Raw genomic sequence first — 57,671 nt, forward strand, 5'->3', positions numbered from 1 at the left:
AAGCAAAAAGAAACTATCGACAGTGCAAGCAATCCAATAAAAATCACTTTTTTTCGTCCATATTTATCAGAGATTGCCCCAAATAACAAACACCCTATAGCAAAGCCAACAGAAAATATACTTCCTGTAGCTGCCGAGTGTGTTAATGACGTATTAAAAATGTTTGAAAATAGAGAGATTAAAGGTATTGTTACATATAGGCTAGACATAACTACCATACCCGACCAACATAATACAGCTGTCATTATTGTATAATTCTTTTCACTATTTACTTCCTTTCCTATTTCCATCATAAACTCTCTCCCTTATTACCATTTATTTTTATTAGTTTAAAACCTCTAGATCACTAAAATAGCATTCCTTTAACTCTTATTTATTTTAATTACATAGCAAAAATTATCACCGTGCAAAAAGTTAGTTAAACATATAATAAGGCAAGCTAATTATATGTCCAAATAAATAAGTTGATCTTCATAATCAACTTATTTACCTACCTTCTCCTAATTTCACCTGCATAGTTGCTTGCATTTTATTTAATAGCTTTTCTAAAACTTGACGCTCTTCTTGATTAAAGCCATCAACTAACGAAGCGCAAGATAACCAAAAAGTTGGTAAAGAATGTGTAACTAGTTCTTTTCCTTTCGGAGTAATTTTCACCTTTAATCTTCTTCGATCTTTAGAATGGTGGAATCTTACGATTAACTCTCGTTTCTCCATCCAATCTAATAAGCCAGTGACAGAAGCACGTGTAATCCCTAATCGACTCGCAATATCCGAAGGACTCATGTTCACTTCTTCCCCATTCGCTTCCATTTCACGCAAAATAAACAATAGTAAAAAATCTAATTTACTCTCTGAAATACCAAGTGGAGCTAAATCTACGTCAACAGCATCAAGAACATTATCAGACGTCCATAACATTAACAAACCAAGTTTTGCTGCGATTGGATCCGTTTCCGCTGATGCTGTCTTTCTGATTAACTCTGCGTACGGCTCAATCCCTAAAGGAAGAGAATCTTTTCTTGAATCCATTCATCTTCACTCTCCTTTCTCGTTAATAATTAGCTTACCTAATTACTTTCTCATTATACTCATATTTTTCCTTTTATTGCAAGCACATTGTTGAACAAAAAAATCCTATTATTAAAACAGGATTTTTCACACTGACTAGCTATCAGTTTTAAATAATGCGTAACTTCTTTAAGGCATAAGAAATTCCGCCTTCACTCGCCTTCGTTGTAACGAAATCAGCCCTTCTCTTCAACTCCTCTCCACCATTTCCCATCGCAACTCCTAATCCTACATACTGCAACATCTCAATATCATTTCCACCATCACCAAAAGCAATGGCTTCTGATTTACTAATATTTAAATGTTCCAATACTTTTTGAATTGCAGTTAGCTTCGATACTTTACTATCTTCCAATACATTTATAACGTAACCATGAAAACGGTCAAACGTAAGTGCTGGATATCTTTCAATGAATTTTTGAGCTTCTGCTTCATCGGCATACAGACATATGCAATACATCTCATCTGACAAGTTTTTAACTTTGTCAGGATACCGCTCTAAATTTAAAGTTTCATTTAACGCTCGTATGACACGTTCATCTTTGGAGGCAATATCATTCATTGCAAATTCTTCTGTAAAGTAAGAAACACTGTGACCATGTAATTCAGCAAAATTTGAAATATCATGAACGATTTCGCTTGAAAGTACTGATTTATGTATAACTTCTTCCCCACATTTTATATGTGCACCATTTGCAGAAATATACGTATTTATGCCTAACCCCTTAAATTGTGAGCATAAACTATATGGTCTCCCTGTTGTAACAACTACGTGAATCCCCTTATCTATTAATCTTTGTACCGCTTCTTTTGTACTTTCGTGCATACTTCTATCAATCTCGCTTAAAAGCGTACCGTCAACATCAAAAAATGCAACTTTGTACATAAGTCTTTACATCCCGTCCAAATGATTCGTATCATTAATGAAATGCACCGTTTTTTGTTCACCCTCAATTTCAATTAAACTTATTCCCGTATCTCCCATTTTGAAATAGTAGTCCATTGAAATTGGCATATTGAAAAATGCACGTAATAGACTATTAATTACGCCTCCATGGGCAACAATCGCAATTCGATCATATATATTCTCTGTCACAATTTTAGAAAAAATCCCTTCTATTCTCATTCGAAACTCAATAAATGACTCTCCGTTTTCAAAACGGTCATGAAGAAACTTTGGTTCTGGATATTTCTTTGCTTCTTCAAATGATAAGCCAGCTTGTATTCCATTATTAAACTCCATTAATTCCTCTTCTAATTGAATTGGACAACCAATTACTTCTGCTAATGTTTCACCCGTTTCACGAGCACGTTTTAATGTGCTTGCCCAAATGAAATCTGGTGCAAAATCTTTTTTCACTTTCTGTACAAGTTTTTGTACTTGTTGTCTCCCTTTTTCAGTTAACTCAAAATCAGCTCGTCCTTCATGCACATGTAAAATATCAGCTTCTGATTCTCCGTGGCGTATTAGTAGTATTTGCATGTTTCTCTCTCCCTTTATTTAACATTCATAAAATTCCATTATATCACATTTTAAGATTTCAAAATAAAAAAGGAACGGTCTCCCGTCCCTCATCCATTCACTTTTTCCGCATCATTCCAATAATATTTACTAAACGCTTCTGTTAACACATCAATTGTGTTATATAATTCATCTAACGTATTATCAACACCACCAACTTCAATTAACATCGCATTTTTCGATAAATCTTGGTTATAAACGCCATTTCCATCTTTTTTATACTTTGGAAAAATCCCTCTACTTAATCCGTAGTAGTTTTCATCTAAATAACTATTGATTGCTCTTGCAATTTTTTCATTTTCAGCACGCCTTTCATTTTCCATCCCAATTATAAAATATAATCTTGCATACGATTTCCCGTTAATTACTTTTGTTGTTACTTTCTTACGCTGGTCATCACGATGTATATCAATCGGAAACGCAATTTTATTATTTTGTGCTAATGCTTCTTTTACATATTCATGAGACGCTTTATATGACTGATACCATACCCACTTTTTACTCGCTAATAAATCACCCATATTCGTTTTATCGTGAATTACTGGAATTCCTTGCCCCTCAAGTTGTTCCTTCATACGTTTTCCTAGTAAGGACACATTTACATCTGGGCTAGATGGATCAGTTGCCCCTGGTAATAATGGAAAGAAGGATTCCCAGCTATGTGTATGATAAATATATACTGCACTCTCACCTTTTTTCGCTCCGTTCTTTTTCTGAACCGGATTATTCTTTTCCGCTTCTGTAACTTTATCTTTTGCTACTTTCCGCTCTTTCGTTACTTCTTCAATCGGTACACTAGATTCATTTGGGATATTCGTCAAGTTTGTCCCTTCCCCAGCTACGATAATGTTAGAATAATACTTTGACATACCAGGTACTTCTTTACCGACAAATGTTCTTAAATCTTTAATCTTCAAATCTGTCGCAATAGAGAACATTAAATTCCCAACTGACTCTCGTTTATTCTGCTTAAAATAATCAAATCCATAATAGCGATTCTCACTTTCTATCATTTGAACAAAACCTTGCATCGATACTTTTCCAAACCATTGATTTGCATAATTCGATTTCATTGTATGTAAAAGTGACGTCAGAATCGACGCTATCATAATTACTATTAGCGCATATAAAAGGAGTAACGAAATTAGTTTCTTCCCATGTATTCGAGTTGCATACTTTTTCACTGCATCACCTTCTTTATACATGGATATGTACAAGCTTTTCGGAATATACGCACAAAAAAAGAGAAATGGTATCCCATTTCTCTTCCTCACTTTTATTGTTCTTTTCCTGTATCATTTGAAGGTAGTTTCTTCGCTTGTTTTTCTTTAAATATTTCTCCAATTGCCCCAAGAGTACCAAGTGTTTCAATTGCATTAGACGGAATAAAGACTTTATTTGCTGGTCCTTTTGCAACTTCTTCTAATGATTCAAATGATTTATAAGCAAGTATACGTTCATCTATATTCGCTTCACGAAGCAATTCAATACGGTTTTGTTCTGCTTTTGCGATTTCTTCAATTGCTCTTGCTTCCCCTTGCGCTTCTAATTCTTTCGCTTCTTTTAAACCTTCAGCTTCGCGAATACGCGCTTCTTTATCCCCTTCAGCCATCAAGATTTTACTTTGCTTTTCCCCTTCAGCGCGAAGAACTTTATCTTGTTTTGCTGCTTCAGCTTCTAAAATAATCGCACGTTTATTACGCTCAGCCTTCATTTGTTTTTCCATTGATGCTTGCACATCTTTTGGCGGGTTAATATCAACAACTTCGACACGTTCAATACGTACGCCCCATTTTTCTGTTGCTTCATCAAGCGCTAAGCGGATTTCTGTTGAAATTTTTTCACGACCAGATAACGTTTCATCTAGTTCCATTTTACCGATGATTTGACGCATCGTTGCTGAAGTAATATTACGAACACCATATTCATAGTTTGAAATACCATATGTCGCAAGTTCTGGTTCAACAATTTGATAGAAAATAATTGTATCAATTTCTACTTGAACATTATCTTTCGTAATTACCTTTTGCGGTGGTACATTCGTTTGTTGAATACGTAAGTCATGATATACACGGACACGATCTACAATTGGTATTAAAATATTTAACCCAGGGTGCATGATACGTTGAAACTTACCAAATCTTTCAACAACCCCAACTTTTTGCTGAGGAATAATTTTAATTGTTAATGCGATAAATGTAACTACAATTAGTGCGAATATAATCGTTAACGTTAATGCTACCATATTTATTCACTCTCCTTTTTCACTTGTAATATAGTACTATGCCTCTTTATAACAACGACTTTTTCTCCAGCATCAATTGAAGAATCTGCAATAGCTGTCCAAGTATCTCCATCCACCTTTACAATACCATTCGCTTCATTTGTAATCGCTTGCATAATAATCCCTTTTTTACCAACAAGCATATCTACTGTATCAGTAAAACCTTTTGCTTCTCGAAAGTTTTTTGAAATTCTTTTCGTAAAGAATGTCAAAGTTAAACTTACAATTGCACCAACAGTAACTTGTAACAGTAGTGCATCAGGAGCAAACAAAGCAATAAGACCTCCGACAACAGCCCCAATTCCAAGCCAAAGCATGTAAAATGTAATCGACAACATTTCTGCGATAAATAAAATACCAGCTATTATAAACCAAATTACCCAAGCAGCCATATGCAACCCTCACTTTCTTTCTCATTTTCTATATGTATATGAAGAAAAGAATGGTTTATCCGCCCTTTCTTACACTTGGGCGTTTGCTACAAGCTATTGTACATACTCACTGTTACAATGATTATTAATATAATACTATATCAATATATTCTTCATTATACATGAAAATTCCTTTCAAAAAGTGACAAAAAATGAAATTCTTTAAAAATTTTAATTTTTAAACTACAATTATTCTAATTACTAAATACTATTTTTTAGAGGTGGTATTCTTATTGAAAAACCAGTCACTAACTTACTACTTAGGTTCCAAAATATGCATTACTCTTGCTGACATCGTATATGTAATGATTATTACAACTCATATTTATATAGCAACTAAATCAGCTACTATTACTGCTCTTTTTCCACTATTACAAGTTATCACAAATCTAATTGCTAACATCTCTGCACCTCTTATAGTAAATCGTTTTCCACCTTATACGTTGTTATATACGCTACAATGGCTAAAAACAGTCTTTTTACTATTATTAATGATTTTATTTCCGGTCTTATCCACAAATATTATAGCTCTATTAACTTTTATTTTTTTCATTTCATTATGTAGTGGATGGAGTTCTCCATTACTATACAGCATTCTTCCGCGCCTTACACCAAAAGAAAAATTAGTAAAAGTAAATAGTATCTTTTCCTTTTCAACACAAATTGCGCAAGCCGCCGCTTATTCATTTACGAGTGTTATCGTTCTTCTCATTGGCGCTACATCTACACTCATGATTAATAACATGTTGATGATTTTTGGATGCATTGCATTACACTTTTCATTACATACCATACATACTGAACGAATAGCAGACCCTCCCTCTTCAAAAAGTACTGCTTTATCGGAAGGTTGGAAACTCTTATTTCAAAATCCTTCTCTCCGTACCGTTACATATATGGACTTAATTGAAACTTTCGCAGGGACAATATGGATTGGTGCTATTACAATGGCATATGTTACGTCTATTCTTCATAAAAGCGAAGAATGGTGGGGATATATTAATACAAGTTATTATGTTGGTACGTTAATCGGTGGTCTATTAGCATGGAAAATGAGTTCCTATATTCAAAACAATTTAATACGATCCATGTCGATTGGCTCTCTTATGTTTAGCATTCTTACATTTTTATATGGTATGACGAGCAGCGGATTTATTGCGCTTTTTCTATGTGTTCTAATGGGACCATGTTATCAAATTAGAGATATTTCTCAAACGACAGTTTTACAATCAAGTGTCGCCCCTTCTTTATTATCAAAAATGTATACAGCACATGGCGCCCTTCTTTCAACAACTTCTGGTCTTTCTATGCTTAGCGTTGGCATTATTACTGATATGTTCGGTGTCCGTACAATTTATATAATCGCTTCTATTCTTATTTTATGTTCCGCTTGTTTATCTTTCAGTTTATTAAAATATTATAAACCAGAGTAGAATAATCTATCACTGTAGTCAACACAGCAAAAAGGACAGGAATTCCCTGTCCTTTTTGTTTATTCTGTTCATGACAAGTTCGGGATTTTTCTATGTTTTGTCGCCTGTTCAAAAGCGTAAGCTAGCTTAATTAATATCCCTTCACTAAAGGCAGTACTTGCAATCGTAATTCCAAAAGGTCTCCCGCTTTCCATATACCCTGCTGGTATTGCTATAGACGGATAACCCGCTTTCGCACATATAGTAGAACCTATATAGGAAGGAAACAGTATCGCATCAAGATTATATTTTTCCAATGCAAAATCAATGCCTTGTTCTTGAGAAAAATATATATCTTCTAATCTCGCATTTAAATATTCTGGATTTCGTAACGTATTAGGAAAATCTTTTCTTCTCTCTAACTTAGTTTGTCCATATTTTAAAGCTCTTTCTGCTATGTTTGCATTAAACTCCATTAACTCCGAAATAGAATGTACCGGAATAGTAGAAGGTAATTTAGAAAGATAGTTATCTAAACTATGCTTCAGTTCATAAAGCGGAACTCCCCAACTCCATTCTCTATGAAAAGAATGAATATCAATATTCTCTACTACTGCCGCTCCTTCATTACGTAATACTTGGATCGTTTCTTTAAACAATTTTTCATCATACTCACCATTTTCGTAATAATCTTTTGGTGCGTCGTTAAACACACCAATTTTCGCTCCATTTAAACCATTAGCATCAAGGTAAGATGTATAATCCGGATATGCCCTACCTTCACTTTTACGAGTTGCTACATCTTTCTCATCCACTCCAGTTAAGCTCCCTAGTAAAATAGCGGCATCTGTTACTGTTCTAGCAAATGGTCCAGCTGTATCTTGCGAATAAGTGAATGGAATAATTCCTCTACGACTAATTAGACCGACAGTCGGTTTAATGCCAACTACAGAGTTTTGAACAGCGGGGCTCAAAATAGAAGCATCGGTTTCTGTCCCAATAGATACTACTGTAAAGTTAGCGGCAACTGCTATCGCAGAGCCTGTACTTGAGCCCCCAACAAACATACCATCCTTACCCGTTCCGTATGGATTAATTGTTTGACCACCTCTTGCACTATATCCAGCCCACATTTTAAAAGACATTGCATTTGCTAATTCTGTCATATTCGTTTTTCCTATTATCACGGCCCCTGCTTCTCGCAGTTTAGTAACGAGAAATGCATCTTCACTACTTATATTTTGTTCTAGAGCAATCGTACCTGCACTTGTATGCATGGAGTCATTCGTTTCAATATTATCCTTAACCAAGTAGCGGACCCCTTACACCCTTTGTCTTTCTTTCATGATCTAACGCTTCTGCAATAAAAATAGCATCTGGATTGATTTCTAAAATTGAATTGATTTTCGGTCCGTCTTGATCATACTTTGCGATTCTATAGAGATAATACATCACTAGCTCTTTTGAAGTTAACTTTCCAGATTCCATTTCATTTTGAATATCTTGAATTGTTAGTTCCGTTTTTAAGATTGGATTAAACTGAATTTCCATTTATATTCTCCCTTATATGAACTTTTTTAGCGTATACCCCTTACTTTTTCATTTTTTCACCTCAACACATCCTAAATTAATATCCCTTTAAAGAAATTCAATTTCCTTATTTAAACACCTTTAATTTCCCGAAAAATAAAAAAAGTCTGAAACGGATTAACCTTCGCTTCAGACTCTTACATTACTGTGCGTATACTTCATCTAACAAATGTAAAAACTCACCTTGTTTCCCAGCTAATTCAGGGCATTTTGCAATATTAATCCATTCGTAGCAAAATACTAATCCTTTATCTTCCTCACCAGCACTTACAATATGTTCCCAAGTATCCTTTACATCTGTTAGTAAAGTTACATGGAAAAAGTGGCGTTTTTCATATTCCTGTTTTTCTTTCATATGTATAATGTAATCTGCTAAAAAACGCTCTATGCATAAATGACGCAATCCGGATTCTTCCTGTACTTCACGCAATATAGCCGCTTCTAACGTTTCACCTTCATCAACCGTTCCCCCTGGCACTTGAATACCAGCTTCATGTATATCACGATGTTTAAAAACAAGTAATTGCATAACCCCCTCTTTTTCTCTTGTAATATATGCATGTACTTTTTTCTTATATAACATCGTCATTGTACGCCTCTCCCCTCAATTGTTCACTCTGTTACTTCTTCAAGCGTCAGTTGATTATCATACAAATATGTAGCTTGTGGATTTCCCACATACCTTACGTGCCATGGTTCATACCGATAGCCCGTAATCGTCTCTTTCGCTTTTGTGTATCGAATCACAAAACCAAATTTATGGGCATTTTCAGAAAGCCACTGACCTTCTTTCGTTTCCCCAAAAACCGTCTCTAACTGAAATTTAGCAGATTGAGACGTAATATCCATAGCTAGTCCAGTTTGATGCTCACTTGTACCAGGAACCGCGCTAGACATTGCTGTTTTTGCTTCTCCATCTTGTTTTTTATACATCGTATTTAATGCTTTTTGTCGATCAAAAGATCTAAATCCAGAAACTGCAAACAGGAAAATACGCTCGTTGTCAGCCTGCTGAAACATATCCTCAAGCGCCCTCGCTGCCTCTTTTCTCATCTTTTTCTTTTCTTGATCACCTTCACTAGAGTAGCGCACTTTCGGAATAACTAAATCTGGCGGTCTATACCCATCTGGTAAACGCCTACTTTTATTCACAAGTACAAGCATTGAATTCGGATTATTAATTACCGCAATATCCCCATCCATATTAGCAATCGTTTCTTTTGCTTTCGGAAATATGCTATTTACACTTACTTCCCGCGCCTGCTTATCCTTATACATTTTATAATTGATTCCTGCTACTCCAACAATAATTATTGCAGCTATGATACCAAGTAGTGCCCATCTTTTTTTCATATAACGACCTCTTATTTTAATAATTTGGCCATTTCATACTCATCGATGCCCTTTCCATCGATAATAAGAGCAGCTTTTTTGACACCTTCTTTCTCAAATCCAGCTTTTTTATATAGTGCCTGAGCTCTTGTATTGTGGGCCATTACTGTTAATTCTAAACGCCATACATCATGTAATTTTGCCCACTTCTCAACCTCTTTAAACAATCTCGTCCCAATACCTCGCCCGTTATACTCTTGCAAAATACCAATTACAATGGTTGCTACATGCCTCTTTCTTTGAATGTTATTTCCATTCACTAATATAAAACCTACTATCCTCTCATCTTCAACTGCTACAAATATTGTTGCATATTCATTTTCTATAAAGCGATGGATCATTTTTTCTTGTTGCTCAGCTGTAGTTTTTCTTTCTCCTGGTTCATATAACATAAACTTCGTTTCTTCATCTAATTGCTTACTTAATTGCAAAAATGATGCTGCATCTTCTATTTCGATTTCCCTAATCACTTCAATCACCCTACCAGTTTCATAATAAAAAGTTTTCCTTATAAAAAGATTTTCTCTACTTTCCCGAAAATCCCTTTGTAAATCTCCTACTATAAATTGACAAATTTCGATATTACTATAACAACGACAAATTATGTCTATTCTGTGACGTCTCATCATTACAAAGAAAAAACGCAAGCATTACACTTACGTTTTTTCAAAAATACTGTGAACTCATCTTCATCAGGTGAGGTCTCTCACCAATTTAAATTTCACTTTATCCATTCACTTTTTCTGCCTGCCAAAAATATTCACCAAATGCTTTAGCAAGTGCATCAATTGATCGATTCAATTCTTCCTCTGTATTATCTACACCGCCAACTTCTATTAATATCGCTTGTCCTGATAGGTCTTGATTATAGATTCCATTTCCTGTCTGGAACCCTTTTTGAATGACCCCACGACTCACTCCTGGATATTTCTTATTAATCGCCTCATGTAAAGCTGTCGCTAATTGTAAGTTTTTTTCATAGTTTTTATTTCCTTTCCCTACTACAAATGCAAGCTTTGCATATGATTTATCTCCAATTGTTTTTGTCGTTACATTCTTTCGGGCACTATCACGATGCAAATCAAAAAAGTATTGAAGATCTTTATTTCCAGCCATAGCTTGCTGCACAATTTCTCGTGACATCTTATACGAACTATTACTGTTTAAACCTTTACTTATTAACTTTTGACCAACATCACTCTTATCGTTAGTGGCGCCAATTCCTTCACCTTCTAGTTGTTCACGGAAACGGTCTCCTAATATAGAAATATTCGATACAGAACTCGTTGCTTTATTCGGATTCGGGTCATTCGTTAAGTTAAGTAAAGGTAAATAGGATTCCCAGCTATGTGTATGATAAATAAACGCAACTTGTCTTTTCCCGGTCGTTTGGGACGGCTGTTTTTTCTCTTTACTCGTATCTTGTTTAGGTGCTTGTCCAGTTCCACTAGTCCGTTCCTTCACTACTTCTTCAAGAGGGACACTCGACTCTATCGGTAAGTTAGAATAATTTGTACCCTCACCCGCAATAACAATTTCTGTATCGTACTTACCAAACCCAGGGAGCTCTTTCCCGACAAAACTGCGTACATCATTAAAGCGAATATTTGTAGCCATAGAAAAGAGAAAAGAAGAAATTGAAAAATCTTGATTCAAATTTCGATACTCCTGTGTAAAATAATGATTCTCTTTTCCAAGTACATACATGTAACCATTCATCGATAACTCATTTAACCAATTATATAAATACGTTGACTTCGTCTCTTTCATAGAGGTTACCATCATACTAATAAGAAAAAAAGTCGCTAGCACTGTAGTAATAACAAATAAAACTAACTTACGCATGCTTGTAAACTTCATAAAAAAAAAGCCCCGATTCATACTATCACCTCTCTATTTCAAGTTATGTACAAGCCCTAGAGAATAGACCGTTAAAATTTCGGCTATATTGTTAATGAGGTGAAATGAATTGAAGCTATTAATAGGAATATTACCAATCGCTCTATCATTCATTTTTTATTTGTCCGCTAAGCATCCAAAAGTCTCTATTGTGCTACATATTTCTGCGTACTTGGCACTGTATGTACTCGGTACAATTATTTCCATTAATATATACGATGTTTTAATACAAGATTTAGTTTTCATGACAAGCATTCATGGAATTTTACTGAATCCATTTTTCCTTATTGCAGGAGCGTATATAGGAACTTACACTTTGTACCTACTTTTGTCTCACATTATTATGAAAATAAAAAATGGAGCGTAATGAAATGCAACCACCATTTATCTGTCATACATGCAAAAAAAGAATTGTAAGAAAGAAAGATCTTATTACAGCCACATGGTGCTTCCGCTTTTATTTATTTCACAGTGATTGTTTTAAACGACAGCAAGTGTTCATCTCACGGTTTCTCCCTGTGAATACACTTTTCAATTTCTTTCTTATTGTATATGGACTTATTTTTGGCAGTATTCTTATGATTACAGAACCATCTATTATTTGGCTGACTTTCTTTTTCCCCATTTTTTATCGGTTTCTTTCTTATTATTATGTTGAACGTTTTTTCTCTACATAACGAGTTGACTGTCCTTTAGGAATGCTTAAACATAGCCACTCATTTTCTTTTAACATTTTACCGATGTAAATAATCTGTCCAATATGCAATGCATAATGAGAAATTTGCCTTTCAATTGCTTGCAGGACCGTATGAGCTTCACCACGAATGTATACCGTCTTCAATAGATGTTCCGGCAATATCGTATTCATCGTATTAAAAACGTATTCCCATCCTTCTTGCCACGCTGCAAGGGCTTCCTTCTTTGAAGAATAGCCTCCTTCAAATTCACCATCTCGGTCACGATCAACTTTTTCACCATCAGATGTTAAAAAATCCGTCCATCTAGAACGCATATTACCATGCAGATGCTTTATAATAATCGCTATACTATTTGTTTCTTCATGAGAAGACCATTGTATTTGTTCGTATGATAATTGAGAAAGTGCCCGTTCCCCTTGCTTCTTTGTTGCTTTAAAGTTCGAAATCGCACATTGTAAATATTCTCGTCCGATACCCATATTAGCCCCTGCCTTCACCCTAGCTAATTTTTGTTCCATTTGGCAATTCCATATTAGGCTGAAGCAACACAACATCATCAGCTTCAGGAACGCCGCCAAGCACAAGCACTTCCGATTTAAATCCAGCTACACGCTTTGGCGGGAAATTTACAACAGCAACAATTTGTTGACCGACTAAACCTTCTGGGCTATACCTTTTCGTAATTTGAGCACTTGACTGCTTTATCCCAATTTCTCCAAAATCAATTTCTAGTTTAATCGCTGGAACTCTCGCTTCTTTAAATTCCTCTGCATGTATTACAGTTCCAATTCGCAAATCCAAATTTAAAAAATCTTCAAAATTAGCCATTTTATCATTCCTCCCAATTATTACTTAGACAAAATATAAAAATCCCCTTCAAAAAAAGAAAGGTGCCTAAGCACCTTTCTTTTGTAATTTACTTGATTCATTTGATTTATAGAGGAAGAAACCGAGAATCCCGCCAATACATGATGGAATTAACCATCCGATTCCTTCGTTATATAACGGTAACATTTGTAGTACATTAGAAATCACGTCAATTTTAATGTTCGCACTTTCTAAACCGTTAAAGAAACTAATTAACAATGCACCTAAAATAGCTCCAATATAAATTGTATTACGCTTCCCAATCCACTTATGGAAATACGAAAGTACGATTAATACAATTGCAACTGGATAAATGATCATTAACACAGGTAATGTTACGGCGATTAATTGTGTTAAACCTAGGTTAGATACAATTAAACTAAATACACATACCATTGTTACAATCGTTTTATGTGAAAGTTTTGGGAATAAGTTTGTAAAGAAACCCGCACACGCAGATGTTAACCCAACAGAAGTTGTTAAACAAGCGAGTATAATAACAAGCCCCAATAAAATTTTACCACTCGTCCCATATAGCTCATTTACAACATTCGTTAAAATAAGACCACCGTTTTCTGAGACACCAAGTGATGTACTTGTTGAACCAAGATAAGCAAGTGATAAATAAATTAACGTTAAACCAAGTACAGCAATAATACCTGATACGACTGTTATTTTTGCAATTTGACTACTCTCTTTTATCCCTTTAGAGCGAATAACTTGTACAACGACAATTCCAAATACGAGAGCACTAATTGCATCCATCGTTAAATATCCTTGAATAAATCCACCAAAGAAAGCATTTTCTTTGTAAGCAGCTAACGGCGCAGCCGGCTCTCCAATTGGATCAATAATTGCCTTTCCGACAATAACAGCGACAATTAATACCAATAGTGGCGTAAGAAACTTTCCGAACCAATCCACTAATTTAGATGGATTTAATGATAAATACCACGTTATTCCGAAGAAAACTATCGTGAAAAGAAATAGCATATACCACTCTGAAACCATTGCCTCTGATAAAAACGGCTTCATACCCATTTCAAACGAAACAGCTCCAGTACGCGGGATTGCGAAAAATGGTCCAATTGCTAAATAACTAATCAATGGGAAAATAAACGCAAATATAGGGTGGACTCTAGAAGACAGCGCTTTCAAGTCCCCCTCTACAAACGCGACAGCTGTTACAGCTAGTAGGGGTAATCCGACTCCCGTTACAAGGAATCCTATTGTAGCAATCCAAACATTCTCTCCTGCTTGTTGACCTAAAACTGGCGGAAAAATTAAATTTCCTGCTCCTAAAAATAATGCAAATAGCATTAAACCAATTGCTACCGTATCACCTGGCCTTAAACGTCCCTTCATGCTCTTCATTTGCATAGCACTTTTCCATTGTTTATCTCTATATTTTACAATATGCTATGCATCCTCCTCTCTGCTCAAGATGATAAAATATGCCCCTTACAAAGCAGTGTCTTTCTCCATAATTTCTCCATTCCCCTTATTTTTACTCTAATCATTAATACAATTGTTATTTTCGAATTTTGATTTTTTTGAATTTTTAAATCATTAGAGTGTTATTACGTGGAGTATAGTTGTCAGACCTCTTTGTTTTTATCACACATATAGTAACATATTTAGTTGCAAAATAAAAACATATTTTCAAATTGATTTTTTTGAAAATCGAAATTATCTACAATTTTTATTCTCTTACACAAATATTGTTACAATCTCTCCTATTATCCTATCGTTATTTTCAAATAACTTTACACACGTAACATAACAAAAGCCATCCAAGATAATTAGATGGCTTTTGTATGTTACTCTATCGTTTCAACTTCACGTGGATTTTTCATCTCTTCCACATACACAACTCTAAATCCGTGATCTTCTAAATCTTTCAATAATGTCTCTAATTCACCGTCGTTAAACTCTTCTCCTAATGTAAACATAATTCTACGAACTAATAAGGCATCATTATCAAAAGTCATCAAACTTTGAATACCATTGTATTTCTTTAAAACTGTCGATAACTTTTGAATTGCTCCATTATAGTCTTGCGTTCCAATCATGACAGAGTATTTACTAGAGTGAACGCCCCATGCATCCTCTAATAACTCAAAAACTTTTTTATGCGTTAAAATTCCAAGGAAAATCCCTTTTTCGTCAACTACTGATAAATATGGCAATTTTTTTATTGTAAAAAATACTTTAAAGAAAGATGAATCTTCTCTCACAAATCCTTCTTTATCGTTTAATAATTGTATTACACTCTCATCAAGCGATCCTTTATATTCTAAAATATCTACTTTATATATATTCCCTAAAAATTTCTCTTTTTTTTCATCTAAAACTGGTACACAACGATACCCCGTTTTATTTAAATGCTCTAACGCTTCCCCTATCGTAATCGAACTTGAGCACAGTAAAACTTCCCTTTTCGGCACGTAATTCCCTTTAATCCTCATAAAAAGCCTCCTTATGTTAAAATACTTTCTGTGCCATAACTATATTATATTTTCAGAAAAAAATAAATAATTTATTTTATTTTTCTGAAAATTTTCCATTTTCTTGTCATAATTTATTCATGAATCCTTCACTTGCACTTTCTTCAGCATCTAAAACCCTTCCTCTGAATTCTGAATCACTTCAATGTATCATTTGTACGGACCTAGTTGCTTTTTAGAAAAGTAATGATTTGTCTCCTTACTTTTCATTAATATATTTCCTTTTATAATTAAAAAATAGGTAGCTATTAGAAAGTAGATCACCCCAAATAACCAATCCAAATTTGTAGCCAGATTGTGTAAAAGAATATATCTCATATATACATAACCAATTGGAACATGTAGTAATACAACCGCACCTAATCCCGGATTATATATTGTTTTAGCTTTTATATTCGCAAAAATACCATGCCATATGAATTGAAAAAATCCCATTAAAATAGGTGCCAACCCAAGCCATATTATATTTTGAAAGAAAACCGGGAGTAAATAAAAAACATACGTAATCAAAATATTTATTACCATAGCAGATTGCGTATTTAATGGATAGCGATCTGGTATATCACTTTTAAATATAACTACATTAAATAGACCAGCAAAATAACCTGGCCAACGATACTCTTCAAATTGATGCACTAAAATGGCCACAAAACTTAACCATAACAGTACTTTCATTTCACTCATTTCTCCCAAATTCGCGACTAAACAAACTACGACAACAATAGCGACCACTAATCCTATATCACACCAATGCTTTCTAAAGAAACTAGCCATCTCTATCACCCACTATCTCAATTTTTATAAAAATAGCGTTCAAATAGGAAATCAATCTGTTTTTCTACAGATGGTACTTTTATATCTGCCCCTGATTCGAGAATTGGCATCATTAATGTGGGAAGAAAAATAGATCCAAATATTTGTACTGTCATCATCATTAAAATTTCCTGATCCGTTTCATTCGTTATTTCGCTCAAAATATTCTTCACTTTACTAAAACCTAGCCTCTTCAAAAAATCCCCATATTCGTATTGAGATGTAAATGCCGTAGTTCCCATTGCAATAATCTTCCTAACTAACTTCGGATATTGCCGAATTACTAGTACATAATCCAATAAAAATATTTTTAATCTTTCTTTTGCTGGCACTGTAATATTATCTAAAATAGAAAAAGTGCCTTGAAAGCTAATTAATAAGACTCTAATCGTCTCACTAATCAACTTTTCTTTTGAACCAAAATGGTAATTTACAAGCGCGATATTTACATCTGACAATGCTGCAATTTTTCTTATCGTTACCCTTTCAAAACCTTCTGTTTTAATTAATTCCAATGTTGTATTTAAAATCTTTTCTTTCGTTGATACGTTTTCATTTCCCTCCAATTTATATCCCCCCTCTAGAATTTATTAGTTAAACAAAGATTTAAACACCGTTTAATTACATGGTATCACTTTCAAATTAAAAAAATCTATTTAATCCTTTCGACACTTCCCTACATTTCTCTTCATTCCATACAAAAAGTGTGAAAATGCAAAACTGTTCACGCTTTTTGTATTCGTACTGTTACATACCCGTTTCTGCTTTATATTTCATACATAAAATAGATTTCTAAAAAGAATTTAAAACTATCCATCTACCGATACTTAAAGAAAAATATATTGTAACTTGCTCCAAAAACGGCTAAAATAAGAATAAGAATTTTCTGAATATTCCAAGAGTAGGTGGTTATATGTCCTTATTACGCTCACATATATACAAATTAATAATTGGTGTTATTGTTATTTTTGCCATAAGTCCAATTCCAGCTCTTTTTATTACACACAATTACTCTTATCAAAATGGATTTATTAGCATTTTTCAAAACTTCGCACAGCTTTCTTCTATATCAATTCCAAAGGTTGATTGGATGCATGAATCTATCTTTTTCTCAGCAAATCAAATGATACATACTTCTAATCATTCAACACCATTATTCCCTTACATATGGGAAATATATTTTATATCGATTGTTCGTTTTACTTTTACCCTTGCGATCGGATTTTTCATAAGTTTGGGTATCGGCCATTTATTTTTCAAAGTACCTAACTCGTTTAAAAAGTTTACTACTGTATTGAATTGGATACCTTACTCTTTTTGCACTGTAGTATTACAATGTTCAGTCTTATTACTACTTCTATACGTCGCACAATTTATAAACCTTCCTTACTACTCATCTTTTATCATCGTATGTAGTACTTCCATGATTATCGTTATGCAAGCAATAAAAAAATGGATTCCTTTCTTGAAAAACACAAATGAATATGAAATAAAACATGATTCTTTTCTTGTGGATACATTGTTTTTGGCGCTTACTTCGAATCATAAATCAATTTTAGGTTCCATTATTCTTTCATTCGTTTTTATGGAATGCGTTTTTCATACAAGTGGACTGTTACAATTTATCGTTCAATTTGGCGGAAATTCACCCATAATTGTTACAATAGGCTTATTACTACTCTATATCCCATATAGCATACTTTCTTTTCTTCAAACACTATGGACCACAAACTACTCCAAGCAACAGTCATATACTTTAACAAGAAGTGTTCCAAAACCTTAATTTGAAATTACCCTCTATAATCTAAAAGTAAGGGGTTATTCCTTTTGTATAGCGGACAAAATAACAGCAAATTCAAAAACTATTACAGAAACATACCAATATTTACCCTTTTCCTTTGACTATTCTTTTCATTTGGATTTATTATAAAAGTATAACATAATTGCAGGAGGTGACATCTTTATTCCAAACCTTGGAATAGAGAACACACTTGGACATATTAAATATTTTTCTCATATTTGTACTTATTCTTATTTCTGGCTTTTTCGTCGCATCAGAATTCGCTGTTGTAAAAGTACGTAAAAGTCGAATTGACCAACTTGCAAATGAAGGTAATAAACAAGCTTTAGCTGCAAGAAGTGTCCTATCTAATTTAGATGTTTATTTATCAGCTTGTCAACTCGGCATTACGATCACTTCTTTAGGGCTTGGTTGGCTTGGTGAACCGACTGTGGAGCATATGCTACGACCGCTCTTTGAAAAAATTAATATTACTGGAACAATGGCTAACACTTTATCTTTTGTTATTGCTTTTAGTGTTATTACATTTTTCCACGTTGTATTAGGTGAGTTAGTTCCAAAGTCTTTCGCAATTCAAAAAGCAGAAGCAATCACACTCAAATTTGCAAGACCACTTATTTTATTTGATAAAATTATGTATCCATTCATTTGGCTACTAAATAGTGCAGCTATATTTTTCACAAAACTACTCGGATTAGAACCTGCGAAAGAAAATGAACTTGCTCATTCTGAAGAGGAATTGCGACTCATTTTAGGTGAAAGTTTTAAAAGCGGTGAAATAAACCAAACCGAATATAAATATGTAAATAACATTTTTGAATTTGATGATCGAGTTGCGAAAGAAATTATGGTTCCTCGTACCGAAATGATTTGCTTATCTACTGAAAATACGTTAGAAGAAAATATGGATATCGTCGCTACTGAGAAATATACACGCTATCCAATCATTGAAAAAGATAAAGATGATATCATTGGGATGATCAATACGAAAGAAGTATTCCATGATCAAACGAAAGGTATTTATAAACCACTTGAATCTTATATACATCCTGTTCTAACTGTATTTGAAACAGTTCCAATTCGTAAAACGTTAGTCCACCTTCAAAAAAATCGCGTTCAGATGGCAATCGTTATGGATGAATATGGTGGCACTGCCGGACTTTTAACGATGGAAGATATTCTTGAAGAAATCATTGGAGAAATTCAAGATGAATTCGATGCGGATGAACCACCTATGATTGAAAAACGTACACCTAAGCTTACTGTTGTAGATGGAAAGGTACTTATTTCTGAAGTAAATGATATGTTTGGCCTACATATTGATGATAGTGATTTAGATACAATCGGAGGGTGGATTCTCTCTCAAGCAGTTGACTTAAATATTGAAGCTGGCTATTCCATTGAATATGCTGGTTTTCAATTTAAAGTATTAGAACTTGATGGACATCAAGTCAAAAAAGTTGCTGTACATAAACTAGATATTAAAAAGGAGCTATAAAGTGACTGTTTTATTAACAATTTGTATCATTGCCTGTTTCATTGTTTCATTTCTCGCCTTTATTTATCCCATTATCCCTGGCATACTAGCTGTCTGGGCTGGATATTTGATTTACCATTTCGGTATAAATGGAGGAGAATTAACAACTTCTTTTTGGATTATTCAAGTCATTTTCACTCTTTTCATTTTCGTTGCTGATTTTATTGCAAATGGATATTTCTTAAAAAAATACGGTAGTTCTAAATGGGGCGAACGTGTCGGAATGATTTCTATCATTGTTGGATCGTTTTTCTTCCCACCATTCGGACTTATTATCATACCGTTCTTATCAGTATTTATAACAGAACTAGTGCATAAAAAAGCGCCAAAAGATGCCTTTCTAGTTGGAGTCGCTACTGTAGTTGGTTTTTTAAGCAGTACAGTAGCGAAAGCAATTCTCCAAATCATTATGATTATCATCTTCGTATGTTATATCATCTTTTAACCATCCCGACTTCGGGATGGTTTTTTAATATGCAATACCTACTCGGCTATTTTCATATATGTTTTTCTTACATAGATCCCATGCAAAGTGTGCCGTATCACCCACTGTAATTTTTGATCCACCTTCTGGCAATATATCTTTTTCAGTTCGATATACCTCTGTCGCCTCACCATCTATTAAATGTGTCGGACAAACAACTGTCCAACATAAATTATTACTATTACTTAGTACCTTATATGCAGCCAAATGATCTTCTGCTGCTGTTGTCGTTTTCCTTTTGGATTCCGTTGATTGGAAACGATATAAATTTGGATTTGTTCTTGCTTGTAAAATACCGGCTGTTCCTACTGTAATAATTTTATGAACCCCTGCTTCTTCCATTTGCTTTATAATTTGTGGCATACTCTTCGCTAATGTTCTATTTTGATCCGTTCCAAGTGCACTAATTACTATATCACTTCCTTCTATCGCTTTCTTTATATCCTCTTCGTTCAATACATTACCTTCTATAACTCGTAACCTTTCATGTTGTATTTCTATTCTATTTAAATCACGCGCTAATGCAGTCACTTCAGCTGAATCCTTTAATGCTAAATTAATTATATTTGAACCTACTCGTCCTGTTGCTCCCAATATACATACTTTCATTTGTTTTCCCCCTCTTTCATTCTCTTTCTATTTTTCAATAATCTCAATCAATTTACAACAAAAAAGCTTCCTCATATAAAAGAGGAAGCTCTATTATTACATTATTTCTTTTCTTTAGAATCCGTAGACTTCTCAGTTCCGCTTGTTTCTTTATCCTTTTTGTCCTCTTGTTGTGTTGTTGTTTCGTCTTCTTTCTTCTTGTCCTCACCTTTACTACAACCTACCATTAATAAAGAACTTGCAAGTGCCATAGCAGTTAATGATTTAACCCATTTATTCATTTGCGTTTCCCCCTTGTGATAGAATATGTACAACCTCATATTACTCTCTATTTTTAAAGAAGAGATTGAAAAACAGTAAATATACGGTAAATTTTTGTAAATTTTCTGATAACAAAACCTAATTTAAATTTATATATTTCATTTCCAATTGATACACAATAAAACTAGTTTTCCCCTCTCAATGGACGTAAAAAAACTAAGGCGCATACCATTCCGCCTTAGTTTCTCATGCAAACTTTTCATTTTCATATAGATGTGTAATCTTATATTCCTTCTTCATAACATATTGCCACACACTATAAGCGTAACGGTTCATTTTCAAGAAACAATTTTCCAAAAATGAGCGAAACTCCGGATTAGCAACTTCCACTGCAACTTGAGCAAACTTTAAAGCTAATCGTTTCAAGTGCGCAATATAACAGGTTGCAATATGAATATCCCCTGTATATTTACTAACTGTCTCCTTTTCCATTTCATGCAAATCAAACTCCGTTGTTTCACAGGTTATATGCTGCACATTCTCTCCTTCTTGAAAATTTACTTGTTCATTATATGCTTGTAACATATATGGTAAATGGTGCTGTAATAGATTTTTTAATTCTTCGTCTCTGACCTTTCCAGCATACTCTCCAACCTTGTATATTAGCATATAACTATATCTCATTAATTCTTTCATACAGTCCATTAAAGCGCCTCCCTTCTCTTTTGTCCATATGCTATAAATATGATGCTAAAACATTCGCTATTCTTGCTAAAAACCAATCCCATCCACTAATTTTCTCAAAATCTTCTTCAGAAAATCGTTTTGATTTATGAAAGTCTACCTGTAATCGACTCCATACTTCATCAACAACTGTTTTATCATATATGATACAGTTAGACTCGCAATTTAAATAAAAACTTCTATTATCAAAATTCGCTGTCCCAATATCAACAATTTCTCCATCAATGATTGTTACTTTCCCATGAAAGAATCCATTTCGATATTGATAAATCTCCGCTCCAGCATGTAACATATCTTTCAAATATGGATAGGCAGCTTGTTTTAACAATATGGCATCACTTTTAAATGGCACGAGAATTTTTACATTAACACCACGATTTAATGCAGCTTTTAACTCTTTCACCATTTCTTTACTTGGTACAAAATATGGTGTAGCGATAATTAAAGACTTTTTAGCCTTTTTTAAAAGTGTCCCATACTTTTCCCATAAGCCTTTTCCATTTGAAAATAAATATTGATATTTCACATTCCCTAATGTAGGTATACTTTCATGTATAGGCATTTTTTCTCCTGTATCTTCTTTCCAATCTTCGGCGAACTTTCTTTCCATATCCGCTGCACCATCACCATGGATGCGCACGTGATAATCACGCCATGGCCCAAACTTCGGATCTTGTCCAAGGTACTCCTTTCCGATATTAAAGCCACCGACGTATGATATCTTTCCATCTATGGTAACAATGCGTCTATGATTCCGTTGATGCAAAGAATAGAACACATTTTTCAGTTTCAGTTTTTTACTAAATGTAAACTTCACACCGTTTTCCTTTAATCGGCTAATTACCTTTTTCTTCAACTTATATCCGCCTATCCGATCGACTGACAATTTCACTTCTACTCCGCTAGATGCTTTTTTCTCTAATAACTGTAAAAACTCTTGGCTTATTTCATCTTTTCCTACAATATAAAAATGGATATATATATACTTTTCTGCATCGTTTATATCGTCAAATAATTTTCTATATAACTCTTCACCGTTCGTATATAGTTGAAATTCACCTAATCGAACTTGTCCTAATTCATATTCACTAGCCATTTCCTTCCCCATTTCCACATCGATGTTCATCCAAATGAATACACCTATTAAACAAAGAATTATAGCGAAAAAGTGCTTCATGGATAAATTCCTTTCTCCACTTACTGTTATTTCTATATCTTCCCTTTTTTATTACATTATCATTCAAGAAAATATGTCATTGCATGATATATGTCCATATCAAACAATAGCTCATTTGCATATTGTATGTTGTATCTTAAAATAAAAGGAGGAAATAACAATGGGCTTCGCACATGGTAATGGATTTGCGCTACTAGTCGTATTATTTATCCTCTTAATCATCGTCGGTGCTGCTTGCTTCTGCTAAGTAGCTACTGTCATATGATATGTGGATGAAAAAACTATAAAAGCGGACACCTATTTTTAGGTGTCCGCTTTTCATTTTAAAACCATTTCCGCCTACTATAGTAAATTAAATGGCTAAATATTCATCTCAAAAGGTTAACAATGTGGCTACTTTCTTACTCTCTGCCTTACGTATATGACGCTGTTCTGCACGTAACACAGCAATACGATGTAATTCTTTCTCTTCTTCTGTTTCAGGGATAACACGCGGTACAGGAACTGGATTATTTTCCTTACTAAGTGCCACAAAAGTAACGAATGACGTTGCCGCTATACGCTTCTCACCTGAGATTAAATCTTCAGCCACTACCTTCACAAACACTTCCATTGAAGTTCTTCCCGTCCAAATTACGAAAGATTCATAACTAACACAATCTGAAGAACGAACAGGATGTAAGAAATCGACCCAGTCCATAGATGCTGTGACACATTCCTTTCTCGAATGTCTGGATGCTGAAATAGAAGCAACCATATCCATCTCCGCTAATATCTTCCCACCAAATAGCGTGTTATGATCATTTAAATCTGTTGGGAATACTCGGCTCGTTTTGAACACCCTTGACTCATTGGCTGTTTTCCCCTTTACTTCTGTCATTGTTATCACCCCTTTAATGATTTATCCCTAATATTTCAATAATCACTATACGAAATGAACTACACGTTTAATATTAACAACATTCAGAACTTTTAGTCCACAAAAAAGAACCGATCTTATCAATCGGCCCCTCTAAATACATATTGTTCTTTCGGCTGTTCAACTTTATTCCATTTCGTTACTTCTAATACAGGAATATTCGCATGAAACGGCTGATAAAATTCAGTAGAAATTTCTCCCTCTATTTGAATCCAATCATCATTTTTCCATTCTACACCTTCTGGTTTTTTCACTAACATACCATACACACCAGAATCTGCTACACAATGTATAATACCGAAACGGAATAAGAAGTATTGTTCTTTTTTAGAAGAATCATCTCTAAAAACAAACCCTTTAAAAGATAATTTTTTCCCAGTAAACTCGCCAGGATAATTGTAAATTGTTTCCATACCCTTTAGGAAGTCTTCATCTTTCAAATTAATATTGTCTTTCGTAACAAACTCTTTCTTCCCTTTTTCCATTACACCGCGGTATCCTTCTTTCCCGTAATAAATGCTCGTATCAGGTCTTAGAAATTGTCTTGTCATAAATGGATCCTTACTTTCTGCTTGTGCAACAGGAAAATGAAATCCTTTCGCCTTAACAATATCTGAATCTAACGTTGCAATCGGGAAAAATAAGCCTGAGATAATCGGAAAACAAAACAATGAGTACGAAAATGCTTTTTTCCACCATGTATTCTCATCTTTTGAATGATCATGCCCGCAATGGCTATGGTCACAACTGCAATCATTTTTCTCTTTTTCCTTTTGGTGCTCTTTTTGGAAAACGACGATAATTTGTACAATCGTTAAGAAACCTAAAATAATTGCTGCTGTTGTTGATAAATAAGCATACTTCATATTGATATACTTCGTAATGTTACCCGAAATATGAAGCTGCGCAATTAATATTGTAAAACCTAATAATATATACGCTCGAAACATAACCTACCACCCCATCGCATAAATGAGTAGTGAGCTTGCATAAACAACAAGTGTAACTGTAACTGTAACGACAATTACAAATTTCGTTTTAAATGTCGCAAGCATCATAAACATATTTTTAATATCCACCATCGGTCCGTAAACAAGGAACGCGACAAGTGATGCTGTTGAAAATGTACTTTGGAATGATGAAGCAATAAACGCATCCGCTTCTGAACAAAGTGATAATATGTAAGCAAGTCCCATCATAACAGCTGGTGAAGAGAACGGCCCTTGTCCTATAGCAAGAAGTGTTGAAGTTTGTACGAACGTTTGAACTGCAGCTGCAATTAACGCACCTAATACTAAATATTTTCCCATCGAGAAAAATTCCTCAACAGCATGCGTACATACATCCCACATTTTTTTACGTAATGGACGCTTATGATTCACTTCTGGGAAGTGATCATCTCTTAATTGATGTTCTCTAAACATAAATGATAATATAATTCCAACGATAATTGCTACGATAATCGCTACAATAGAACGATACCATACCATGTGCATACTACTTCCAAAGGCAACGTATGTTGCAAATAAAACAACTGGATTAATAATTGGCCCAGTTAACATAAATGCAATCCCCGCATATGGCGGAACCCCTTTTCCGATTAATCGTCTTACAATCGGAACAATTCCACATTCACAACCTGGAAACAACATCCCTAAAAAAGTAGCTACTAAAACAGACAGAAATCGGTTTTTCGGCATCCATTTTGCTACCATATCTTCTGTCACGAACATTTGAATGAATCCTGAAATAAATACACCAATGAGCACGAAAGGAAGTGCTTCGATCAATATGGAGATAAAAATTGTATTCATTTGCAGGAATGCTTTCGGTAATTGAAACAATTCCATGATGTATTTCCTCCAAATTTTCATTAACAATATGTAATTTTAACCCCATTTCATTAATTGGACAAGGTTTATATGGAATACATACCCTTTATATACATTACATTGTACAAGTTATATTCTATTCAAAATTTGAGATTTCATAGCAAAAAAGCTGCTCTAGCGTAGTTATATAACTATGCTAGAGCAGCTTTTTTATCGTTAAAAGTAACGTTTCTTCCAAAAAACAAAAGCTAACGTGAAAGATAGTGTTACACATATGATGAGTACAATTACAAAACCGTGGGCTTCCCCTTCAAACGGAACCTTTACGTTCATTCCAAAGAAACTAGAAACCATCGTCGGTAAAGATAAAATGATCGTAATTGACGTTAACAGTTTCATAACACTATTTAAATTATTTGATATAACGGAGCTAAAAGTATTCATCATTCCACTTAAAATGTGACTATATATTTCCGCCATTTCAATAGCCTGTTTATTTTCAATTAATACATCTTCTAATAAATCTTGATCGTCTTCATACATTTTTAAAAATGTACTATTACGCATTAACTTTTGAATCACAATTTTATTAGCCTTTAATGACGTTGTAAAGTATACTAAACTTTTCTCAAGGCCTAATAATGTGAAAATCTCTTTATTTTTCATTGACTGATTTAATTGATGCTCTAAATCAATTGTTTTTCGATTTATTTGCTTTAAGTATCTTAAATAATAAGTAGAAATCGTATATAAGAGCTGAAGTGCAAAGCGCGTCTTCTTAAACGTATAAAATTCTTTAATACGTTGATTAATAAAACGTTCAAAAATTGGGTTTTCTTCTAAACAAATTGTCACAAAGCAATCTGGCATCACAATCATACCTATTGGAATCGTGTCATAAATCGAATTTCCTTCTTCGTCATGTCTAACTGTCGGAATATCCACGATAATTAAAGTATTATTGTCTTCCTTTTCAATACGAGAGCGTTCTTCATCATCCAAAGGGTCTTTAATGAAATCTAAGTCTACATTTAAAGTTTGTACTAGATATTGAATTTCTTCTTCTGTTGGATGAAGTACATTAATCCAGCACCCCTTTTGCATTTCCTCAATCTCTTGTAGTTTTCCGTTTCGGTCTGTTAAATATATATTTAACATACTATCACCCCGATTCTTTTTACATGTAGGAATCTACCTCTCTTAAATCACAGTTTTTAAACCGCCATTCTCAGCATATGAAACATACGTTTAAATTTCAATAGAAAAATTATTTTGAAAACGTTTTTATAAGAAAAATATTATAAACATAGAAAAAGACAGAGTGCTCTCTGCCTTAAAAGCTTATGTTGCCTTTATAACATATTTAGAAAGCATCCACAAGTTAAACCCAACTGAAATCGTATAGCCCGCGTATGTTGAAATAATAAAACTTACATAATCGAAATACGGAAGCAATACAATATTTAAAACTATTTTCACAATAATTCCAATCACTAGTCCTAGCACCGTCTTCTGCTGTTGATTGATTCCTTGTAGCATAGCAGCCGTTACTGTAAAAAGAGAAAATAGTATGCAAGCAGGAGCATAATACTGTAAAATGATTCTCCCCATCTCTGGATCATTTCCAGCACCGAATAAAAGAGTATATACAGGCTTGGCTAACACAATCATTCCAATTGCAGCCGGCACCGTAATCGCTACTACTAATACATTTGTTCTCGTAAAATGTTTGTACAATAGCTTCGTATTTCCTGCTGTGTAAGCTTTCGTCATCTCTGGTACGAGAGACATACTAAAAGCTGTCGCAACGGATACCGGGATGAGCACAACCATTTGAACAAGACCAATTATCGCATTAATTTTTTCCGCTTCTCCTTGCATATACCCTATTTGTATAAGTAGTTTATTAATTGTAAATGTATCAATAGTCTGATACAACGGAATTGCTAAGCCCACCACAACAAAAGGAATAGAATATGTAAAGAGCTCCTTATACAATGAGAAAAAGGATTTTGTTGTTTGTGGTATACTTGCCATCTCTTTTTTCTTTAAGTGCCTTCTCCTTCTTATATAATATGCACTTAAAACAGTTAATCCACCTACAGCTCCCATAAATGCACCGAACGTTGAAATACCAACCGCTAATGAAACAGACGCTTTTAAAACATATAAAACGACAAAGCTTCCTATTAAAATGGTTAAAACCCGAAAAAATTGCTCTACAACTACACTTAATGCAGAAGGCCCCATCGATTGGAATCCTTGAAAGAAGCCCCTTAATAAACTCATTACTGGCACAAGTATTAACGCAAAACTTACAATTCGAATATTAGTAGTAACCGCTCCTACACTATTCCCCGTTTGATCATTTCCATCGATGACAAGCTTAGCTAAATGCGGAGCTAGCATATATAACGTAAAACACGAAATGACTCCCATTATAAACATAAACACGATTCCACTTTTCAACACTCTCTTAACCGTATGATAATCATTCAGTTGATCATATTTTGATACCATTTTTGAAACTGCAAGTGGTAATCCCATTGTCGCAATGCTGAGCATAATTGTATAGGGGCGATATGCATACGTATATAAAACGTACCCACTCGTACCGACCATTGCTGTAAATGGTATAACATATATAAACCCTAACATTTTTGATATCATCGTTGCCATCGTTAAAAATATCGTTCCACGTATAAACGGTGACCCTTTCATCACATTCCTCCGCTACGCTTTATTATTATACATTATGGACAACTCTTTTTTTTTAGAACCGAACCGAAACAAATAAAAAAAGCCAATGAATTATCATTGACTTTAGCGTGTTGTTTTTTTCTTTTTCAAATATTTTAAACCGAAGTATAGAGCAATAAAAAGAACAGCTCCTATAATTATGTAATGTGTGTAATCAGATGCATACTCTTTAATTTGTCGCCAATTCCCACCAAGTTTTTCACCTAAGTATATAAATAGAATTGACCATGGAATGATCGCTACAACCGTATAAAGCGTAAATAGTTTTAATGGCATCTTAGCTAGTCCTGCTGGAATAGAGATTGCATGACGTACTACTGGGATAAAGCGCGCAGAAAATATTACGCCAGCTCCATAACGCTTAAACCAACCTTCCGCTATGTCTAAATGGTGTTTATTAATAAGCAGATATTTCCCATATTTCTCTACAACCGGACGCCCTCCGTAGTATCCAAGCCAGTATAAAAAGATTTGGGCTAAAGTACCACCAATCGTTCCGGCGATAACTGCACCCACAAAACTAATTTTACCATCCGCTACTAAAAAGCCAGCATACGAAAGTACAATTTCACTTGGGATTACTTCAATCATTAAAGCAAGAGCTACTCCAAAGTAACCTAAGCTTGCAAAAAATTGCAATAACTGATCTATTATGTTTGCTAACATGTTCTTTTTTATCTCCTTTTTTCTTCACATACCATCCCATTATTACATAAAGGCTGCAATCTGCCAATATCTTCATTTTAACAATATGTACAATTCAAGCAGGATTAATCTATTAATTTCTCTTTCTGCGGGTCTTTCATGTAGGCAAACATCTCTTTAATTTGGTCTTCTGTATTTCTAGCAATTGATAAATTAGGCAATTCATTTTCACCAAAAAACTCCACCTCTTCTGTTTCAATGCTAGTTTTCTTTTCTCCACCAATAATCTCGCATCCAATGAAAATCTTATATACATGCGTCGCCGATGGAGATGGTTGATGTTTTTCTTTATCAAATATAGCTAGTAACTTAAAATGATCTACCTCATAACCCGTCTCTTCGACAACCTCTTTTGCTGCAACTTCGGTTGGCGTATAACCGACATCAGCCCATCCACCTGGCAATGCCCATTTCCCATCGCTTTTTTCTTTCACAAATAATAACTTTTCATTTTGAAAAACAACTGCTCTTATATCAACTTTAGGTGTTTGATAGCCTGTCTCACTTGCAAATAATTTCTCTACAACTTCCCAATCAGTTTTTGTGTAATGTGACATCATCGAAATCGAAATGTCTCGTAATTGTTGGAAGCGTTCTATATCGTACACATCCTTAGAATACGTTAAACCTGCTTGGGTTATAGATTGTATTTGTTTTACCCAATCAATCCATTTAATCGTCATATATCCGCATCCCCATTCTCTTTCAAATATATTACTTCACTTTTATTGATACATCTTTATTATACAAAAAAAAGAGATTGATAACGTTTCAATCTCTTTCAAAATTAATCCAATTCATATAAGTGGTCTTGTATATATTTTCTTCTTTTATTTATATATTCATAAATCATATCAGCCTCTTGATCAAATGTTTCTAATTTTTCTTTCATATATGGATCTTGTAGTAAATATGGACGAATCAATTCACACAATCCTTCTACTTTCGGCCTCATAAACGAAACTGTAAATTGGTCTTCTAATATTTCTTCTAAAATACTTCGATACTGCTTTCTAAACACAGGTATGTCTAACAATCTTGCACTTAGCGTGTTATACCCTTGAATGCGGATATATTCATGATTAAGCGGTCTCCCTTGTACATCTCGCCCCCAAGTCGCATCATAATCCCACGGTATAACTTCAAATAAATTTGTTTCATCGTTATGATATAGTGCATAGTTATGGACAAAACCATCAAAGTTTTGCGTAAAAATAACTCCTGCTAACCATCGTAAATATTTATCTACATGTAGAAACTTCCCAATCTCTTTTTCATAGGCTTCCCTCGTCAAAGTATTCGCTTGAAATACAAATTCACTCAGTTGTTCTTCACTATTTTCATTCGAATATTTAAATTCATAACCCGCAAAGAGCTCCGTCTTAACATCTTTATCTCGTTCACTCATTAATGAAAAATTCGCATCATCATCTATCGCATAATAAATAGAACCACTCGGTAATCCTCTATTTTTCAAAAAGTTTTCATCAACCGATTCTAACTGTAAATACACACCTTGAATTTGACCATTAATTTTTATAAATACATGTTGTGATTTTGGCGAAAGTACACCAATGTTATGAAAAAAGTCTAGCGATAGTTTATTTCGTATGAGAGACGGATCCATAAACTCAGAATTCAAATGAAACTCTTTCGCACCTTGAAATTTTTTTGGTTTATAAAACATAACATGATAAGATTTTTTCTCAAACTCACGAATATGAGCTCCTCGGTATACGATATCAATGTCATATTTCTTTTTTCCATAAGTTAATTTTGCTGGCACTGGACTATCTGACCAAATGTCTTTTTTCAATTCCACTAAGTACATTGGATGAACAAAAAAATCATATGAAGGTAACATATTTTCTCATCCCTTCTCAGTTCTCTTCATTCAATGTATGCGCCTTGTCTTGTCCATACATCCGCTATCATCTATTTATAGAAAATTACACTCTTGTCCTGTTCAGAAAGACGTCATCTCTCATATCATGTTAAGGAAAAAGAATACCTTTTCAACTTAATACATGATAAGGAGGATTTCTATGAAACGTGATATTAGAAAAGCTGTTGAAGAAATCAAAAGTGCTGGGATGGAGGATTTCTTACACCAAGATCCAAGCACATTCGAATGTGATGACGATTGCTCTTCAAAAATTGAGTGTAGCGACGATTGTAAATGCCCAAGAACAAGATGTACTCGTGTGAAACATTGTACATTTGTTACAAAATGTACTCACGTTAAAAAGTGGACATTTGTTACGAAATGTACTCGTGTACGCGTTCAAAAATGGACGTTCGTTACGAAAGTAACACGTAGAAAAGAATGCGTTTTAGTTACAAAACGTACGCGTAGAAAACATTGTACTTTCGTTACAAAATGTGTACGTTTTGAAAAGAAATTTTACTGGACTAAACGATGTTACTGTAAAAAATGCGAATTCTTCCCTCACGGACACGGCGGCTCTTGCGATGATTCATGTGATCATGGTAAAGACTGTCACGATGATGGGCACAAATGGAATGATTGCAAAGGCGGACATAAATTCCCATCTTGCAAAAATAAGAAATTTGATCACTTCTGGTATAAAAAACGTAACTGCTAGTTTTTATACCACCAAAAAAAGGCCGTTTTGCGGCCTTTTTTACATTTATTGAAAGTGACTTATATCTGCAAATTGTTTCACTTTACCAATACCCTCTTCAAATTCTATTATGCTCAAACTAGCACTATGCATAAATGGATCATCCCACACATTTTCTATTTCAATTCCCGCGAAATGCCCTACAAGTAATTTTGCTGCTGCCGCATGAGAAACAATCAATATGCTTTGTCCCTTATGCTTCTCTAAAAGAAGCTGCATCCCTTCAATTACTCTTTCATAAACGGCCTCAAAATTTTCGCCTGATGTTGACTGAAAAAGATGTGGCTCATTCCAAAACAGATGTACTTCTTCTGGAAATTGCTTTTCTATATCCGCGATTGTTTGTCCTTCCCATATACCCATGTTGATTTCATAGAAATGCTCATCCGCTATAATGGGTATATCACGTTCCCCCTTTATTAACTCTGCCGTATGAAGTGTTCTTTCGCTCGGACTACTATAGATCGCATGGATTGGTAAATCTTTCATTCGATTCCCTAATTGTTTCGCCTGAACTATACCATTTTCAGTTAAAGCAGAATTTTTCCGTCCTTGCATTCGCTTCACTACATTCCACTCTGTTTCACCATGCCTTGTTACATATATAGTTGTTTTCATTTCTTACTCCCCCTCACCATGTTGGTCGTAATTCCCACGGTTCAACTCTCCCTACAATCCACTCCGTTCGTTTACTTTCAATCCCTTTTATAACTCCATCAGCTATCTCTTCATGAGTAAGCCATCTTCCATATGTATCTTCTAAAATAAAACCTAAAATAATTCTATGATAACTACATCGCGTACTCCCTATTTTTTGTGCAGTCATACGTGATGCTTTACTACCTAAAATATGAAATAAACTATATGTTTTAGACGATAAATCTAGTTCTTTACAAATATTTGATAGTGCATGCTTTGCACTTGAGTGTACCCATGCAACAGCTAATGTGATCGGGCCATTTTTCTCAACTGTACTTTTAATAGCTAGCTTTACATCTTCATCATTATGATAATCTAACGAAAGGCATGTAATATTTTCTAGTGTAGAACTCATCCGCTTAACATTTTCTAATTTCACTTCATCTCGCCCGATAATAGAAACATGAAACCCTTGCTCACAAAGCCACATAGAAACTCTCTTTAGCATTCCTGTCCCACCAATTACAAGTGCATGCAAATGCTATCCCTCCCTAATAAAATGTCATATGAGGTTTCTCATCTCTATAATAATTTAAACGATCTTGCAGTGTCCCTGAGTGAAACTCAAATTTATGACCGTCAGGATCAACAAAGTATATAGATTCGCAATCTCTGACATCACGTTCTCTTCCTTTTAAAATATGAACATCATTTTCTTCTAATCGCTGTATTAGATATTCAAAGTCTTCTTGTTCAACAGAAAATGCAATGTGCGTATAAGATTGATGAATCTCATTTCTCGGAATATGTGTCTCTTCATTAAGCGCTATCCATACTCCACATATGTTAAAATACGCCAATTTCCTCCCTTTAACTAATAATTCTCCTTCTAATACTTTTTCATAAAACATAATAGAGTTTTCTAAATTAGATACCGAAAAACAAATATGATTGATTCCCCTTAACAACTATAATTCCTCCTTATACAAATAAAAGATGAGCGAAAATTCACTCACCTTTTATTGTACTATTTTTTTGTAACATATGCCCATTTATAACTGAAGTCCCCGCCAAACGTATGGTTAGCAATGCCTTTTACAAACGGCTTCTCTAAATAAGCTGTACTTTGTTGGTACGTAGGAGAAATTGCTGCGTCTTGACCAATTAAGATTTTTTCAGCTTCCGCAAGTGCATTCCAGCGTGCTTTATCATCTTTTAATAGCTCTCCTTTTGATTTCGCTACTAAATCATCATACTTCGGATTAGAATAATCCATTTCATTAAATGAGCTTCCAGTAACAAACATATCAATATAAGTCATTGGATCCGGATAATCAGGGCTCCATGCAGATAATGAGAATTCATATTGGAATTTCTTTTCTAAATCTAGCTTCTGCTTGTATGGTTGCTGTTTCAAATTCACTTTAATACCAGGCAAGTTTTTCTCTAGTTCTTCTTTAATAAAGTCGCCTACTTTTTTACGGCTACCGTTATCATCGTTTAGTAATTCAACCGTAATTGTATCTTGACCAAGCTCTTTCTTCGCTTCTTCCCATAATTTTTTTGCTTTCTCTGCATTATCTTTACTATCACGGAAGTTTTTATTTACAGAGCGGAAGTCTTTTCCATCCGGACCTGTCGTGAATTTTTCAGGTACTAAGAAATATGCTGGCAATGAACCGTCATTTAAAATGACATCAGCAATTCCTTTTTTATCATATGCCAAATCAATTGCTTCACGTACTTTTTGGTTTTTAAATGTTGCATTTTTTTGGTTAAAACGCAAGAAATATATGCGTGGATCTAACTTCGTTTTAAATTCATCTGGTTTATTCTTTTTATATTTATCAACAAATTCAGAAGTTAAAATAACTCGATCTGCTTGATCACTATCATATAAATTTACTCCCGTGCTTGTTTCCTTCACAATACTTACATTAATTTCGTCTAACTTTACAGTATCTTTATCCCAATAATTAGGATTTTTCTTTAACTGATAATTTTGTTCATGTTTCCATTGACTCATTGTAAATGGTCCATTATATAATAATTTATCTGCTTCTAATCCATATTTATCTCCTTGCTCTTTCACATATTTTTCATTTAATGGGAAAAATGTAGGGAACGACGTAAGCTCAAGAAAATAAGGTGCTGGTTGCTCTAATTCTACTACCAACGTTTTATCATCCTTCGCTTTAACACCCAATTGATCTGCTGGTAATTCACCTTTATTTACTTTCTGTGCATTTTTCACATCAAATAAAATGAATGCATATTCTGCCGCTATTGCTTTATCTAATGTACGTTGCCATGCATATACAAAATCTTGTGCTCGAACTGGATCACCATTTGACCATTTCGCATCACGTAATTCAAATGTATATGTCTTTTTATCTTCACTAATCTTCACATCTTTTGCCATACCTGGTGTTGGTTTATTATCTTTATCTAGACGATATAAACCTTCCATTGCATTTACAAATACACGGAAAGATACAGAATCCGTTGATTTAGATGTATCCATTGAAGGAATTTCAGCTGTTTCTAGCAAATTTAAAACTTGTTTATCGGCCATTCCCTTATTCGATTCTTTCTTCGTTGTCGAAGCCTTCTCACCATTCCCACATCCTGCAACCAATACACTCGTCGTTAACGCAAGTGCAGCAATTGTTGTTGTCTTTCTCTTCATTCTTCCTTCCCCCAATCTATATGTATAAGTTAAATCCTATATAATATATTTTATTATACAAAAGATTCTGATTATTTTAAATATTTATTTTAACAAACATAGAAAAAAGCGATCGGAAATTTCTTTCCAGTCGCTTCCTTGAATAGCATTTACTTGTAATCCATCCTCTATATCAAATGGATTTTGAACTTTAAATATTTCTTCCATCAGCTTCAAAAACTCTTCTTCAGTTTTAGATTCACCATTAACCATAAGTGAGTATGGTTCCACTTCACCTAATTTATAATCGACAACAAATTGAATCTTCACCTTTTGTCTTGGCGTTCCGGCGTTATATCCTTGGAATTCTACTAATTCTAACCCTTCCGTTCCACGATAATATATCCAACCTGAATTTTGAAAATAATTTTCGAAAGATTCACCTATTGAAAAGAAAGGATATTCATAAAGCGAGCTTGTACGAACCTTTTGAATAACGTCTCGATCAGTCGGAAAAAAGAAATGACTAAAAAATATGCTAGCAACTGCTAAAATAGTAACAATTGTCGCTCCCATTTTGCTCGTTCCGCCGCTATCATTGATTAGATAGTTTTCAACTGATTTATCTTTTATTTCTCTTGCTTTTATTCGGTATATACGTCTTTCCGCAAATTGATAGTATAATCCATTTGCAAAAATCCCCATTCCAAACAGAATAAAAATGAGTAATAAAAACGTAAGAGGTACCATATTAATGATTGGCAACGCTACATTAAATCCCATATAATACGAAAATGCATCACACGCTACTAATAACAACATAAATAAAGCAGCTGGTACATAATACTTACGATATCCTAGCCAGCCTATATTGAAAATAGCAGCCCAACCATTCCAGCTCCACCTAGCAATCCGCTTATTCTCAAGCTCCCATTTCCTTTTGTAATACGGATATTGTCTCCCTACATATACTTCTAGTTCTTTATCTATTAACGAGCTGCCTTCATCTTGTTCATTATCCAAGTTTCGCTGACAACTTGCACAATTTAACTGTTCCTCCTCGCAAGGTTGCCCACAATTTATACATTTCAAAACAATCCCTCTTCCCATACATACGTCATTTCAAAATACCTTCGTGTTTTAATAACCACTCTTTCCTCCATAAACCACCCGCATATCCAACAAGCTTTCCACTCTTTCCTATTACACGGTGACATGGAACGATTATTGAAATTGGATTCCGACTATTTGCCCCTCCTATTGCCCGTACAGCTTTTGTATTTCCAACCTTCTCTGCAATATCTAAATATGAAGCACTTACGCCGTACGGAATAGTATAAAGAGCATCCCATACATTTTTTTGAAATGCGGTTCCCTCCGCAGACAGCGGGACCGTAAACTCTTTTCTTTTCCCTTTAAAATATTCATCTAACTCATTTATACATTGTTCTATCATTTCATTTTTATTCTCTTCTTGTCGTTCATCAACAAATATAACAGACGTAATGCCTTCTTGATTTGCTGTAATTTCTAGCAAACCTACTTCGCTTTCATAATAAGCCTGGTACATATGTCATCCTCCAATTCAGTTCATATTAGTCATTGTAACACGAATAAACAAAATTTTTCGTATAAGCGTTTTATTAGAGAAACAAAAAAGAGAATGGTAAAATATAAGAAAATTCAATCAAGGAGGCTATTTGATGAATTCCAAGCTTTTTTCACCTTATACAATTAAGAACGTTACACTAAAAAATCGTATCGTTATGTCGCCTATGTGTATGTATTCATCGGGGAATGAAGATGGCCGCGTTACGAATTTCCATCTCATTCATTATGGAACTCGCGCTGCTGGCCAAGTAGGTTTAGTTATGGTTGAAGCAACTGCCGTTTTAGCTGAAGGACGAATTTCTAACAAAGACTTAGGCATTTGGGATGACAACCTAATTGAAGGCTTACATAAAACGACTACTTTTATACATGATAACGGTGCAAAAGCTGCCATTCAACTCGCTCACGCCGGAAGAAAAGCTGAATTAGGTACGAATGCTTTCGCTCCTTCTGCAATTCCTTTTAGTGATACGATGAAAATACCAGTAGAAATGAATATACAGCAAATCAAAGAGACTATATTAGCTTTTCAGAGGGCCGCGTTACGTTCAAAACAAGCCGGATTTGATGTTATCGAACTACATGGCGCTCACGGTTACCTTATCAATGAATTCCTATCACCACTTACTAATAAACGAACGGATGAATACGGCGGCTCACCTGAAAACCGCTATCGCTTCTTACGCGAAATCATCGACTCTGTAAATAAAGTTTGGGACGGACCAATATTCGTTCGTATTTCAGCAAATGATTATCACCCTGACGGACTAACAGTTCAAGATTATGTTCAGTATACAAAGTGGATGAAAGAACAGGGAATAGATTTAATCGATTGTAGTTCTGGTGCAGTTGTACCAGCACATATTGATGTGTATCCTGGTTACCAAGTACAATACGCCAAACATATTAAAGAGTATACTAAGATTGCAACTGGTGCAGTTGGATTGATTACGACTGGATCTCAAGCAGAGCAAATTTTAAATGATAACGAAGCAGATTTAATTTTCATCGGACGTGAGTTACTTCGCAACCCGTACTTCCCGAGAATAGCAGCCAATGAACTTGGCTTTGAATTGCAAGAACCTCACCAATATAAGCGAGCACCAGGAAAAATTCATACGAATAAATAAAACCGAGAAGTCATTCTTCTCGGCTTTATTTATTCTATCGTTGTAATTTCATTTGAATTATAAGTATGGATACCCGATTCTTCTCGCAGCGCGGTTATATACATCCCTTTCGCCACATCTTTAGCTGAAATTGGTTTATACTTTTTGAAAGCCCCTTTAAAGATAAAAGGAATAATACGAGATAACTTTTCAGCCATTCGTTCACCGAAACGAAATTCTTGTCGATTTCCTACTAATAATGATGGTCTAAAAATGTGAATACCACCGATCACTAACTTTTGCAATTCTTCTTCCATTTTTCCTTTCACTTGTGAATAAAAGAAAAATGATTTAGGATTCGCTCCCATAGAAGACACAACAAGGAAATTTTGTACCCCTTGTTTTTCAGCTAAACAAGCAGCTCGTAACGTATATTCATAATCTACTTTTTTAAAATTTGCTTTTGTTTTTGCTTTTTTTATTGTTGTTCCTAAGCAACTAAAAACATCATCCACAGCAAAGAACTCTTTATATTCCTCTAATACCGAAAAATCAACTTGTTTCTGCTGTAACTTTTCATGTTGCCATTGCATTGGATCTCTTACAAAAATAGTAACCGAATCATAGTAATCTGATTCAAGTAATAGACGCGTTATCTCTTGTCCAACTAAACCACTTGCACCAAGTATTAACGCTGTTCGCTTATTCATATATGCATATACCTCTTATTTTACTTTTCTCTCCTTCAGTAAAATACAACCTTTAGGAGTTTCCTGATCTTATTTTACCACAAGTAAAACACTATGCGTACGCATAGTGTTTTACTTACTCTTTTTTCTCATCTCTCTCTTGTAATTTCGTTATTGTTGTAGCGTCCCCTAAATTACTTATTAATCTTCTTAAAAAAATTAATACAAAAGATAATGGCAATACTACCGCTAATATTAATAAAATAGCTTCCATTAAGTAACCCAAACGCTCACCCCCCTCTTTAACCTCCTTTTCAATATATGAAAACAGCGTTGTCACATATGCATGCATTTGCAAAAATAATACACTTATATTTGACAACTTTATAACAAAAACAAATCGGAATGATTATTATTTATTGCAACTTTATTAAAGATGTATTATACTAAGTTCGCAAACTAAAACGTAATTATTCCGTTTTGTATTAAAATGATATTTTTCTTCTATAATTGGGGAAAATATATCCGTAAAAAAGAAAAGAGGAGAACTTCATGCCTAAAAGATTGACTATACTTTCATTCTTACTTATTTTTACCTTAATTTTCGCTGGCTGCTCAAATAAAAAAGAAAGTAATGCCAAGAAAGATGGAAAGCTAACAGTTTATACAACGATTTTCCCACTTGCTGATTTCGCAAAGAAAATCGGTGGCGACTATGTAAATGTTGAAGCAATTTACCCACCTGGTGCAGATTCACATACATTTGAACCAAGTCAAAAACAAACAGTACAAGTTGCAAAAGCTAATTTATTCGTTTATAACGGCGCTGAATTAGAACCATTTGCTGAAAAAATGGAAAAAACATTACAAAAAGAAAATGTTAAAATTGTAAATGCATCTAAAGGTATTGAGCTTCGTGCTTCTACTGAAGAAGAGCATCATGATCATGGAGATGGCCATAAAGAAGATGAACATCATCACGATAAAGACCCGCATGTTTGGTTAGATCCTACTCTAGCAATGAAACAGGCGGAAAAAATTAAAAATGCACTTGTAGAATTACAACCTGAACATAAACAAGAATTCGAAAAAAACTTCGCCGCACTTCAAACTAAATTTACTGATTTAGACGATCAATTTAAGGCAGCTGTAGCGAACGCAAAAACGAAAGAAATTTTAGTTTCTCATGCTGCCTATGGTTACTGGGAACAACGATACGGCCTAAAACAAATTCCTATCGCTGGAATTTCAGCTTCTGATGAACCATCTCAAAAGCAGCTTGCTGACATTACAAAAACAGTAAAAGAACATAGTCTAAAATATATTTTATTCGAAACGTTCTCTACTCCAAAAGTAGCATCCGTAATTCAAAAAGAAACTGGTACAAAAGTTTTACGCTTAAATCACTTAGCTACTATTTCTGAAGATGATGCGAAAAATAATAAAGATTACTTCACTTTAATGGAAGAAAACGTAAACACATTGAAAGAAGCAACAAACTAATCCATTATATTTTCTAGGCAGCTGAATCTGGTATTCAGCTGCCTTTTTATGTATTTATCCTTGACTTGACCAAAATAACAAGTAAAATTATCCATATTAGCTTTAAAGCTATATTAATTTAGAAGGTGAGTTGGAATTATGAATCTTCACATTTGTGAAGTAACAGCAAAAAATTGGCGTTCAGTAGTTGCTTTAAACGTCACAAAAGATCAGCAACAATTTATTGAAAGTAACGCGTTTTCTTTAGCAGAATCATTATATGAAGGAAACGGAACGTCAGTAGGTTTATATGATGGAGAAACACTTGTAGGTTATGCAATGTATGGATGGTATTCAGTAAAACATAAAAGTGTATGGCTCGATCGCTTTATGATTGACCAACAATATCAAGGAAAAGGATACGCAAAACGTTTCCTTCGCTTACTCATTCAATTCTTACAAGAAAAATTTGAATGCAAAATAATTTACTTAAGTTTACATCCAGACAACAAACTTGCAATGGGACTGTATGAATCATTTGGTTTCCGCTTAAATGGTGATATTGATGATGAAGGTCCAGTTGTAGGTGTTGTAATGGAGTTACTAATAGACGAAAATACAAGCCTGTGAAAACAGGCTTTTTATTATACATTTATCAATTTTTAATTTCTTTCCCTTATTTAATTCTGTTTTGCAATCTAATAGAATGTTCATAAAAAATAAGCCTGCAATTTACGCAGACTTATTTCACACACTCCTGAAAATGTTCTTGGAACCACTCTTTATTAATATCTCTTCCGATGAAAACTACTTCACTTACTCGCTCTTCACCCTCTTGCCACTCTCTATCGTACGAAGCGGCAAATAAAGTATGTACACCTTGGAAAACGATACGTTTATCTACTCCATCTATCGATAAAATTCCTTTGTAACGATATAAATATTCCCCTAGCTCTTGAACGACAGCTGACATCCACTCATTAAGCTTTTGTAAATCCAGCGGACGTTCTTCACGTAATACAAATGATTTCACACCTTCTAAGTGATTATGTTCTTTATGAGGGTAAATTTGCAACGTATCTTTCGTTTTAAACGTTTGGATTTGTAATAAAGATGGTATATCTACCTCACAGTTAGTCGCCTCAATTAACTTTGCAGTCGGGTTAATTCCTTGAATTTCATGCAAGAGATTTTCTTTCTCACTCTCTTCAATTAAATCTAATTTATTTACTAAAACGACATCCGCAAACGCAATTTGCTCTTTTGCCTCTAATCCTTTTTCAAAATGTTTATGTATATGATAACTATCTACCACCGTTACAACACCGTTAATTTGGTATGCAGATTGAATGACTGGATCTAAAAAGAATGTTTGAATAATCGGCCCTGGATTTGCAAGTCCAGTCGTTTCAATTACTAAACCATCAAAATCCATTTTCCCTTCTGCTTTTACGTCCAGTAACTGTTTTAAAGCAACAAGTAAATCTTCACGTACAGTACAGCATAAACAGCCATTTGTCATTTCCATAATTTCTTCTTCTACATTCATAATCAACTGATTATCAATGCCAATTTGCCCTATTTCATTTACAATCACCGCTAATTTCTTACCGTGATTTTCTGATAAAATACGATTTAATAAAGTCGTTTTCCCTGATCCAAGAAAACCAGTTAATATTGTTACTGGAATCATTCCTTACATCTCCTTATAGCTATATGTTTCTACATTATAGCATATAGAAAAAATCATTTTTTTAGCAAAACATATTTATTGTATGTACGCCCCCCAAACTATATAATAATACGTAGTAAGAAAGCCTTTTCAAAATAATAATCATTCATCAAGGGGGTACTTATAATGGAACGAATTCAAATGAATGAAACGCTAGAATTCTCTCGTATTATTCAAGGATTTTGGCGTTTAGCAGAATGGAATATGACGAAACAAGAATTACTTTCTTTCATTGAAGATTGTATGGATATGGGAATTACTACTTTTGATCACGCTGACATTTACGGCGGATATACGTGTGAAGGGTTATTTGGCGAAGCTTTACAATTAAAGCCTTCCTTACGAGAAAACATGCAAATTATTACAAAGTGTGGAATCGCTCCCCCATCACCGAAATTTCCAGAGCGATATGTTGCTCACTACAATACTAGTGCAGAGCATATTATGCAAAGTGTAGAAGCATCACTTAAAAATTTACATACAAATTATATTGACGTATTACTTATTCATCGTCCCGATCCTTTTATGGATCCAAATGAAGTGGCAAAAGCATTTTCACAATTAAAACAAGAAGGAAAAGTTCGTCACTTCGGTGTATCTAACTTCTTACCTTCACAATTCAATATGTTAAGTTCGTACTTAGATTTCCCGCTTATTACGAACCAGATTGAAGTTTCTGCATTGCAGCTTGAGCATTTTGAAAAAGGGACAATTGATTTATGCCAAGAAAAACGAATCAATCCAATGATTTGGTCACCTCTTGCTGGTGGGGAAATCTTTACTGGTCAATCAGAACGCGCCGTACGTGTACGTGAAACTATGCAAAAAGTTGCTACTGAGCTAGGTGTTTCTAGTATCGATATGGTTATGTATGCTTGGTTACTTGCTCATCCAGCTAATATGATGCCAATCGTTGGCTCTGGTAAATTAGATCGCGTAAAAACGGCTGCTCTTGCTACAAACGTTAACTTAGACCGTCAACAATGGTTTACAATTTTCGAAAGCTCTAATGGGCATCCTGTACCATAATGCATAAAAAGAAGAGCTGTTTTCTTACAGCTCTTCTTTTTCATATGTATTTCTAGTCATGGCAAATACACACATATCCCTTAATCCGTTTCCATCTACCGCAACACTCGCACTTTCTAACGTACCTTCTAACTTAAAGCCTAATTTCTCAGGTATCGCTCTACTCTTCTTATTTAAAGAATCACAACGAATTTCTACACGGTTTGCTTTCAATTCAGAAAAAGCGTAATCCGTTATACCTTTCGCAGCCTCTACCATATAGCCTTTTCCGCTAAACCTTGTATCAATCCAATATCCGATTTCAAATTGAGGTATATCCCAATTAATACGATGTAATCCGGCTGAAGCAATAAATTCACCTGTTTCTTTCGAAAACACTAGTAATCTTAAATCCTCACGTTGCAAAAATTGAATATGTGATTTTCTAATACTTTCTTCTATTTCTTGCTCTGTGTGCTCTTTTTGTGCAAACACCATCCAAGGTTTTAGTTCTTGTATTGAAGCCTGAATTGCATCATATACAACTTTACCATCTCCTGGTTTCGGCATTCGAATAAAAAGCCTGTCAGTATAAAATTCAGAAGGAAAATCGAATAATAACGGATTCACTGTAAACACTCCCCATAATTCTTTTATATATAATAATATCCATCTCAAGTTATATAGTAAAGAATTTTCTGAATTGAAAACCTTTTACTCATTCACTTCCGCCGCTACACGAATTCCAGATTCAATCGCACCTTGAATCCATCCGTGATATAGCGTTGTATGATCTCCAGCGAAGAATATTCTCCCCTCTGGTTTGACAATCGCTGGTTGTAGCTCAGATTCTTGACCTGCTTGAAAAAGCGCAAATCCTCCAAGCGCATACGGATCCAATGTCCAGCTTTTTGATATTCCAGATATGAACTCATCATACACTTGACCACCTAATATTGTTGCTAAGTTGTGTAAGGCGTAATAAATACGATCGCCTTTTGATAAACCATCCCATAACAATGCATCGTAAGACCATGTATAGCTACCTAACATCATAGCAGGTCCTTTTTCTCCAATTCCATGACTTGGATAATAGGCATAACGAATTGGCAAATCTGTTATAATTCTGCCACCTAATTGCCCTTGTTCTTCCCAAAATCTGCTTTTAAATTGAATTCCTATTTTCGTCGCAGGCATGTAATGCAATTCACGAATTGCTTTCCATTTTTCATGAGATATAGAATCAAACGGATCTACTTCTACAAAACGCATTGTCGAAAACGGGATAGTAACAATAACTAAATCTCCTGTAATACTACTATATTCAAAAGTTTCCTCGTTCCGATAGAAAGCTGTCACACCATTATCGTGTTGATGTAACTTCATTAATTTTTGATTATATATAATATTTTCTTCTAATTGCGGTAAAAATGACTTTGGTAATCTATCATTCCCGCCCATAATTTCACAAAATCCGCTCTCCTCTTGCATAATGTATAGAAATCGTAAAGTCTCTACAAACGACCGCTCTAAAAAACCTTCTAAATCTAATAGAACACCGATCATCTCAATTGTTACTGGCGAAAAGTAAGTATTATACTGATAAGGATGATACTTTAAAAATTGTCCTGTGGAATATCTCCCAAAATCCTTCACTACAACATCCCAATTTTTCTCTGGATTTCTTTTAATAAAATTTATTATCGGCTGTACTGCTAATAACAATAGTTCTTCAGACGTTTTTCCCACTTCGTTCATTTCCACAGGATACCTTAAAATACTCGGATCCTTTTCATATTGTTTCAACGTCGTTTTCCGTCCATTTACATAAATAATATCCGTCTCATTCCTATTAATAAAAGGACTCACCTGTAGCCCAAATTTTCTTATATATGCCATCGTTAACCTATGTGTATACGGAATTCTCATTGCTCCCACATCTAAATATAATCCGGTATCTTCCATTCTAACTGTCTCTATACGGCCACCTACCCGGTTGTTTGCTTCAAAAATTTTCACATCATGTCCTGCAGCCTTTAATAAAGATGCTGAAACTAATCCAGCCATACCAGCTCCCACTACAATAATTTGTTTTGGACTTATCGTCTTCTTCAATCCTTTATCTATAACTTTTAACGCTTCATCCATTTCAGTGTTATACATTATATCTTTCTGCACAATTCCACCCCTTATTTCATCAAATGGACGTTAGTGGTTTAGTGCATTTTATTCATAGATCTCCATAAACATAACACCATTGCAATTTGAATATTCACTAAAAATACATAAGAGACAGATTTCATATTTCTTTATGCTTCGTATAATATAGCAACTGCAAAGAAGGAGTGGTTAAAAATGAAACATACTTATGACTACCATGCTACAAAAAAACATTTAGAATTAAAGAAACAAAACTTATGTAAAAAACTTAGCAATATGACACTATCTGCAAAAGAACGTGAACAGCTAAAACGTGAAATTGACAACTATGAATATATTTTAAATCTAGTCGAAATGAATCATTATGAACGCGGATTTTCTCATTAAAAGCGGAAATAAGATTATCCGCTTTTCATTTTGAGCATTTCACTACGCATTTTTCATAAGTAAATATATAATAGGATGTACATTAAGATTGAGAGGTATATTCTATGATTAAGTTAAGTGTATTAGACCAATCACCTATTTCAGATGGTAGCACAGCAGCCCAAGCTTTTTCACATACAGTTACGCTTGCACAAGAAGTTGAAAAACTCGGATTCACACGTTTTTGGGTATCCGAACATCATAATTCCGTAGGCTTAGCTGGTTCAAGTCCAGAAATACTTATTTCTCATATTGCCGCAAAAACGGACCATATTAGAGTCGGTTCAGGTGGTGTTATGTTACCGCATTATAGCCCATATAAAGTCGCTGAGAATTTCCGTGTTTTAGAAGCACTGTATCCAAATCGTATCGATCTCGGTGTTGGTAGAGCCCCTGGTGGTATGCCAATAGCAACTCGCGCACTTCAAGAAGGGAAAATGGTCTCACTTGATCAATATCCAGAACAAATTGCAGACGTTGCAATGTACATACATGATCAAGTACCAGAAAACCATCACTATGCAAACTTAAAAGCCACTCCAGTTATCCCAACATCTCCTGAAATGTGGATGCTCGGTTCTAGTGGAGAGAGCGCTAAAATTGCTGCAAACAACGGAGCTTCTTTCGCATTTGCACAATTTATTAATGGCTTTGGAGGCCCTGAAGTTATGAGGGCTTACCAAGAACAATATCAGCCCTCATTTTTAGGAGATAAACCAAAGTCAATCGTTGCTATTTTTGTTATTTGCGGAGAAACAAATGAAGAAGCAGAAAAAATTGCTTCTAGTTTAGATTTATCAATCTTATTATTAGAGCAAGGAAAACGAACTACTGGTACACCTTCTATTGAAACTGCTCAAAATTATTCATACAGCGCTTATGATTTATTCCGTATAAAAGAAAATCGTCAACGTATGATTGTTGGTGATCCGTCTTCTGTAAAAGAAAAAATAATAAACTTAAGCAAAGCATACAATACTGACGAATTTATGATTGTCACGATTACTCATCAATTCGAACATAAATTAAAGTCTTATCGCTTACTAGCAAATGCTTTTAATTTATAATTCTAAAAAGAGATGCATCACATATGATGCATCTCTTTTTCTTACTACTTATTGTTTTCATTTCCTATATATTCAATAGCTTCTTTTAATAGCTCATCAAAGTTAATAGGATAATTATGATCTAAGTCAGGCACAACTTTATACTTATGTTCTATATTCTTATCTCTTAATAGTTGCACAAATTGCTGCACGGATTCGAAACAATCTTCATCTTGATCCCCGCATACTATATATCCTTTTATATGTTTATCCTGCAGCACACTCAACAACTCATCCCATTCTTCAATCTTGGGAAGCCAGGGTGCCATAAAAACAAAACCATCTACATCTATATCTTTTTGTAAAATCGTATATAAAGCTACTCTTGCCCCTGCAGAAAAACCACCAATTATTACATTTTCTACTGTATGATTTTCTATAAACTTATTGTAATGCTCTTTTAATTCCCCTTTCCCTCTCTCTAGATCATCCCAAACAAATCCATCTGAAAACTGAATTTGTGAAGACTGTGGTAAAGCTAACGTGTAATCTTGTGTCAAAACTGATTTCCAATATGGCTCTACTATTTGAATATTTTCTTGGTCACCATGTAATGTAAGTAGTAGATTTCCCTCTTTCTTGCTGTATATATATTTCACGTCTGGTCTTTCCGTTTTATGTGCTAATCCTTCTCTTTCTTTACATAATTGAACCATTGTATGAAATTCTTCAAATTTATGTAGTGATTTTAAATCATCGTCCGAAATTAAATACTCATTTCCATACCAGAATCCCTTTTCTATAATGGCCTCTCTCATTAAATGTAATGCTTCTTTTTCAAGTCCCGATGCACTTGCGAGCGCATACTTAAAATTATATATTTGCGCCTCATTCCCTATTACACCTGTAGCATTTTCCATTATATAATTGTACGCTTCAAAACTTCCTTTATTTGCATAACAACGTAACGTTTCATTTAATAATTGAATGTAAGTCATACTATTTTTCATGTACCAATTCCCCCGAAACCTTTTATAATATTTTTTTGCGAATCTTTATACCACTTTGTATAACCTACGCTAACAATATCTTATTCTCAGAATGATGCTTAATAGTTACTCTTCCCTGTCCAATACATTTAGTATAAATGAAAATAGACTGAAAAATCAATATTTTAACAAACAAAAAAAGACAACAATATATGTATTGTTGTTTTCATTACATCTACCCGCTCTTTTGTTTTTTTCTATCTGGTTTACTTGAAACTAAATAATGTTTTTCTGAAATATATAAGTCTCTTTTTAAGCTACGATTTAAGTAAGGTCCTAGTTTCATTCCGCATATGAGGCGATCTTCGCTACCTTCAACAATTGGGAACATTTCTTTTTCTGTTACGTATTGATCTACTGCTTTTTGTACGACATCAATTTCTTTCACTAGGTTTAAATTTTCTGCTGTATGTTCAAATACCTCAAGCGTTTCCTTCGTTATGAGAAAATCATTTGTTGGAAATGCAGGTAAATACGGTTTTAACAAATCATAATTCACTGTATAATCGTCATTTACTAATACTGTATAAACAATATTAGCATTCGTTACTAAAAACTGAGCCATCGCTTGTTCTAATTCATCTTTCGTAATTTCCCGCTCTTCTTTTCCAGTTCTGAAAAAGCGAAACATCGCATCGCCTCCTTTTTACTATATTATAGCATAAAAGAAAACTGAAAAATCATAAAAAAACCCATTGAAATAATTTTTCAATGGGTTTCTATATATTTATCGTTATTTTAAGAATGCACTTAGCATCCATACATGTTGTTCTAATGTTGTATGAATTGCTAACAACATGTCAGCTGATGTTTCATCGCCAGCTTCGCCCGCAACTTCCATACCTTCTTTTAATTCTTGAATAAGTGCAGAATAATCATTCACTAATGTTTGCACCATTTCTTCTGCAGATTCTTTGCTTGTCCCTTCGCTGACACTAGATGTTGCGAGATATTCTTTCATTGTCGCTAATGGTTTACCTTCTAAAGCTAAAATACGTTCTGCTAACTCATCAATATACGTTCCAGCTTCATTATAAAACTCTTCAAATTTCTCATGTAATGTAAAGAAGTGTGGCCCTGTCACATACCAGTGATAATTATGTAGTTTCACATATAACACATTCCAGTTTGCTACCTGCTTGTTTAATACTTCAACAACATTTGTTTTCGTACTCATACAACCCACTCCTCTTATCATTTTGTAATGTTTATCTTTTAATAACCTAATTACATTTTACCATACATTCCCTTTCCTTTCGAACAATCGGCTTATATGTAACAAAGTTTTAACACCTTTAATACTTCCCTAATATCATTTAATTCATGTATTTTTTCAAACACTTCATACGTCTAATTGTCCAAGCTCATACATATGCATAATAGTACATCAAGCTCATCATAGTAGAAAGAGGGATAACATGGACAATCAACAATGGCAAGTAGCAAAGAAAGTAGCTGCTACTTATATCGGAACTGTCGTTGGAGCTGGATTTGCTACTGGACGAGAAATTGTTGAATTTTTCACAGTGAATGGATTATATGGGACAATTGGCATATGTGTAAGTGGATTTTTTTTTATTTGGCTCGGCACAAAGATGATGTTACTTTCATCGCAAATTGGGGCATTTTCAGCGCAAGAATTTAACAAATATTTATTTGGGGATGTATTTGGGAATGTTGTAAACACATTATTATTACTCGTTTTATTCGGCGTAACGAGCGTTATGTTATCAGGGGCTGGTGCAGTATTTGAAGAGCAACTTCGCTTACCAAGACAACTCGGTATTCTCATTACAGTTATCGCTTGTCTCATTATAAGTAGCCGCGGATTACAAGGTGTTTTTGAAGTAAATACACTTGTCGTACCTATTATGATGATTTTTATTATCGGACTTGCTATTACAACCTTTTTTCACGGTACACCTTCCATTAATAACACTATTCCTGCAGAGAGTTGGAATATGAAATGGATTACTAGCCCTATTACATATGTCGCCTTAAATCTTTCTCTCGCCCAAAGTGTTCTCGTCCCATTAGCCAGTGAAGTTAAGGATCGAAAAGCCATTTTTTGGGGTGGGATTTTAGGGGGTGCTGGACTTTCTTTAATTTTATTATGCAGCCATTTAGCAATCTTATCAGTCGATCAATTTTATCAATATAACATCCCAATGGCTGAAGTCATAAGAAGATTTAATGCAACTTTTCACTTCTTCTTCGTTCTCATTATTTTCGGTGAAGTTTTCACAACTTTAGTTGGTAATGTGTTCGGAATGACAAAACAGATGCAATCTATTACTGGGTGGAAAAATAACAATATTATTTTCTTTATTTTACTAATTAGTTATTGCTTTAGTTACATCGGTTACAGTGACTTACTTCACATTCTATATCCTATCATCGGATGGGTAAGTATTGTTATACTTCCAATCATTGCATTTAAACAACTTCAAAAAACATAAAAAAGCATCCATGTTATTGGATGCTTTTTTATGTTCATTCACAATCATCACATACTTCCCAGTACGGCCCCATTTCTAATGCTAAATATGGCTTTAATTGCAACCGAATCATTCGACTAGGCATGCGCTCTAAAACAAATTGAATACCCTCTTCATCTTCGTCTAATTCAACTTTTGAAATCGCAATTCTTTGCATAGTCGTAATGGGAATTCCATCTTTATATAAAGTGATTTTCACCTCATCGTATTCATTAAAATACAATTCGACACTCATTTGATTTTTCAGAATTTCATCAACAATTTTATATGTATCATTTTGTTCTTGGATTATATATTTCCATCCGCCTCTATCTTCTTTCGGAGCTGTTTGAAATAATGTCTCCAAATCCTCGTATAGCATAAGATAACCCCTCTCTTACTAAAAACGATGAGTATTTTATATACCCTTTATCTCTATCACTATCCATAGCTATTGTACCATATATCACCGTTCTTACCGTATTCATTTGCTTCATACATACTTATAAAACAACTAATTCTATCTCCATTATTATGTATATTACCTCATTACTCCATACTCTCTTACAAGTTCAAATAACATCAGACTTTAATCAATGCAAATATTCTCTACTGTCCGCTTTTATTAGCTTACAGCATTCACACTTTTACATATAGTAAGACTAACACAAATAAAAAAGGAGAGTGACTTATACCACTCCCCTTAAAAGAACTTCCCTATAGCTGCTAAAACTAATACGATTATTAAAATTGCGAATAATAATGAGACAATGAAACTAAAAATAGGTAACGCTTTCTTTTCATTCTTCTTAAATAGTAACTTTAAACTAAGAAAAATATTTACTGGTACAAGTATAAAATAAAAATATTTAACAATTTGCACCGAGCTATTCGAAAGTGTTTTTAATATAAACACTTCAATTAGAAAAACAATAAAAAATGAAATACTTAGCCAAAATGAAACGTAACTAAGCCAAGAATGTCTTTTTGTCCCCCAGTACACTCCCATAATACTCTCCTTTTATTTGTATTCTATAGGTTAACAATTATACACAAAGCTAACAAATACCTCTATTTTTCGACAAATATTATGCAAAATACCATTTTAAACGTCATAAGAGGACTCTACATCCCACATTTAAATTTACATAATAAAACAGACTCTCCCAATACATACTTCTATTTTAGGGACAGCCTGTTCTCTGTTAAACTTTAAATCTGTCAATTAGTCCTTGTAACTCTTCAGCCATTTGAGATAACGTGCCCGCTGCGGATCCAATTTCCTCCATCGAAGCTAGCTGTTCTTCAGCTGAAGCCGCAACATTTTGTGTGCTTGTTGCATTATTTTGTGCTGTCATTGCAATTTGTCCTACCGAAATAGATACTTCATTTGCCCCTTTTGACATTCCATTAGCCGTTTCAACCATCGTCTTAATTTGATTAGCTATTTCATTTGTAGATTGTAAAATTTCAGCAAAGTTTTGCTTCGTTTCATTTGCGATAACAAGTCCAGATTGAACTTCCTCATTTACATGATTCATAGATTTGACTGTCTTACCCATATCATCTTGTATTTCACATATTAATTTACTAATTTCACTAGAAGATACGCTAGACTGCTCTGCCAATTTACGTACTTCATCTGCAACAATCGCAAAACCTCTTCCATGCTCACCGGCTCTTGCAGCTTCAATCGCCGCATTTAGAGCTAGAAGGTTTGTTTGATCTGCAATATTTTGAATTACTTCTAAAATATCACCAATTTGTTTTGATTTATTATTTAGTAATTGTATAACTGCATCTGATTGTGACACAGATTCTGCAATAGACTGCATCTGGTTTACTGTTCTTCCTACTAGTTTCCCACCATCTTCTGCTTTTTCACGAGTATGTGCGGAAGCCGTATTAATAGATGATGAACTATTTGCTACATGCTGAATTCCTTCCGTTACATCAAATAGCAACATAGCACCATTTTCTACGCTTGTTGTTTGCGTCGTTGCCCCACTTGATATTTCATCCATTGCGATTGTGATTTGCTCAGTCGCTTCACTTGCTTGCCTTACACTTGCAGTTAGCTCTTCTGATGCCGCTGCAACATGCCCAGCTGAATCGTTAATTCTTCCGATTAACGTCCGTAACGAATTCGTCATCTCATTAAAGCCTTTAGCAAGTTGGCCGATTTCATCATTAGAATGAATTTCAATTGTTTGCGTTAAATCCCCTTCACTTATTTCTTTAGAGGTAACAACTAATCTCTTTAAAGGCTTCGTAATTGAAAGTGTTACAAAATAAATAAGTGCTCCACCTATTACTAATGAGATAAGCATAACAATTAACATATTATAAAATACAGGTTGAGCAGCTTCAATTACTTCACTTGAGTACATAGTCCCACCAATTTTCCAACCTGTTTTTACATTTGTAGCAAATACCATATTCTTTTCACTACCACCATAAGAATATGAAAAAGCACCGTGATTATCTTCATAAATTTTCTTTGCCCAAGAATCAGCCGCTTTTTCTCCTGATTTTTCTTGTGGATGAGCAATTATTTTTTGCTTTCCATCTAAAATGAAGGCATATCCTTTTTTACCAATATTAATTAACTTTGATGTTTTTAATAAATTATCTAAACTTAAATCTAGCGCAACAACCCCATTTTTATCTTCTGTTTGTTTTGCGATTGTTACGACAATATGTCCATTTCCTTTTGCCTTATACGGCTCAGTAACAACAATACCACCTTGTTTTGCCACTGCATCTTTATACCAAGGTCGTGCTGTTGGATCATAATCTGCTGCCATTTGTATATTTGGTTCTTGCACAAATTTTTTATCATTTCCGGCAACATATACTTGTTCAACATCTTTATTTAAATTTATATATTGAGATAATATTTTTCTTAATTCATCCTGATTATCTCCTTGATACATATTCCCCTGAATCACCCGTGCAAAATTATTCACATCATTAAATTTTGCATCAATCATTTGATTGATTAAATTATCCAGTATTTTTATATTGTCGTTGGCACTACTCTTAATTTGTGATTCAAAATTCTTTTTGGCTGTTTGATAAGACATGCCTCCGATAATAGACACAGCCGCAATTAAAATTACAAAGAATGAAATTAATAGCTTTTTTGCTACTTTCATATCACGAAAAAAATTTAATAGTTTACCCATTATGAACCTCCTAATTTTCAAATTTAAAAGTTAAATTGAGTTAATTATTAATATTTCCCAATCCCTAATTATTATTTTCATAACCTATTATGATGAATACTTTGTAAAGTTTAAACAATTAATTTCTCTTTGTCTATATATATAAATAATATTATTATAAAATTTACAAATAGAAAAAACCAAAGGGCACCCTTTGGTTTTTACATTTTTTTATGTTGTTTAGAAAGCTTTTTCCACTTATCACGCTCTGCTCTGGCAAGGATTGCATCTTGTTTTCTCATAAAATACGCCAGTTCTCTTTGTAATTTTTTATAGCTTTTCAAACGATCTATCGTAATAAGTCCGTTATCAATTGCACTATGCACCGCGCATCCTGGTTCATTCTCATGCTTACAATCACGAAAACGGCATGTTGTCGCGAGTTTTTCAATATCAGAGAATGTTGTTTGAATCGCTTCGCTTCCTTCCCAAAGTTGCAATTCCCTCATGCCGGGAGTATCAATAACTAAACTACCACTCGGTAATCGGAACAATTCACGATGAGTTGTCGTATGTCTTCCTTTACTATCTTCCTCACGAATATCTCCCGTTTTTGCTACTTCAATTCCTATAAGTGCATTTAACAAAGTGGATTTCCCAACACCGGATGATCCGACTAAAGCAATTGTTTTCCCTGAAGAAACAAATTGCTGCAACGATTCAATACCAGTATGCTCTAAACTATCAACGACGAAGATTGGAACACCAATTGCCACAGCTTCCGTTTCAACAATTTTCTGTTCCATGTCCTCACATAAACTACTCTTTGTTAAAACAATTACAGGCATTGCACCGCTTTCATACGCTAAAAGTAAATAACGTTCCATTCTTCTTACATTAAAATCATGGTTAAGTGCATTCACTAAAAATAGATAATCTACATTCGCTGCTATTACTTGTTCTTCCGTTCGAGTACCAGCCTCTTGTCTAGAAAAAGAGCTTCTTCTCGGAAAAATACTATGAATGATAGCTTTCTTTTCATTCTCTATTTTCTTTATATACACCCAATCACCAACAGCTGGATAATCTCCCTTCGTTACTGCTTCATGCCGAAACTTCCCAGACAGTTCTGCCATATATTCACCATCGTTACAAATAATGCGATATATATGCTTATGCTCAAGTAAAATACGACCTACTTCAAATTTCTCTACAGCTTGTTCCTCAAAAAAAGAATCCCAGCCATACGATTCTAAAATATTTTGATTCAAATTGATATCCTCCCTAGTTTTAGCTAAGTGGAAGGATAGTGCGCTCACTTATATCGTTTCGCCCTTTCCATCCACCTTTGTATTTGGTTTATTATTCATATAAGTTATTTTCGCCATAACACATCACCCCGTTCTTATTTTAATTACTCTCATTATATGGAATTCTCCTATAAAAAGCTACATCATTTAACGTAATTTTCAAATAACTTGTTTTTGAGCATTCTAATTTGTCCTCGGTGACTAATTTCATCTTCTAGCACATGAAACCAAAGATAGTGCTGGTTATATACTACACCGTTAGGCCACTTTCTTTCTGACATGAGCCACTTATCACCTTGTTCACTTAAATACTTCAGAGATTCTTCTCGAACACTTTGTAGAAGTTGTACATAATACTGTATTTCATGACCACGGATCGCTCTATCCGCTTCCCCTAAATACAGTGCATCTTCCCATATTTCTAATTCTTCTTTTGTAAAGTCACGATCTTGAAATGAAATAAGCTGATGAACTTTTTCAATAGCTGCTATATGTTTTAATAAGGCACCAATTGAATTCCCGCTACTCTGCATAATTAAATCTAATTGCTCAACTGATAAATTTCTTACTTCGCCTAATGTTACAGCTCTCGTATGCTCAAGCATGCTTACTAATTCCCCTATTTTTTTTTGTATAACCATCTACACTTCTTATTCGATAATCTATATTCATATCACGCACCCCTTTCTGCATTCATATTATTGTAAAAATGATTCATATAATAGACTGAAATATATCTGAATTTTCCGTTATAATTAAATTGAATACAAAATATACCCAAACAAACTTTCTCAATATGCTTATATGAAATATTAAAAGGAATCAATATAAAATAATCGAATCTTATTCACTAAAAGGAGTGGATTCGATGGAAATGTATCAATGGCTAACCGCTGTTCTCGTTGGTGGCATTACTGGCTTCGTTTCCCATCTAATCAATAACCAAGGTAAGTTATTGCTTCCACGCCGTTTGAAAACATTTTTTCATTTTGGATTTTTAACTGATATTTTTACGGGTAGCCTAGCCGCACTTCTCGGACTCGTTTTATTCGATGTCACCGCAATAAAAGAAATTATAAAAGTATCCATTGTAACTGCTATTTCCGGTCAAACTTTCTTACTACATCAAGCTCTTGGTGGCGAACAGGCTAAAAATACGCAAATTGGGAAAGCTGATGAGAAGATTCAAGAAATTGACAAATTATTGCGACGTTAGTGTATACTTTCTTTTAAAATTATTGTTATAATGAGAAATAAATATTTTCTATTGCGTCGTTTGTCAGGAGAAAGGGTGTTTCGTATGACAAAAAAGAAAATAGAAGATTTCTTAACAAACTCCGAAAAAGAGGAACTGCTAGAAAACTATAAATGTTTACGAGAAGCCCGCACAAAAAGCGAAGCTAACTATTTTGGTGAAGCAGTGAACCATCTATTAAATAAAGCAAAACAACGAATTATTAAAGATGCAGGTATACATGATGAAAATGCAGCAACTGTTCAATCAAAAAGAAAAGCACTGTTTTAGTTACATTAGCTAAAACAGTGCTTTTTGTTACAATATTTTTCACATTACTTTCACATCTATTTCACAAATATAAGTACTTCTATATGTTAAACTAGGTATATCCTTTTCCGAGGAGCTATATGCCGATATATAAATCCCTATCACCATAGGGATTTTTTATTTTCCCATAATTTTATTACAATTCTTTTTCAATAATATAGCTGAACAACGAATTATTAAAGATGCAGGTATACATAATGAAAATGCAGCAACTATGCAATCAAAAAGAAAAGTACCTTTTAGACTTAACCCAAAAAGTGCTTTTTGATTTACTAAAACTTTATGATGCAATTCCTTTTTCATTATCTTTATTAATGTTTTCACTTTTTCTAAACAGAAATAAAGCTAAAACATATAATAACGCAGTAAAGCTACCTACTAATATAAAATTATGAGATGTTGCAAATAACATTCCTGCTATTGCCGCACCAATCATTTGGCCAATATACATCGAGGCATTTGCAAGAGCAGCACCTGTTCCTCTTGCTATAGTAGACATGTTTTGTAAGTGTCCCATCATTAATACAAACAAAATTCCTGTCACAAAAAATAAAACAAAGAAAAATAATTCAACAAATATAATACTCTTTAAATAAGGGAGTATTATATATAACACTGCTGTAAATACAATTCCACCATAGAAAGAAAAATTGTAACCAATTTTATTTACGAGTCTAGGGCCCAAAATATTACCAGCTAAATTTCCTAATCCTAGTACAAGCATAGCCGTACCTACTTCATGAACCTGTAACCCAAATTGAACGAAAAGCCATACACCAAAGAATGAAAATGCAGCAAAATTTCCGGTTTGAAAAATAAAGTAGGCAAAATAGGAAAGTGAAACCTTTGAATCTGTAAGTAATTGTTTATAACGCTTTAAGATAGATTTTTTATTTCCACTTATATAAACCGGTTGTATTTCTGGTAATACAACATAAATAAGAATGACAAGTAGTGCTGATAATATACCAATGAAGTAGAATGGCATCGTATAATGTATCGTTGCTAAATAAGCTCCCATTGGCAGCCCTAAAATTTGAGAGATTGATAACCCTGCTGTTGCAACCCCAATTGCTTTCACAATTTGCTTTTTCTCTATAAGGAGCGGAATGGATGCCCACACTTGTGGAGATACAAAAGCTGCACTTACACCTGCTAAAAATCTAAATGTTAGCATCCATAAAAAACTCGGTGCAATTCCACACAAAAACGTACTTATTGCAAAAAAACTCATACCTAGTACCATCACTTTTTTTCTGTTTAATCCATCTGATATAGGACCAGCAATAAGCGCAAATCCAGCATACCCTAAAGCATACGAACTCACCATCCATCCTGACAACTCGGTTGAAACATGATACACCTGTTGTAATGTCGGCAACAGTGGTGAAATTAAGAAAGTATCTGTACCGATCATAAACATTATCGTGAAAAATACAGCTAGTACTCTATTCATTTAGACCTTCTCCTTATATAAACAGAGGGTACTATCCCTCTGCTTCACTAATCTTCTAAAATAGATTGGATTTCTTTCATGACTCTTTTATTCAATGCAACGTCTACCGCTTTCACAC

66 protein-coding genes and 2 pseudogenes (1 of these 68 running past the window's edge) are annotated in these 57,671 nt (G+C 34.2%); 17 read left to right on the forward strand and 51 right to left on the reverse strand.

Features of this window, described 5'->3' with window-relative positions; all coding sequences use genetic code 11:
* The 7 genes from MR160_RS09020 to MR160_RS09050 all read right to left on the reverse strand — a co-directional run.
* A partial coding sequence (locus tag MR160_RS09020; protein WP_242297235.1) for an MFS transporter occupies positions 1-290 on the reverse strand: 290 nt, incomplete at its 3' end.
* Between the two features lie 196 nt (positions 291-486).
* Positions 487-1,032 (reverse strand): MarR family winged helix-turn-helix transcriptional regulator, encoded by a 546-nt coding sequence (locus MR160_RS09025; RefSeq protein ID WP_242297237.1) that lies wholly within the window; start codon positions 1,030-1,032, stop codon positions 487-489.
* 148 nt (positions 1,033-1,180) lie between these two features.
* Positions 1,181-1,957 (reverse strand): Cof-type HAD-IIB family hydrolase, encoded by a 777-nt coding sequence (locus MR160_RS09030; RefSeq protein WP_000278724.1) that lies wholly within the window; start codon positions 1,955-1,957, stop codon positions 1,181-1,183.
* 6 nt (positions 1,958-1,963) lie between these two features.
* Positions 1,964-2,554, reverse strand: a complete 591-nt coding sequence (locus tag MR160_RS09035; protein WP_242297239.1) for a histidine phosphatase family protein — start codon at positions 2,552-2,554, stop codon at positions 1,964-1,966.
* An 89-nt stretch (positions 2,555-2,643) separates the two neighbouring features.
* Positions 2,644-3,849 carry a stage II sporulation protein P gene (gene spoIIP, locus MR160_RS09040; RefSeq protein ID WP_374058747.1) on the reverse strand — a complete coding sequence of 402 codons (1,206 nt, stop codon included), beginning with the start codon at positions 3,847-3,849 and terminating at the stop codon, positions 2,644-2,646.
* A gap of 20 nt (positions 3,850-3,869) precedes the next feature.
* The gene (locus tag MR160_RS09045; RefSeq protein WP_000226256.1) at positions 3,870-4,838 is read right to left on the reverse strand and encodes an SPFH domain-containing protein; all 969 of its coding nucleotides are present in this window, start codon (positions 4,836-4,838) and stop codon (positions 3,870-3,872) included.
* A 2-nt stretch (positions 4,839-4,840) separates the two neighbouring features.
* Positions 4,841-5,269, reverse strand: coding sequence for an NfeD family protein (locus MR160_RS09050; protein ID WP_000741972.1), 429 nt, complete (start codon positions 5,267-5,269; stop codon positions 4,841-4,843).
* Between the two features lie 272 nt (positions 5,270-5,541).
* Between MR160_RS09050 and MR160_RS09055 the strand changes: the two genes are divergently transcribed.
* Positions 5,542-6,741 carry an MFS transporter gene (locus MR160_RS09055; protein ID WP_142307907.1) on the forward strand — a complete coding sequence of 400 codons (1,200 nt, stop codon included), beginning with the start codon at positions 5,542-5,544 and terminating at the stop codon, positions 6,739-6,741.
* A gap of 68 nt (positions 6,742-6,809) precedes the next feature.
* On the opposite strand, the pseudogene MR160_RS09060 reads toward MR160_RS09055, so the two are convergent.
* From MR160_RS09060 to spoIIP (MR160_RS09080), 5 genes and pseudogenes are all read right to left on the reverse strand, one after another.
* Positions 6,810-8,271, reverse strand: a pseudogene (locus MR160_RS09060) (amidase family protein).
* A 181-nt stretch (positions 8,272-8,452) separates the two neighbouring features.
* A complete protein-coding gene (locus MR160_RS09065; RefSeq protein ID WP_000178282.1) occupies positions 8,453-8,899 on the reverse strand; it encodes an NUDIX hydrolase in 447 nt (148 codons plus the stop codon).
* Between the two features lie 23 nt (positions 8,900-8,922).
* Entirely contained in the window at positions 8,923-9,663 is a 741-nt protein-coding gene (locus MR160_RS09070; RefSeq protein WP_000747643.1) for a M15 family metallopeptidase, read from the reverse strand.
* Between the two features lie 11 nt (positions 9,664-9,674).
* On the reverse strand, positions 9,675-10,172 hold the full coding sequence (locus MR160_RS09075; protein ID WP_000617571.1) for a GNAT family N-acetyltransferase: 498 nt from the start codon (positions 10,170-10,172) through the stop codon (positions 9,675-9,677).
* Between the two features lie 256 nt (positions 10,173-10,428).
* Positions 10,429-11,583: a stage II sporulation protein P gene (gene spoIIP / locus MR160_RS09080; protein ID WP_001079284.1), complete on the reverse strand. Its 1,155-nt coding sequence runs from the start codon at positions 11,581-11,583 to the stop codon at positions 10,429-10,431.
* Positions 11,584-11,671: 88 nt separating this feature from the next.
* Between spoIIP (MR160_RS09080) and MR160_RS09085 the strand changes: the two genes are divergently transcribed.
* Positions 11,672-11,968 carry a hypothetical protein gene (locus tag MR160_RS09085; RefSeq protein WP_000770731.1) on the forward strand — a complete coding sequence of 99 codons (297 nt, stop codon included), beginning with the start codon at positions 11,672-11,674 and terminating at the stop codon, positions 11,966-11,968.
* 4 nt (positions 11,969-11,972) lie between these two features.
* The gene (locus tag MR160_RS09090) at positions 11,973-12,278 is read left to right on the forward strand and encodes a hypothetical protein (RefSeq protein ID WP_043333388.1); all 306 of its coding nucleotides are present in this window, start codon (positions 11,973-11,975) and stop codon (positions 12,276-12,278) included.
* Here the strand turns inward: MR160_RS09090 and MR160_RS09095 are convergent.
* The 6 genes from MR160_RS09095 to MR160_RS09120 all read right to left on the reverse strand — a co-directional run bounded on the left by MR160_RS09095 (position 12,251) and on the right by MR160_RS09120 (position 17,052).
* A complete protein-coding gene (locus MR160_RS09095; RefSeq protein WP_000435822.1) occupies positions 12,251-12,817 on the reverse strand; it encodes a DUF1572 domain-containing protein in 567 nt (188 codons plus the stop codon). The two genes, MR160_RS09090 and MR160_RS09095, sit on opposite strands and share 28 nt — an antisense overlap.
* The gene (gene csaA / locus MR160_RS09100) at positions 12,798-13,127 is read right to left on the reverse strand and encodes a chaperone CsaA (RefSeq protein WP_001263021.1); all 330 of its coding nucleotides are present in this window, start codon (positions 13,125-13,127) and stop codon (positions 12,798-12,800) included. The genes MR160_RS09095 and csaA overlap by 20 nt, the downstream gene beginning before the upstream one ends.
* 66 nt (positions 13,128-13,193) lie before the next feature.
* Positions 13,194-14,531: a branched-chain amino acid transport system II carrier protein BrnQ4 gene (brnQ4, locus tag MR160_RS09105; RefSeq protein ID WP_395939124.1), complete on the reverse strand. Its 1,338-nt coding sequence runs from the start codon at positions 14,529-14,531 to the stop codon at positions 13,194-13,196.
* A gap of 455 nt (positions 14,532-14,986) precedes the next feature.
* Positions 14,987-15,634 (reverse strand): cyclic di-AMP binding protein CbpA, encoded by a 648-nt coding sequence (cbpA, locus tag MR160_RS09110; protein WP_242297241.1) that lies wholly within the window; start codon positions 15,632-15,634, stop codon positions 14,987-14,989.
* 189 nt (positions 15,635-15,823) lie between these two features.
* Positions 15,824-16,447 carry an HXXEE domain-containing protein gene (locus MR160_RS09115; protein WP_000135769.1) on the reverse strand — a complete coding sequence of 208 codons (624 nt, stop codon included), beginning with the start codon at positions 16,445-16,447 and terminating at the stop codon, positions 15,824-15,826.
* Positions 16,448-16,464: 17 nt separating this feature from the next.
* Positions 16,465-17,052: a TetR/AcrR family transcriptional regulator gene (locus tag MR160_RS09120; RefSeq protein ID WP_098832529.1), complete on the reverse strand. Its 588-nt coding sequence runs from the start codon at positions 17,050-17,052 to the stop codon at positions 16,465-16,467.
* Positions 17,053-17,399: 347 nt separating this feature from the next.
* Here MR160_RS09120 and MR160_RS09125 point away from each other — a divergent pair, with 347 nt between their 5' ends.
* From MR160_RS09125 to MR160_RS09135, 3 genes are all read left to right on the forward strand, one after another.
* A complete protein-coding gene (locus tag MR160_RS09125; RefSeq protein ID WP_000055306.1) occupies positions 17,400-18,269 on the forward strand; it encodes a hypothetical protein in 870 nt (289 codons plus the stop codon).
* A 208-nt stretch (positions 18,270-18,477) separates the two neighbouring features.
* The gene (locus MR160_RS09130) at positions 18,478-19,785 is read left to right on the forward strand and encodes a hemolysin family protein (protein WP_000353743.1); all 1,308 of its coding nucleotides are present in this window, start codon (positions 18,478-18,480) and stop codon (positions 19,783-19,785) included.
* A gap of 1 nt (position 19,786) precedes the next feature.
* Positions 19,787-20,269, forward strand: coding sequence for a DUF456 domain-containing protein (locus tag MR160_RS09135; RefSeq protein ID WP_000217335.1), 483 nt, complete (start codon positions 19,787-19,789; stop codon positions 20,267-20,269).
* Between the two features lie 24 nt (positions 20,270-20,293).
* Here MR160_RS09135 and MR160_RS09140 read toward each other — a convergent pair whose 3' ends face one another.
* From MR160_RS09140 to cls, 4 genes are all read right to left on the reverse strand, one after another.
* Positions 20,294-20,917: an NAD(P)-dependent oxidoreductase gene (locus MR160_RS09140; RefSeq protein WP_000861641.1), complete on the reverse strand. Its 624-nt coding sequence runs from the start codon at positions 20,915-20,917 to the stop codon at positions 20,294-20,296.
* Positions 20,918-21,018: 101 nt separating this feature from the next.
* On the reverse strand, positions 21,019-21,198 hold the full coding sequence (locus MR160_RS09145) for a hypothetical protein (protein WP_001045962.1): 180 nt from the start codon (positions 21,196-21,198) through the stop codon (positions 21,019-21,021).
* Positions 21,199-21,424: 226 nt separating this feature from the next.
* On the reverse strand, positions 21,425-21,883 hold the full coding sequence (locus MR160_RS09150) for a spore coat protein (RefSeq protein ID WP_000340541.1): 459 nt from the start codon (positions 21,881-21,883) through the stop codon (positions 21,425-21,427).
* A gap of 31 nt (positions 21,884-21,914) precedes the next feature.
* Positions 21,915-23,099, reverse strand: coding sequence for a cardiolipin synthase (gene cls, locus MR160_RS09155; protein WP_000680093.1), 1,185 nt, complete (start codon positions 23,097-23,099; stop codon positions 21,915-21,917).
* A gap of 160 nt (positions 23,100-23,259) precedes the next feature.
* Here cls and MR160_RS09160 point away from each other — a divergent pair, with 160 nt between their 5' ends.
* Positions 23,260-23,346 carry a YjcZ family sporulation protein gene (locus tag MR160_RS09160; RefSeq protein ID WP_000505094.1) on the forward strand — a complete coding sequence of 29 codons (87 nt, stop codon included), beginning with the start codon at positions 23,260-23,262 and terminating at the stop codon, positions 23,344-23,346.
* Between the two features lie 126 nt (positions 23,347-23,472).
* Here the strand turns inward: MR160_RS09160 and MR160_RS09165 are convergent, their stop codons facing one another.
* From MR160_RS09165 to cotH, 8 genes are all read right to left on the reverse strand, one after another.
* Positions 23,473-23,979, reverse strand: coding sequence for an acyl-CoA thioesterase (locus MR160_RS09165; RefSeq protein WP_000141164.1), 507 nt, complete (start codon positions 23,977-23,979; stop codon positions 23,473-23,475).
* A 119-nt stretch (positions 23,980-24,098) separates the two neighbouring features.
* On the reverse strand, positions 24,099-24,968 hold the full coding sequence (locus MR160_RS09170; RefSeq protein WP_000488058.1) for a TIGR03943 family putative permease subunit: 870 nt from the start codon (positions 24,966-24,968) through the stop codon (positions 24,099-24,101).
* 3 nt (positions 24,969-24,971) lie between these two features.
* Positions 24,972-25,868 carry a permease gene (locus MR160_RS09175; RefSeq protein ID WP_000418726.1) on the reverse strand — a complete coding sequence of 299 codons (897 nt, stop codon included), beginning with the start codon at positions 25,866-25,868 and terminating at the stop codon, positions 24,972-24,974.
* Positions 25,869-26,066: 198 nt separating this feature from the next.
* Positions 26,067-27,008: a magnesium transporter CorA family protein gene (locus MR160_RS09180; RefSeq protein WP_000932389.1), complete on the reverse strand. Its 942-nt coding sequence runs from the start codon at positions 27,006-27,008 to the stop codon at positions 26,067-26,069.
* 183 nt (positions 27,009-27,191) lie between these two features.
* On the reverse strand, positions 27,192-28,571 hold the full coding sequence (locus MR160_RS09185; protein WP_000678844.1) for a putative polysaccharide biosynthesis protein: 1,380 nt from the start codon (positions 28,569-28,571) through the stop codon (positions 27,192-27,194).
* A 102-nt stretch (positions 28,572-28,673) separates the two neighbouring features.
* Positions 28,674-29,276, reverse strand: coding sequence for an undecaprenyl phosphate transporter UptA (uptA, locus tag MR160_RS09190; protein WP_000880690.1), 603 nt, complete (start codon positions 29,274-29,276; stop codon positions 28,674-28,676).
* Between the two features lie 104 nt (positions 29,277-29,380).
* Positions 29,381-29,998, reverse strand: coding sequence for an NUDIX hydrolase N-terminal domain-containing protein (locus MR160_RS09195; RefSeq protein ID WP_000153595.1), 618 nt, complete (start codon positions 29,996-29,998; stop codon positions 29,381-29,383).
* Between the two features lie 104 nt (positions 29,999-30,102).
* A complete protein-coding gene (gene cotH / locus MR160_RS09200; protein WP_000938005.1) occupies positions 30,103-31,179 on the reverse strand; it encodes a spore coat protein CotH in 1,077 nt (358 codons plus the stop codon).
* A 181-nt stretch (positions 31,180-31,360) separates the two neighbouring features.
* On the opposite strand from cotH, the gene exsB reads away from it, so the two are divergent.
* Complete coding sequence (gene exsB, locus MR160_RS09205; RefSeq protein WP_000817480.1) at positions 31,361-31,921, forward strand: exosporium protein ExsB; 561 nt, start codon at positions 31,361-31,363, stop codon at positions 31,919-31,921.
* Between the two features lie 45 nt (positions 31,922-31,966).
* Here the strand turns inward: exsB and MR160_RS09210 are convergent, their stop codons facing one another.
* From MR160_RS09210 to MR160_RS09235, 6 genes are all read right to left on the reverse strand, one after another.
* Complete coding sequence (locus tag MR160_RS09210) at positions 31,967-32,578, reverse strand: phosphoserine phosphatase 1 (protein WP_000858837.1); 612 nt, start codon at positions 32,576-32,578, stop codon at positions 31,967-31,969.
* A 13-nt stretch (positions 32,579-32,591) separates the two neighbouring features.
* Positions 32,592-33,137, reverse strand: coding sequence for a short-chain dehydrogenase (locus tag MR160_RS09215; RefSeq protein WP_242297243.1), 546 nt, complete (start codon positions 33,135-33,137; stop codon positions 32,592-32,594).
* 13 nt (positions 33,138-33,150) lie between these two features.
* Complete coding sequence (fosB, locus tag MR160_RS09220) at positions 33,151-33,567, reverse strand: FosBx1 family fosfomycin resistance bacillithiol transferase (RefSeq protein ID WP_000943764.1); 417 nt, start codon at positions 33,565-33,567, stop codon at positions 33,151-33,153.
* Between the two features lie 59 nt (positions 33,568-33,626).
* A complete protein-coding gene (locus MR160_RS09225) occupies positions 33,627-35,288 on the reverse strand; it encodes a peptide ABC transporter substrate-binding protein (RefSeq protein WP_000824270.1) in 1,662 nt (553 codons plus the stop codon).
* A gap of 84 nt (positions 35,289-35,372) precedes the next feature.
* The gene (locus MR160_RS09230; RefSeq protein ID WP_017763053.1) at positions 35,373-36,377 is read right to left on the reverse strand and encodes a DUF2628 domain-containing protein; all 1,005 of its coding nucleotides are present in this window, start codon (positions 36,375-36,377) and stop codon (positions 35,373-35,375) included.
* A 7-nt stretch (positions 36,378-36,384) separates the two neighbouring features.
* On the reverse strand, positions 36,385-36,837 hold the full coding sequence (locus MR160_RS09235) for a methylated-DNA--[protein]-cysteine S-methyltransferase (RefSeq protein WP_000283913.1): 453 nt from the start codon (positions 36,835-36,837) through the stop codon (positions 36,385-36,387).
* 133 nt (positions 36,838-36,970) lie between these two features.
* Here MR160_RS09235 and namA point away from each other — a divergent pair, with 133 nt between their 5' ends.
* Complete coding sequence (gene namA / locus MR160_RS09240; RefSeq protein ID WP_001086172.1) at positions 36,971-38,008, forward strand: NADPH dehydrogenase NamA; 1,038 nt, start codon at positions 36,971-36,973, stop codon at positions 38,006-38,008.
* 29 nt (positions 38,009-38,037) lie between these two features.
* On the opposite strand, the gene MR160_RS09245 is transcribed toward namA, so the two are convergent.
* Positions 38,038-38,697, reverse strand: a complete 660-nt coding sequence (locus MR160_RS09245) for an oxidoreductase (protein ID WP_001042730.1) — start codon at positions 38,695-38,697, stop codon at positions 38,038-38,040.
* Positions 38,698-38,812: 115 nt separating this feature from the next.
* Complete coding sequence (locus tag MR160_RS09250) at positions 38,813-38,962, reverse strand: hypothetical protein (protein ID WP_000540932.1); 150 nt, start codon at positions 38,960-38,962, stop codon at positions 38,813-38,815.
* A gap of 266 nt (positions 38,963-39,228) precedes the next feature.
* Here MR160_RS09250 and MR160_RS09255 point away from each other — a divergent pair, with 266 nt between their 5' ends.
* Positions 39,229-40,179: a metal ABC transporter substrate-binding protein gene (locus tag MR160_RS09255; protein WP_097890446.1), complete on the forward strand. Its 951-nt coding sequence runs from the start codon at positions 39,229-39,231 to the stop codon at positions 40,177-40,179.
* A gap of 138 nt (positions 40,180-40,317) precedes the next feature.
* Positions 40,318-40,788, forward strand: a complete 471-nt coding sequence (locus MR160_RS09260; protein ID WP_001048684.1) for a GNAT family N-acetyltransferase — start codon at positions 40,318-40,320, stop codon at positions 40,786-40,788.
* A 112-nt stretch (positions 40,789-40,900) separates the two neighbouring features.
* Here MR160_RS09260 and MR160_RS09265 read toward each other — a convergent pair whose 3' ends face one another.
* A complete protein-coding gene (locus tag MR160_RS09265; protein ID WP_000613427.1) occupies positions 40,901-41,851 on the reverse strand; it encodes a CobW family GTP-binding protein in 951 nt (316 codons plus the stop codon).
* Positions 41,852-42,016: 165 nt separating this feature from the next.
* Here MR160_RS09265 and MR160_RS09270 point away from each other — a divergent pair, with 165 nt between their 5' ends.
* Positions 42,017-42,919 (forward strand): aldo/keto reductase, encoded by a 903-nt coding sequence (locus MR160_RS09270; RefSeq protein WP_086398523.1) that lies wholly within the window; start codon positions 42,017-42,019, stop codon positions 42,917-42,919.
* 24 nt (positions 42,920-42,943) lie between these two features.
* On the opposite strand, the gene MR160_RS09275 is transcribed toward MR160_RS09270, so the two are convergent.
* A complete protein-coding gene (locus MR160_RS09275; protein ID WP_086398522.1) occupies positions 42,944-43,528 on the reverse strand; it encodes a GNAT family N-acetyltransferase in 585 nt (194 codons plus the stop codon).
* 84 nt (positions 43,529-43,612) lie between these two features.
* Positions 43,613-45,076, reverse strand: coding sequence for a flavin monoamine oxidase family protein (locus MR160_RS09280; RefSeq protein ID WP_016077833.1), 1,464 nt, complete (start codon positions 45,074-45,076; stop codon positions 43,613-43,615).
* Between the two features lie 177 nt (positions 45,077-45,253).
* On the opposite strand from MR160_RS09280, the gene MR160_RS09285 reads away from it, so the two are divergent.
* The gene (locus tag MR160_RS09285) at positions 45,254-45,445 is read left to right on the forward strand and encodes a DUF3896 domain-containing protein (RefSeq protein WP_000683363.1); all 192 of its coding nucleotides are present in this window, start codon (positions 45,254-45,256) and stop codon (positions 45,443-45,445) included.
* Between the two features lie 104 nt (positions 45,446-45,549).
* A complete protein-coding gene (locus MR160_RS09290) occupies positions 45,550-46,551 on the forward strand; it encodes an LLM class flavin-dependent oxidoreductase (protein WP_000594036.1) in 1,002 nt (333 codons plus the stop codon).
* A gap of 44 nt (positions 46,552-46,595) precedes the next feature.
* Here MR160_RS09290 and MR160_RS09295 read toward each other — a convergent pair whose 3' ends face one another.
* The 3 genes from MR160_RS09295 to MR160_RS09305 all read right to left on the reverse strand — a co-directional run bounded on the left by MR160_RS09295 (position 46,596) and on the right by MR160_RS09305 (position 48,756).
* The gene (locus tag MR160_RS09295; protein ID WP_000798311.1) at positions 46,596-47,540 is read right to left on the reverse strand and encodes an alpha/beta hydrolase; all 945 of its coding nucleotides are present in this window, start codon (positions 47,538-47,540) and stop codon (positions 46,596-46,598) included.
* Positions 47,541-47,754: 214 nt separating this feature from the next.
* A complete protein-coding gene (locus tag MR160_RS09300) occupies positions 47,755-48,210 on the reverse strand; it encodes a DUF3939 domain-containing protein (RefSeq protein ID WP_242297245.1) in 456 nt (151 codons plus the stop codon).
* 102 nt (positions 48,211-48,312) lie between these two features.
* Positions 48,313-48,756, reverse strand: coding sequence for a Dps family protein (locus MR160_RS09305; RefSeq protein WP_000105199.1), 444 nt, complete (start codon positions 48,754-48,756; stop codon positions 48,313-48,315).
* Between the two features lie 241 nt (positions 48,757-48,997).
* Between MR160_RS09305 and MR160_RS09310 the strand changes: the two genes are divergently transcribed.
* Positions 48,998-50,038, forward strand: coding sequence for a YkvI family membrane protein (locus tag MR160_RS09310; protein ID WP_000370209.1), 1,041 nt, complete (start codon positions 48,998-49,000; stop codon positions 50,036-50,038).
* Positions 50,039-50,072: 34 nt separating this feature from the next.
* Here the strand turns inward: MR160_RS09310 and MR160_RS09315 are convergent, their stop codons facing one another.
* From MR160_RS09315 to MR160_RS09335, 5 genes and pseudogenes are all read right to left on the reverse strand, one after another.
* Positions 50,073-50,438 carry a DUF3979 family protein gene (locus tag MR160_RS09315; RefSeq protein ID WP_000965064.1) on the reverse strand — a complete coding sequence of 122 codons (366 nt, stop codon included), beginning with the start codon at positions 50,436-50,438 and terminating at the stop codon, positions 50,073-50,075.
* A gap of 321 nt (positions 50,439-50,759) precedes the next feature.
* The gene (locus MR160_RS09320; RefSeq protein WP_000539571.1) at positions 50,760-51,065 is read right to left on the reverse strand and encodes a hypothetical protein; all 306 of its coding nucleotides are present in this window, start codon (positions 51,063-51,065) and stop codon (positions 50,760-50,762) included.
* Positions 51,066-51,261: 196 nt separating this feature from the next.
* Positions 51,262-53,244 carry a HAMP domain-containing methyl-accepting chemotaxis protein gene (locus MR160_RS09325; protein WP_242297247.1) on the reverse strand — a complete coding sequence of 661 codons (1,983 nt, stop codon included), beginning with the start codon at positions 53,242-53,244 and terminating at the stop codon, positions 51,262-51,264.
* A gap of 200 nt (positions 53,245-53,444) precedes the next feature.
* Positions 53,445-54,494, reverse strand: coding sequence for a ribosome small subunit-dependent GTPase A (gene rsgA / locus MR160_RS09330; protein ID WP_001073084.1), 1,050 nt, complete (start codon positions 54,492-54,494; stop codon positions 53,445-53,447).
* Positions 54,495-54,676: 182 nt separating this feature from the next.
* A pseudogene (locus MR160_RS09335) lies at positions 54,677-55,205 on the reverse strand (DinB family protein).
* A 196-nt stretch (positions 55,206-55,401) separates the two neighbouring features.
* Between MR160_RS09335 and MR160_RS09340 the strand changes: the two are divergent.
* Positions 55,402-55,749 carry a DUF4257 domain-containing protein gene (locus MR160_RS09340; RefSeq protein WP_000426317.1) on the forward strand — a complete coding sequence of 116 codons (348 nt, stop codon included), beginning with the start codon at positions 55,402-55,404 and terminating at the stop codon, positions 55,747-55,749.
* Positions 55,750-55,833: 84 nt separating this feature from the next.
* Entirely contained in the window at positions 55,834-56,058 is a 225-nt protein-coding gene (locus MR160_RS09345; RefSeq protein ID WP_000162602.1) for a hypothetical protein, read from the forward strand.
* 319 nt (positions 56,059-56,377) lie between these two features.
* Here the strand turns inward: MR160_RS09345 and MR160_RS09350 are convergent, their stop codons facing one another.
* Both MR160_RS09350 and MR160_RS09355 read right to left on the reverse strand, forming a co-directional pair.
* On the reverse strand, positions 56,378-57,553 hold the full coding sequence (locus MR160_RS09350; protein ID WP_001082499.1) for an MFS transporter: 1,176 nt from the start codon (positions 57,551-57,553) through the stop codon (positions 56,378-56,380).
* A gap of 47 nt (positions 57,554-57,600) precedes the next feature.
* Positions 57,601-57,671 carry the 3' portion of an aldo/keto reductase gene (locus MR160_RS09355; RefSeq protein WP_000877950.1) on the reverse strand. It continues 865 nt past the right edge of the window, so the window shows 71 of its 936 coding nt (coding positions 866-936); its start codon lies off the right edge, out of view — the gene reads right to left on this strand; it ends in the stop codon at positions 57,601-57,603.

The sequence above is a fragment of the Bacillus cereus group sp. BfR-BA-01382 genome, assembly GCF_022663475.1.
GTDB lineage: Bacteria > Bacillota > Bacilli > Bacillales > Bacillaceae_G > Bacillus_A > Bacillus_A thuringiensis_S.

Excerpts from the sequence above, each read along its gene's own strand:
- MR160_RS09150 (WP_000340541.1), bottom strand. The coding sequence starts at position 21,883 with ATGGACTGTATGAAAGAATTAATGAGATATAGTTATATGCTAATATAC.
- exsB (WP_000817480.1), top strand. The coding sequence starts at position 31,361 with ATGAAACGTGATATTAGAAAAGCTGTTGAAGAAATCAAAAGTGCTGGG.
- MR160_RS09145 (WP_001045962.1), bottom strand. The coding sequence starts at position 21,198 with ATGAATAAATGGGTTAAATCATTAACTGCTATGGCACTTGCAAGTTCT.
- MR160_RS09025 (WP_242297237.1), bottom strand. The coding sequence starts at position 1,032 with ATGGATTCAAGAAAAGATTCTCTTCCTTTAGGGATTGAGCCGTACGCA.
- MR160_RS09185 (WP_000678844.1), bottom strand. The coding sequence starts at position 28,571 with ATGAAAGGGTCACCGTTTATACGTGGAACGATATTTTTAACGATGGCA.
- MR160_RS09300 (WP_242297245.1), bottom strand. The coding sequence starts at position 48,210 with ATGTTTCGCTTTTTCAGAACTGGAAAAGAAGAGCGGGAAATTACGAAA.
- MR160_RS09245 (WP_001042730.1), bottom strand. The coding sequence starts at position 38,697 with ATGAATAAGCGAACAGCGTTAATACTTGGTGCAAGTGGTTTAGTTGGA.
- MR160_RS09350 (WP_001082499.1), bottom strand. The coding sequence starts at position 57,553 with ATGAATAGAGTACTAGCTGTATTTTTCACGATAATGTTTATGATCGGT.
- uptA (WP_000880690.1), bottom strand. The coding sequence starts at position 29,276 with ATGTTAGCAAACATAATAGATCAGTTATTGCAATTTTTTGCAAGCTTA.
- MR160_RS09265 (WP_000613427.1), bottom strand. The coding sequence starts at position 41,851 with ATGATTCCAGTAACAATATTAACTGGTTTTCTTGGATCAGGGAAAACG.
- csaA (WP_001263021.1), bottom strand. The coding sequence starts at position 13,127 with ATGGCTAATTTTGAAGATTTTTTAAATTTGGATTTGCGAATTGGAACT.
- namA (WP_001086172.1), top strand. The coding sequence starts at position 36,971 with ATGAATTCCAAGCTTTTTTCACCTTATACAATTAAGAACGTTACACTA.
- MR160_RS09305 (WP_000105199.1), bottom strand. The coding sequence starts at position 48,756 with ATGAGTACGAAAACAAATGTTGTTGAAGTATTAAACAAGCAGGTAGCA.
- MR160_RS09345 (WP_000162602.1), top strand. The coding sequence starts at position 55,834 with ATGACAAAAAAGAAAATAGAAGATTTCTTAACAAACTCCGAAAAAGAG.
- MR160_RS09320 (WP_000539571.1), bottom strand. The coding sequence starts at position 51,065 with ATGGGAGTGTACTGGGGGACAAAAAGACATTCTTGGCTTAGTTACGTT.
- MR160_RS09175 (WP_000418726.1), bottom strand. The coding sequence starts at position 25,868 with ATGGAATTGTTTCAATTACCGAAAGCATTCCTGCAAATGAATACAATT.
- MR160_RS09255 (WP_097890446.1), top strand. The coding sequence starts at position 39,229 with ATGCCTAAAAGATTGACTATACTTTCATTCTTACTTATTTTTACCTTA.
- MR160_RS09230 (WP_017763053.1), bottom strand. The coding sequence starts at position 36,377 with ATGGGAAGAGGGATTGTTTTGAAATGTATAAATTGTGGGCAACCTTGC.
- spoIIP (WP_001079284.1), bottom strand. The coding sequence starts at position 11,583 with ATGAATCGGGGCTTTTTTTTTATGAAGTTTACAAGCATGCGTAAGTTA.
- MR160_RS09095 (WP_000435822.1), bottom strand. The coding sequence starts at position 12,817 with ATGGAACAAAAATTAGCTAGGGTGAAGGCAGGGGCTAATATGGGTATC.
- MR160_RS09125 (WP_000055306.1), top strand. The coding sequence starts at position 17,400 with ATGTCCTTATTACGCTCACATATATACAAATTAATAATTGGTGTTATT.
- MR160_RS09160 (WP_000505094.1), top strand. The coding sequence starts at position 23,260 with ATGGGCTTCGCACATGGTAATGGATTTGCGCTACTAGTCGTATTATTT.
- MR160_RS09065 (WP_000178282.1), bottom strand. The coding sequence starts at position 8,899 with ATGACGATGTTATATAAGAAAAAAGTACATGCATATATTACAAGAGAA.
- MR160_RS09165 (WP_000141164.1), bottom strand. The coding sequence starts at position 23,979 with ATGACAGAAGTAAAGGGGAAAACAGCCAATGAGTCAAGGGTGTTCAAA.
- MR160_RS09270 (WP_086398523.1), top strand. The coding sequence starts at position 42,017 with ATGGAACGAATTCAAATGAATGAAACGCTAGAATTCTCTCGTATTATT.
- MR160_RS09140 (WP_000861641.1), bottom strand. The coding sequence starts at position 20,917 with ATGAAAGTATGTATATTGGGAGCAACAGGACGAGTAGGTTCAAATATA.
- MR160_RS09315 (WP_000965064.1), bottom strand. The coding sequence starts at position 50,438 with ATGCTATACGAGGATTTGGAGACATTATTTCAAACAGCTCCGAAAGAA.
- brnQ4 (WP_395939124.1), bottom strand. The coding sequence starts at position 14,531 with ATGAAGGGACGTTTAAGGCCAGGTGATACGGTAGCAATTGGTTTAATG.
- MR160_RS09325 (WP_242297247.1), bottom strand. The coding sequence starts at position 53,244 with ATGGGTAAACTATTAAATTTTTTTCGTGATATGAAAGTAGCAAAAAAG.
- MR160_RS09170 (WP_000488058.1), bottom strand. The coding sequence starts at position 24,968 with ATGTTTCGAGCGTATATATTATTAGGTTTTACAATATTAATTGCGCAG.
- MR160_RS09030 (WP_000278724.1), bottom strand. The coding sequence starts at position 1,957 with ATGTACAAAGTTGCATTTTTTGATGTTGACGGTACGCTTTTAAGCGAG.
- MR160_RS09310 (WP_000370209.1), top strand. The coding sequence starts at position 48,998 with ATGGACAATCAACAATGGCAAGTAGCAAAGAAAGTAGCTGCTACTTAT.
- MR160_RS09235 (WP_000283913.1), bottom strand. The coding sequence starts at position 36,837 with ATGTACCAGGCTTATTATGAAAGCGAAGTAGGTTTGCTAGAAATTACA.
- cbpA (WP_242297241.1), bottom strand. The coding sequence starts at position 15,634 with ATGAGGATTAAAGGGAATTACGTGCCGAAAAGGGAAGTTTTACTGTGC.
- MR160_RS09285 (WP_000683363.1), top strand. The coding sequence starts at position 45,254 with ATGAAACATACTTATGACTACCATGCTACAAAAAAACATTTAGAATTA.
- cls (WP_000680093.1), bottom strand. The coding sequence starts at position 23,099 with ATGAAGCACTTTTTCGCTATAATTCTTTGTTTAATAGGTGTATTCATT.
- MR160_RS09195 (WP_000153595.1), bottom strand. The coding sequence starts at position 29,998 with ATGACGATTAAATGGATTGATTGGGTAAAACAAATACAATCTATAACC.
- MR160_RS09180 (WP_000932389.1), bottom strand. The coding sequence starts at position 27,008 with ATGTTAAATATATATTTAACAGACCGAAACGGAAAACTACAAGAGATT.
- MR160_RS09050 (WP_000741972.1), bottom strand. The coding sequence starts at position 5,269 with ATGGCTGCTTGGGTAATTTGGTTTATAATAGCTGGTATTTTATTTATC.
- MR160_RS09340 (WP_000426317.1), top strand. The coding sequence starts at position 55,402 with ATGGAAATGTATCAATGGCTAACCGCTGTTCTCGTTGGTGGCATTACT.
- cotH (WP_000938005.1), bottom strand. The coding sequence starts at position 31,179 with ATGTTACCTTCATATGATTTTTTTGTTCATCCAATGTACTTAGTGGAA.
- MR160_RS09260 (WP_001048684.1), top strand. The coding sequence starts at position 40,318 with ATGAATCTTCACATTTGTGAAGTAACAGCAAAAAATTGGCGTTCAGTA.
- MR160_RS09035 (WP_242297239.1), bottom strand. The coding sequence starts at position 2,554 with ATGCAAATACTACTAATACGCCACGGAGAATCAGAAGCTGATATTTTA.
- MR160_RS09295 (WP_000798311.1), bottom strand. The coding sequence starts at position 47,540 with ATGAAAAATAGTATGACTTACATTCAATTATTAAATGAAACGTTACGT.
- MR160_RS09045 (WP_000226256.1), bottom strand. The coding sequence starts at position 4,838 with ATGGTAGCATTAACGTTAACGATTATATTCGCACTAATTGTAGTTACA.
- MR160_RS09210 (WP_000858837.1), bottom strand. The coding sequence starts at position 32,578 with ATGAAAACAACTATATATGTAACAAGGCATGGTGAAACAGAGTGGAAT.
- MR160_RS09225 (WP_000824270.1), bottom strand. The coding sequence starts at position 35,288 with ATGAAGAGAAAGACAACAACAATTGCTGCACTTGCGTTAACGACGAGT.
- MR160_RS09115 (WP_000135769.1), bottom strand. The coding sequence starts at position 16,447 with ATGGCTAGTTTCTTTAGAAAGCATTGGTGTGATATAGGATTAGTGGTC.
- MR160_RS09090 (WP_043333388.1), top strand. The coding sequence starts at position 11,973 with ATGCAACCACCATTTATCTGTCATACATGCAAAAAAAGAATTGTAAGA.
- MR160_RS09070 (WP_000747643.1), bottom strand. The coding sequence starts at position 9,663 with ATGAAAAAAAGATGGGCACTACTTGGTATCATAGCTGCAATAATTATT.
- MR160_RS09290 (WP_000594036.1), top strand. The coding sequence starts at position 45,550 with ATGATTAAGTTAAGTGTATTAGACCAATCACCTATTTCAGATGGTAGC.